Here is a 55665-nt window from a genome sequence, read left to right on the forward strand (position 1 = left end):
TGACACAGGGCTACTCATAGCTGGTCCGCCTCCAATTCCGCCTCTCCGCGATTCACAGTGGTGGTTGCGTGCAGCCCAATTCTCCCGTTGCGTGGTTTCTCGTGGCTGGCTTGCGTCACAGTCCCCTGAGGTGCGGTTGAGGAGGACTGAGGTTGACACAGGGCTACTCATAGCTGGTCCGCCTCCAATTCCGCCTCTCCGCGATTCACAGTGGTGGTTGCGTGCAGCCCGAATCTCCCGTTGCGTGGTTTCTTGTAGCTGGCTTGCGTCACAGTCCCCTGAGGTGCGGTTGAGCGGAGGACCGAGGTTGACACAGGGCTACTCATGCCTCCAGCTTGCCGCCTCGCAGCGATCAGCGAAATGGCATGATTGCCAACATTCGATAGAATCACGCCATGCATCGGGTGGTCGTACTGGCGCTGGACGGCGTGTACCCGTTCGAACTCGGCATTCCCAGGCGGGTTTTCGGCAGCGCCGGGGATCGCTACGAGGTGCTCACCTGCACTGTCGACGGGCGGTCGGTGCGCAGCGACGCCGACTTCGCGATCGTCGCCGAGCACGGCCCGGAAGTGTTGCGCACCGCCGACACCGTGGTGATCCCGCCGTACGACGTGAACCGGATCACCGCTGAGCTCCCGCAGCCGGTCGCCGATGCCCTGGCGCTGATCCGGCCTGGCACGCGCATCGTGTCGATCTGCACGGGTGCCTTCATCCTGGCGGCGACCGGACTGCTCGACGGCCGCCCGGCAACCACGCACTGGTGCCTGGTCGAACCGTTCCGGCAACTGTTCCCCGATGTGCGGTTGGATCCGGACGTCCTCTTCGTCGACGACGGTGACGTGCTCACTTCCGCTGGCGCGGCCTCGGGTGTCGACGTGTGCTTGCACATCGTGCGTACCGACCACGGCAGCGAGGTGGCCAACCAGGTGGCGCGCAGGTGCGTCGTGCCTCCGTGGCGGGACGGCGGTCAAGCGCAGTACATCGAGCAGCCGCTTCCGGAACCGTCGGAACTCGGCACCGCGCCGACCCGCGATTGGGCCACCGCGAACCTCCACCTGCCGCTGACGTTGACCGATCTCGCTGAGCACGCGCGGATGAGCGGCCGCACGTTCGCCCGCCGGTTCCGCGACGAGGTGGGCGTCAGCCCCGGCCGGTGGCTCATCCAGCGACGCGTCGCCAGGGCCCGCCACCTGCTCGAATCCACCGACCTGTCGATCGACCAGATCGCCACCCAGGTCGGCTTCGCCACCGCCGCGTCGCTGCGCCAACACCTGCACGCCGCCATCGGAGTCTCGCCGCTGGCCTACCGCCGCACCTTCCGAGCCGGAGTCTGAGCTTCTGGCTTCTCCCCGGCGTTCCGCTGTTGGTGTCCTCGCGGCGGCTCACCGAGATCGCGGTGAATCTCTCGGTGTGATCGGTGTCTCCACTGATTGGCCAGTCCTGCCGATGAGTTTGCCCGGCCCGCGCGGTCCAACCATCGTCAAGGCGGTCTTACCGTCATCAAGAGCGCAGGAGGAACCGCGTGGAACAGCTGCTGAGAGTCCAGAACTTCAACGTCTCGCGGGACGGATTCGGTGCCGGTGAAAACCAGAGCCTCGAAAGGCCGTTCGGCCACGCAGACCCTGGTGACATGTTCGCGTGGGCTGGCGCCACGGCGAGCTGGCCCATGCGCACCGACCCCGGCGGAAGCCGCGGCCTCGACGACTACCTGACGCGCGACTACGACCGCAACATCGGCGCCGAGATCATGGGCCGCAACAAGTTCGGCCCGCAACGCGGCCCCTGGCAGGACCACGACTGGCTCGGCTGGTGGGGCGACGAGCCACCGTTCCGCACGCCGGTATTCGTGCTGACCCACCACGAGCGTCCTTCGTTCACCCTCTCCGACACCACGTTCCACTTCGTCGACGGCGATCCGGCCACAGTCCTCGATCAGGCGCGGGACGCGGCGCAGGGCAAGGACGTCCGGCTCGGCGGCGGAGCTACCACCATCCGCCAGTTCCTCGACGCCGACCTCGTCGACACCATGCACGTGGCGGTCTCGCAGGTGGAGCTCGGATCCGGGTCGCGACTCTGGGAGTCACCCGATGAGCTGCTCGACCGGTTCCACCTCGACGTCGTGCCCAGCCCGAGCGGCGTGACCCACCACCTGTTCTGGCGAAAGTGACCGGCTCTGGGCCTGCAGGGCGGCGATCAGCAGAGGACCCGTGGACGCGCACGGGCTGGTAGGGCTGAACTCAGCCCTACCGATCTCCGGGAATTCCTCGTCGGTGAGCACCTGGACGGCCCCTGCACTTCCCGCCTGAGCCCCAAGATCCCCACGACAGCAGTCCACTCAGCCCATATGTGCTGCGGCGCCCCCGAGCAGCAACAGGTGCTGCAGCAAACCGCACGTTGCGCCTACGCCCTGAACGCGCCTACGTCGAAAATTCGACCGCGACGAAGTTTCCACCCCCGGACAGCAGTCGAACGAGTTCGACTGGGTGTGGGAGTCACTGGATCTCGAAATCCACTCCACATTGGATGAGATCGTCGCCGCACCGGCGCAGACCCTGCTGACTTCTCGCGGGATCGTGGCGCCTTGGCGTGGACGAAGTTCGCGTTCTCGCCGAAGGAGCGAAACCCCTCCCGATCGCAGGTCCAGCAACGAAGTCGGCCACTTCCAGAACGCCGTCGACCCGCCAGATCCCAAAGCCCCAGCCACCACGGCGCCCTTCCGGCGCTGGCCGCGCCGGGGATCAGCGGAGCTCGGTCAGGCGCTCGACGGCTTTGCGGGCCGTGGTCCGCAGGTCCTCCGGCTTCGCGTCGCCGAACATCATGCGGCGCAGCTGCGGCACCGCCAGCGGCCAGCTGATCATTCCGTTCGACAGCAGTGCGAGCATCCCCGGATCGATCTCGTCGGTGACCTTGCCGCTCTCCTGGGCACGGCGGATGTCGGCGGTCTCCTCCTGGTAGCGCGTGCTGCGGTCGGACTGGGGCACAACGCCGGAGTCGCCGCGTTCCAAGGACTCCCACAGCAACAGCCGCAACGCGTGCGGGTTCGCGACGTGGTACGCGGCGAGCCGGTCGACGTAACCCGGCAGGTCGTCGCCCTCGATCGGCACCTTGACGGCCAACTCGTCCATCGTTCGTTCCAGCACTGCCGAGAACAGCGCGTCCTTGCTGCCGAAGTAGGCGTAGATCAGCTGCTTGTTCGCCCGCGCCTGCTTGGCGATCCGGTCGACGCGCGCGCCAGCGATGCCGTGGGCGGCGAACTCGGCGACCGCAGCCTGGAAGATCCGGTCCTTGGTGGCTTCGGCATTGCTGGGCACAACCAAACTGTACGCCGCAACCAGCTAGGCCAGCCGGAATCCCGCGTTGTTGGTCAGTTTTCGCCGTCGCACCAACACCAATGCTCGCACTCACGAACTGGCGCGGGGTTTCGCGCGGACGTGCATGCGTTCACCCTGCGGTCCGAACAGGCTGAGGATCTCGACCGGCTCCTCGCCAGTGCTGCCGAACCAGTGCGGCAGCCGGGTGTCGAACTCGGCGGCCTCCCCCACCTTGAGCACGACGTCGTGCTCCGCGAGCACCAGCCGCAGCTTCCCGCTCAGCACGTACAGCCACTCGTAGCCCTCGTGCGTGCGTGGATCGGGTTTGCTGCGAGCGGTGCCCATGACCATCTTGAACGCCTGCAGTCCGCCGGGTTGCTGGGTCAGCGCCACCACCGTCATGTCCCGGTGCTTGACCGGCTTCAACCGCACCCGCGGATCGCCGACCGGCGGCGCGCCGACCAGTTCGTCCAAGGGCACCTGGTGGGCGTGCGCGATCGGCAGCAGCAGCTCCAGGCTCGGCCTCCGCAGGCCGGATTCCAGCCGGGACAACGTGCTGACCGAGATCCCGGTGGTCTCCGACAGCGCCGCGAGAGTGCATTTGCGCTGCTGGCGGATCCGCTTGAGCCGAGGTCCAACAGCGGCGAGGACGTCTTCCATTCCCCAATTGCAGAAACAGCAACAAGATTTGTCAACCCGACCGGCTCGAGCGCATGGTCGGTGCCAGGAGGTGTTCAACATGGAAGACGTACTCGTCATCGGGGGTGGCGCTGGCGGGCTGAGCGCCGCGCTCATCCTGTCCAGGGCTCGCCGCCGGGTGCTGGTGGTCGACTCGGGCGAACCCCGGAACGCGGTCGCGCAGCAGGTGCACGGGTTCATCTCGCGGGATGGCACGCCACCAGCGGAGCTGCTGGCTGCTGGCCGGGCGGAGGTCGAGCGCTACGGCGGGCGGGTTGCCGCGGGCGAAGTGCGCGCGGTTCGGCGCGACGGCAGCGGCTTCGAAGTCGAGCTGGCCGACCGCACGGTGCGGGCCCGTCGGGTGGTCGTGGCAACCGGCCTGCGCGACGAACTGCCCGATGTGCCTGGTCTGCGCGAACGCTGGGCGCGGGACGTGCTGCACTGCCCGTATTGCCACGGGTGGGAGATCCGGGACCAGCCGCTCGGCGTGCTCGGTTGGCAGCCCGGCGCAGTGCACCAGGCGTTGTTGGTCCGGCAGTGGTCGGACGACGTGGTGTTCTTCGCCGAGGCGCTCGACGAAACAGGTCGCGCCAAGCTGACCGCGCGCGGCGTGCGGATCGTGGACGGCGAGGTCAGCGGCCTGGTGGTCGAGGACGACGAATTGCGGGGCGTGCGGCTGGCCGACGGAACCGTCGTGGCGCGATCCGCGCTGTTCGTGCCCGCTCGGCCCGCAGCCAATGACGCGTTGCTCACTGGTTTGGGCTGCGAACGGGATGACGACGGCTGGGTTCGGGTGGATCCGAGCGGACGGACCAGCGTGCCGGGGTTGTGGGCGGTCGGCAACGTGGCGGATTTCGCGGCCCAGGTGGTGACCGCAGCCGCGGCCGGGGCGAAGGCGGCGGTCGCGGTGAACATGGATCTGATCGAGGAAGAGCTGCTGGAGCGGGTGGGATGAACGACTTCGACTGGGCCGCGATGGCCGACATGCTGGAGTTCGAGGGCGAAGCGCACAGCCCCTACGTGCGCCAGGCGTTGGAGGAACTGGACCACCTGCGCCCGCGCCGGGTTCTGGACATCGGCAGCGGTCCTGGGGTGGCGGCCTGCCGGTTGGCGGCGGTTTTCCCGCAGGCCGAGGTCACCGCGGTGGACGGCACACCGGAGCTGCTGGCCCGCGCCGAACAACGCGCCGAACGGCTCGGCGTCCGGTTGCGGACCCAGTTGGCCGAGTTCCCGGCGGGACTCGCCGACCTGGGGCCAGCGGATCTGGTGTGGTCCGGGCAGGCCGTGCACCACGTCGGCGACCAGCAGGGCGCGCTGGACCAGCTGGCCGAGTTGCTTGAGCCCGGCGGCGTGCTGGCCATCGTCGAGGGTGGTCTACCGACTCGCTGGCTGCCGGGTGATCTGGGCTTCGGACGTCCCGGACTGCAGGCCCGGCTGGATGCGGTGCTGGCGGACCGGTTCAACCAGATGCGCGCCGAGCTGCCTTGTTCGGTGTCGGTGGTCGAGGACTGGCCCGGCATGCTGCGCACTGCTGGACTCGCCGAGGCGCGCAGCAAGACCTTCCTCGTGGACCATCCCGCACCGCTGTCCGACGGGTTGCGGGAGTGGGTGCGGCAGACGTTGGCGCGGTACCGCGCGGGGCTCGGCGAGCACTTGGACGCGGGAGACGTGGCGACGCTGGACCGGTTGCTCGATCCGGCGGACCCGGCGAGTGTCGACCAACGCGCGGACTTGTTCGTGCTGACCGCGAAGACCGTGCACTTCGGCCGTCGCCCCGAACGCTGATCCGCTCTCGGTGCGGCGGGCCCGTTGGCGGTTTCGCGCGAAATCGCCAACGGCTCCGTACGGGAGGCGCCGGTTTCGCGCGAAACCGCCCATGCTCCGGCAGGAGCCGGGGCAGCTCAGGAATTCCGCTCCAGTCCGTCGAGCAGGTTCTCCACCACGTCCAAGAGCGCCTGCCGGTCGTCCTGGACCCGTGCCAGGACCCGCAGGCCGTAGTACGTGCTGAGCACTTGGCGGGCCAGCGTTTCCACGTCGCGCGTCGGATCGACCTCGCCGGAACGCTGCCCCTGCGCGAGGGTTTCGCGCAGTGCTTCCTCCACGGCGGCGAAGTTCCGGCGCACCTCCCGCTTGACGTCGGGATCTGACGTGGCGCGCTCGATGGCCGCGTTGATGGCGAAGCATCCCGGCCGTTGGGTGCCGGAGAGGTCGATGTCGATCGCAGTGGCCAGCAGTTGCCGCAATCGGTCCTTGACCGGCCCAGCACCGCGCAGGATCTCGATCTGTTCGACGGTGCCGGTCTCGTAGTACTGGCGCAGGGCTTTCAGGTACAGCTGCCGCTTGTCGCCGAACGCGTTGTAGAGGCTCGACGGCCCCAGTTCCGTGTGGACGCTGAGGTCTCGGGTGGAGGTTGCCTCGTAGCCGCGGCGCCAGAACACGTCCATCGCCGCGTCGATCACGCGGGCGTCGTCGAACTTCCTCGGCCTGGCCATGACCCCATTCTAGTCGTTTTGAAGCGATCGCATCGAAACCTGCGTCACATTTTGAATCGTTCGCTTCAAAACGCTGCTAGCGTCGGTTCGGTAGTGACCGCCAGCGACTGGAGGGCCGTCCATGCCCCTTGCCGTCTACGTCCTCGGCCTGGGCATCTTCACCCAGGGAACTTCGGAGTTCATGCTCTCGGGCCTGCTCCCCGGCATGGCTGCCGACCTGGGCGTGTCCATCCCCGACGCGGGCCTGCTGATCTCCGCGTTCGCCATCGGCATGGTGGTCGGCGCTCCGCTGCTGGCCATCGCGACCCTGAGCTGGCCGCGCCGGAGAGCGCTGGTCGCGTTGCAGGCGGTGTTCATCGGCGCGCACGTGGTGGGCGCGCTGACCCCCGGATACGGACTGCTTTTCGCGACCCGCATCGTGAGCGCCCTCGCGTATGCCGGTTTCTGGGGTGTCGCGGTCGCCGCCGCGGTGAGCCTCGCGCCAGCGGCGAGGACCCGGGCGGTCGCCATCGTCGCGAGCGGACTCACCCTCGCCACCATCGTGGGCGTACCAGCGGGCACCGTGCTCAGCCAGTTCTCCGGCTGGCGGGCGGTGTTCTGGTCCGTTGCCGCGCTGACCCTGGTGAGCTTGGTCTGTTCCCTGTTGGCCATCCGCGAGGATGCGGGAACGCGGGACGAGAAGACCACGGTCCGGGCCGAATTGCTCGCGATGGCCCGGCCGCAGCTGTGGCTCTCGTACGTGATCACGGCGTTCGCCTTCGGTGCCGTCATCGTCACCTTCAGCTACCTCGCCTCGGTGTTGACCGACGTGAGCGGATTGCCCGAGCAGTGGGTTCCCGCGGTGCTGGCGCTGTTCGGCGTCGGCGGGCTGACCGGTATGACGATCGGCGGACGCGCCGCGCAGTCGCACCCGATCCGCAGTCTCACCGTGGGGCTCGGCGTCCTAGCGCTCGCCTCCGCGGCACTCGCCGTGGCCGCTCACAGCGCGCTCGTCACGGTCGCGCTGGTTTTCTTCCTCGGCGTGGCCGGATACGTCACCAACCCCGCCCTGCAGTCTCGGGTGTTCGCGCTCGCGCCGGGGGCTCCAACTCTGGTCGGCGCAGCCAACACGGCGGCGTTCAACGTCGGCAACACGCTCGCGCCGATGCTGGGCGGCGTGGCGATCAGCGCCGGGTTCGGTTTCGCGTCGGTGGCCTGGGTCGGCGCCGCACTCGCCGCGGCAGGACTCGTCGCGGCGATGTGCGCGGGCTACCTCCAACACCGAACCCCAAGCAGCGCGGACACCCCGCTGGCCAGAACCAACGCCTGACCAACCCGCGCGCACTTGCCGGAGCAAGCTGCGGCTCCCTGCGCGCGGCCATCGGAGATAGCACGAGGACCCGAAACCGCTTGGCGACACCGCCCAGGCGGGTCCCGATCAACAGCCCCGCAAAGACTGCCGCAACGACACAACAGGACCCGAATAATCCACTATGGACATAAACACCCACAGTGGACGTCGACTCAGAGGGTGCGCGGATTGGGCGTGGCGTGGGCGGTCGTCAAACAAGCGGCGGCAGCCGCTTTCGGAGGTAGACCGCCGCCGCGACGCTCAACTGGCCCCGTGCCCGAGCCGTCGCAAGCGGCGAAGCCGCTTAGCCCACCTACGACACTTGCACCGCCGCGGGTTCACGGTGGCCCACCCCTCTCGGGTTCTCCCCGCGAGGACAGCCCCGACGTGGTGTATCGGCATACACGATGTCGGGGATCCCGGAGTCGAGAAAGCCTCTGAGGTTCCGCTACCCGCACCGCCACGCAAGACGAGCTGTGCGCTCTCTCAGGGATAGACCTGGACGCCGAGTGGAACGGAGCATTTCTAGCGCTCTGTCTCGGGGAGGACCGCTTTCAGCAGGCCCGGGAAGGCGGCGTCGAGTTCGTCTTCCCGGAGCACGTTGAGGGATTTGCCGCCTTCGCGGTGGGTGGTGATGATGCCCGCTTCGCGGAGGATCTTGAAGTGGTGACTGAGCGTGTTCTTGGCTACCGAGGTGTCGAACCGGCCGCATGCGATCGCCGTGTCCGACTGGCTGAGCTGACGGACGAGGTCCAGGCGCACAGGGTCCGCGAGTGCGCGCAGGACGCTGGTCACTTCGAGTCGAGCAGGGGTCTGCGGCGTGGACGACGTCATGATTACCTCCCAGCTCCGAGCCTAGCGCGTGTTCGACAATCATCGAAACCCTGCTTAGGGTTGTTCCATGGTTATCGAACACCGGCGGGCTGTCGTAGCGCTCGGGCTGATCGCGGCCTTCATGGTCTTCGTCGACGGCACGATCGTGAACCTCACGCTTGCGCAACTCACTTCGCACCTGCAGGCATCGCGGCCGGAACTGGAATGGGCCATCAACGCCTACACGCTCTCCTTCGCTGCTGTGATGCTGGGCGGCGGCGCGATCACGGACACCCTCGGAGCAAAGCGAGTCTTCGTCACCGGTCTGCTCGTGTTCACCGCATCCTCGGCGGTCTGTGCGATGGCTGGGTCGATGCTGGTCCTCAACCTCGCACGGCTGGTTCAAGGAGTTGGCTCGGCACTTCTGCTGCCCAGCGCGCTGGTTTTGGCGACGGCGACCGCTCGTGACGACCAGGCTCGGCATCGGCTGGTGGGTTGGTGGGCCGCGGCCGGGGGCGTGGGGATGGCTGCTGGGCCGCTGCTCGGCGGAGCGCTGGTCTCGCTCGCGGACTGGCGGGCTGTGTTCGCGGTCAACGTGGTGATCGGCATCCCGGCCATCGTCTGGAGTCTCCGCTCGATGCCGTCCGTGCCACGTCGGGATCGTCGCCTCGACATCACTGGCATGGGCACCGCGACCGTGTTGATCGGCGGCCTGGTGTTCGCGCTCATCGAAGCCCCGGCCCAGGGCTGGAACAGTCCCGCGGCCCTCACCGCAGTCGGACTGGCCATCGCAGGGGCCGTCGGCTTCGTGGTGGCGGAACGATCAGTGCAGGCACCGCTGCTCCCGGTGGGGATCTATTCGGACCGCAGGTTCGTGAGTACCGCTGCGCAAGGGGCGCTGTTCAACTTCGCGTTCTACGGGCTGCTGTTCGCGATGAGCCTGCTGCTCCAGCAAGGCCGCGGACTCAGCGCGTTGACCAGTGGGCTGTTATTCCTTCCCCTGACCGGACTCATCTCGGTCGGCAGCCTTTGCGCAGCACCGTTCGGGCAACGCGTCGGCCGTCGCGCAGTCCTCGGGATCGGTCAGACGGTCCTTGCCCTCACATTTCTCGCGGTGGCGTGGGCCAGCACCGCATCCGTGCTGTGGCCCCTGGTTGTCGCGCTGGTACCGGCCGGGCTCGCTTCGGGCATGCTGGTGTCGACGATGACCGCGCAGTCCATCGCCGCCGTCGAACCCGCGCTGCACGGTGCGGCGTCCGCCGTGTTCAACACCTCCCGCCAGGTCGGTGCTGCTATCGGCGTCGCCACCTTCGGCCCCCTCCTCGGGACAACACATGACCTCGGTAAGGGGTTCATCACCTGTCTGATCGTCGGCGCCGCCGCGACCGCGGTCGCGCTCGTGCTCACCGCGTTGGCGCGGCCAGCCACTGCCGTGAAAGCGCTGGCGCCTGAACGTCGAAGCGTCACACCGACCCCGACAGGCGGGACCCGCGACGACCGTGCACAAGAATGCCCCGCTGACGCCTGAAGGCAGGAAGCGGCTCGTGGAACGCTCCCGGACACGCCCAATTGGCCATGTGGCAGCCGAGATGGACATCTCCGGGCGGGTCTTGCATCGCTCAACCAGCCGTCGCCGACCGTCGATGCGCAACGGGGAGTTGGCTCCCGCACAGGACTGCGCGTGGCTTGGCGGTTTTCGGTCAGTCGGCGCGCTGTCGATCCGCACGTCGTTCGCGGCGGGTGCGTGCGAGGTGGTGGGCCGTGCGAAGCAGTTCGCGGATCGCTGGCTCTGTTCGCGTGCCCGGGTTGACGACGGCGAGCCAGCCCAGCTTGCCGTAGAGCGGGTGTGCGATCACGGTGTCGGTCACGCTCGGGTCGACGTCACGCGTTGGTTGGCGCGGCTCGTGGCCGGTCCAGCTGACGAAGGCTTCTTTCCCGGCGAAGAAGTTCAGGCGGAAGGTGTCCGGCCGGTTCAGCCTTGATCCCTCGTCGTCGGGATAGTCCTTCGTCACGATCGTCGCGAACGGTTGGGTCTTCGGAACGACACCGTCGGGCGCGTAGTAGAAGAACGCGTCGCCCCAACTGATCTCGGGCGAACCGTCGCCGGGTGCTGGCCTGAGGGTCAGGACCCCACCGAGGCCGTCGAGGAACTTGATGATCTCGCCAACGTCCATGTGTTCTAGTGTTTCATTGAAGTGCTTGTGGAGACTTTGGCAGGAAGAGTCGAGGTAGCGGGGTGAGAAGTCGCAAGTCGGCTGGAATGCGCGCCGTCGACATCGCACGGCGGGCCGGGTACTCCGTCCAGCAGGTGCGCAACCTCGAACGAGACGGCGTGCTGCCGCCAGCAGCGCGCACACCGGCGGGTTACCGGATCTTCGCCGAGCCGCACTTGCACGCCGCGCTGGCCTATCGAGCTCTCGCAGCTGGCACGGGTCCGGTCGAGGCCAAGCGGATCCTGCGCGCCGCGCACGGACACCCGACATCGGACGTCCTCGCCCTCTTGGACGCCGCACACGCCCGACTCGACGCAGAGCGTCGGGAGCTGAAACTGGCCAGGGAAGCCGCCGAGGCCATCGCCGCGGAGCCCATCGACGACGTACGCCCTTCGGACTCGATGAGCATCTCCGAGCTCGCCACCGCGCTCGACGTGCGCCCGTCGACCTTGCGGCACTGGGACGCGGAAGGGCTCGTCGTGCCCGGCCGGGACTCCGCACGAGGACCGCGACGGTACTCACCTGATCAGGTCCGAGACGCCCGCATCATCCACCAGCTGCGAATGGCTGGTTACCGCATCGCCCCGCTCAAAGCCTTGCTGCCGCAGCTGCGCGGCTCGCGATGGGAAGAGGTGATGACCGCATTGGCCGCCCGAGACGCGAGCATCGACGCCCGCTCCAGAGCTCTGCTCGACGGTGGCGCCGCGCTCACTGCGGTGATCGCAGGGAAAACCGCACCGGCACCACGGACTTGAGTCTTCCGCCCGACACTTCGCCGCGGCGCCGAAGCTCGCCGGTCAGCTCGCCAGGACGACTTTGCCCAGTTCGGCCGGGCCGGACAGCAGTGGGTGCCTCGGCAGGACTCGGACCGTGTAACCGGCCGGTCCGGCGTGCGGGAGGGTCACCTCTGCCTCGTAGCGGTCACCTTCCACCGGGTGCATGGATGCCGTGACGAAGTCGTGCAGCACATCGGAATCGTCTACGCGCCCCACCACTACCTCGACGTCCACATCGGACGGATCGAGCCCGGCCAGGTCGACCCGCGCCCGCACCGCGACCTGCCCGCCGAGCAGCGGAGTGCCGTCCGCGACGGACATCTCCGTGTCGCTGATCCGCACCCAGGTCCACGCTGCCTGCAGGCGGGCGCGGTAGTCGGCGATCTCCCGCGCACCGCGATAGCCGTCCGCGGCGACAGCCCGCACCGACCGCGCAGCCGGTGTGTAGTGGTTGTCGACGTATTCGCGCACCATCCGCGACGCCTGCACGCGCGGGCCCAGGGTGGCCAGAGTGTGCCGCACCATCGACATCCACTTGCCCGGCACCCCGTCGGTGTTGCGCTGGTAGAACATCGGGGCGACGTGCTCGGAGATCAGCTCGTACAGCGCCGCGGCTTCCAGGTCGTCGCGCCGGTTCGGGTCGCTGACCCCGTCCGCGTTGGGGATCGCCCAGCCGTTGTGGCCGTCGAACATCTCGTCCCACCAGCCGTCCCGCACCGACAGGTTCAGGCCGCCGTTGAGCGCCGCCTTCATCCCCGAGGTCCCGCACGCCTCCAACGGGCGCACCGGGTTGTTCAGCCACACGTCGCAACCGGACACCAGGTACCTGGCCAGCGACATGTCGTAGTCCGGTAGGAACGCGATGCGATGCCGCACATGGGCCTGGTCGGCGAACCGGACGATCTTCTGGATCATCGCCTTGCCGCCCTCGTCGGCCGGATGCGACTTCCCGGCGACCACGATCTGCACCGGACGATCGGCGTCGAGCAGCAGCTCCCGCAACCGGTCGGTATCGCGCAGCATCAGCGTCGCGCGCTTGTAGGTGGGGACCCGGCGGGCGAATCCGATGGTGAGCACGTCCGGGTCGAAGACCGAGTCGCACCAACCGAGTTCCAGATCAGACGCGCCGCGCTGCAACCACGCGGTCCGCAGCCTGCGGCGCACCTCCTCGACCAACCGCTGCCGCAGCGAACAGCGCAGCTCCCACAACAGCGAGTCGCTGACCGGTTCCATGCCGCGCAGTCCGGCTCCGCTGTCCATTTCGGACTCGCCGAGCAGTTTGCCGAGTTCCCGCGCCGACCAGGTGGGCCCGTGCACCCCGTTGGTGACCGAGCGGATCGGGATCTCCTCGGTGCCGAAACCCGGCCACAGGTTGCGGAACATCTTTCGGATGACGTTGCCGTGCAGCTCGGAAACACCGTTGGCGCGCTGCGCGAGCCGCAGTCCCATGTGCGCCATGTTGAACATCCCCGGGTTGTCCTCGGCCCCGAGCGCGAGCACCCGGTCCGTGGGAATCCCCGGCAGCAGGGCCTGTCCGGAACCGTCGCCGAAGTAGTGCCGCACCAGATCCACCGGGAAGCGGTCGATCCCGGCCGGGACCGGGGTGTGCGTGGTGAACACGGTCCCGGCCCGCACCGCGGCCACCGCCTGGTCGAACTGCAGTCCCGGATCGTCCTGCAGTTCTCGGGCCCGCTCCAGGCCAAGGAAACCGGCGTGGCCCTCGTTGGTGTGGAACACCTCGGGCTGCGGGTGGCCCGTCAGCTCGCAGTAGGCGCGAACCGCGCGCATGCCGCCGATCCCGGCCAGGATCTCCTGGCGGATCCGGTGCTCCCCGTCGCCGCCGTAGAGCCGGTCGGTGGTGCTGCGCAGGTCGTCGTCGTTCTCCGGCAGGTCGCTGTCCAGCAGCAGCAGCGGAACCCGGCCGACCTGCGCCTTCCAGATCCGGGCGTGCAGGGTGCGCCCGGCGGGCATCGCGACCCGCACCAGGATCGGCCGCCCGGACGGCCCGGTCAGCATCTCCAACGGCAGCCCACGCGGATCCAGCACCGGGTAGTGCTCGACCTGCCAGCCCTCGGTGGACAGCGCCTGCCGGAAGTACCCCGACCGGTACAGCAGCCCGACTCCGATCATCGGCAAGCCCAGGTCGGAGGCCGATTTCAAGTGATCCCCGGCCAGCACCCCGAGGCCGCCGGAGTAGTTCGGCAGGGCTTCGGTGAGCCCGAACTCCATCGAGAAGTAGGCGATCGACGTGGGCAACTCGGCGCCTTCGTCCTGCCGCTGCTGGTACCAGCGCGGCATGGTCAGATACCGGCGCAGGTCGTCGTCGACAGCCCTGGTCCGAGCCAGGAAGTCCGGATCGGCGGCGAGTTGCCGCAACCGTTGCGCGGGCACCTCGGCGAGCAGCCGCAGCGGATCCCCGCTCACCGTCGACCACACGCGCGGGTCGACCGCCGCGAACAGGTCCTGGGTCGGCGGGTGCCAGGTCCAGCGGAGGTTGGTCGCCAGCGTGCCGAGCGCGCTCAGCGGCTCGGGCAGATGGGCGCGCACGGTGAAACGGTGGACGGCTCTCACAGCAGCGGACCATATCTCGGACCGATCCGGCGTGTGCGGACGTGCCAGCGCCGCCGACCGGCCCACCGATGGGAAGCTGGGCGACGTGCGTGTGCTTGGACTGGTCGCGATGGTGGTCGTGCTGATCATCGGCGGGTGCGCCCCGGCACCGCCCGAACCGCCCCAGGTGGCTGAACACAGCGTCGACCCGTCGTTCGTGCATGGCACCGACCACGGCGACACCGACCGGCTCGCGGCTACGGTCGTCACCGACGTGCAGAAGTACTGGGCGGCGCAGTACCCGGCAGTGTTCGGTGCGCCTTGGCGGGATCTTGACGGCGGATTCTTCTCGGTCGACACCAACGGCAACGGGGCCCCGCCACCTTGTGCGGTCGATGTCAACGAAGTCGAAGGCAACGCGTACTACTGCGGAACTGTCGATGCCATCGCTTGGGATCGCGCAGCGCTGCTACCGGTATTGCGGGAGCACTACGGCGACGCATCGGTCGCTGTGGTGCTCGCGCACGAGTTCGGCCACGCGGTGCAACAGCGCGCTGGAATGGACGTCAGTGCGGAAGAACACTCGATCCGCCTGGAAGCGATGGCCGACTGCTACTCGGGGGCGTTCATCCGCTGGGTCGTCGACGGCCGTTCCGAACACCTGCGCATCAACGCCGAACAACTGGACAGCGCCATGCGGGCGATCACCGTCTTCCGCGACCCGGTCAGCACCACCAACACCGACGCGCACGGCACGGCCTTCGACCGCACCTCGGCTTTCCAGACCGGGTTTCTCGACGGCCCGCGACAGTGCGCGGACGTGACGGAAACCTCGCTGGCCGCGCCAACGCCCGACGACCCGAACATGCCGCTGGACGACGTCCTGCGTGCCGACGGTATGTCCGACTACTTCGAGGATTTCGTCACGCAGCGCGGCGGGCGGTGGACGGCTCCGGTGCGCCGCGATGCGGTCGGCTGTCCCGAACCGACCGGGCCAGTGGCGTTCTGCGCACCGCCCCCAACGGTTGCCGTCGACCGCGCAGCGCTCGCCGAACCGCACGGCAGCATCGGCGACCAAGCCGTCACCACCCTGCTCGCCTCGCGGTACGCGCTGGCCGCGCTCACCGAACTCGGCCGACCGGCCACCGGTGCGCAGATCACGTGTCTCACCGGTGCCTACACCGCCGCGCAACCCGCGCTGTCACCGGGCGATCTCGACGAGGCTGTCGAGATCGTGCTCGAATCCGACGGCATCTCCCGCAACGCGCACGGCAACAACTGGCTGACCGGTTTCGACCGGATCGCCGCCTTCCGAAACGGAGCTCTCGGCGGAACACCGGCCTGCGGCTGATCAGTTCGCCCGCGGCCCCGCCCCCGGAGCGGCGCCGTCGCGCACTGCTGGTCACGTCGGCGGTGTGCTCGGTGTGTGAACAGCACCACCGGACCGCGCTGGAGTCCCCGCATCCGCAACACCAGCCCCGCTCCAACTCCCAACCGCCAGAAGCAAGGGAACCTTCCTGTCACTCATCAGCCACCGGACTGGTGCAAGGGAACCTTCCTGTCACCGGCTACCCACCGGGCGCACCAGGCCGCAGGCCCAACGCTCGGTCGCCGTGGATGCGAGGAAGGGAACCTTCCTGTCACCACACCACCCCCGGTTCGAGCAAGGGAACCTTCCTGTCACCGGTGGTGCGGGCATCGGTCGAGATCGCCCGTGAGGCTGATCAGCGAACCGATAGGCTGTTTCGGGCATCGAGCGGCTCAAGCGCGTTCGGTGGCAGGAGGACTTCAGCACCTTCAGCAGGATGGGGCGCGTCAGTGGTACCGGTATCGACGAGAAACCGACGGCGGAAGCGGACCCTCGGCACCGCGGTCTCCGTGCTCGCGTGCGCCGCCCTGATCGGCGGATGTTCGCAGGCGGTCAGCGGCACCCCCACGACGATCGGCGGCTATTCGACCACCGATGTGGCGGGACTGCCCGCCACCAACGGTCCCAGCGGCCCGAAGGACGGCGCACCGGATTCGCCCCTGCCGGTGGAAGGCACGGACAACGGCGCGATGGACAAGCTCGCGCGCAACGCGGTCGCGGACGTCGAGGCGTACTGGACGGAGGCCTTCCCGAAGGCATTCCCCGGCAAGCAGTTCGATCCGGTCAAGCGCCTGGTCTCCTACGACTCGGCGGGCCCCGGCATCCAGTTGTGCGGCTCGAACACCGCAGGCGTGGTCAACGCCTTCTACTGCCCGCCGGAAGACTTCATCGCCTGGGATCGCGGCACGTTGCTTCCGCAGCTCAACAACAGTTTCGGGCCGATGGCCGTGGTGACGGTCCTCGCGCATGAGATGGGGCACGCCGTGCAGCACCGCGCTGGCACGGTGGGCGCGAACGACCAGGTGATCGTGCTGGAGCAGCAGGCCGACTGCTTCACCGGCGCGTATTTCCGGCACGTCGCCGAGGGTTCCTCCGAATACTTCCAGGTTTCCACCGGCCAGGGCCTGAACCAGGTCATGGGCGTGCTGAACTTCATCCGCGACTCTCCGGGAGCCTCCGACTACGGCGGCAACAACGCGCACGGCAGCGCGTTCGACCGGGTCACGGCGTTCCAGTACGGCTTCAGCGAGGGGCCGCAGCGGTGCGCCACGATGGACCTCAAGGACGTCGAGCAGCGCACCACGCTGTTCAAGTCCTGGAAGGCCCAGCAGGACACCGATCTGCCGATCGACAGGAAGAGTCTCGACGCGGTGGAGCAGAGCCTGCGCGCGGTCTTCCGCGACACCGGCGCCGAGCCGCCGAAGATCGTCACGGAGCCGAAGCCGTGCGGCCGCCAGCAGCCCACCTCACCGGCTTCCTACTGCGCGGACACCAACACCGTCTCGCTGAACCTCGCGGAGTTGCAGAAGATCGCCAACCCACCCAGCAAGGACGCCAGTTCCACCGGCTACGGCGATTTCGCCGCCTACGCCCAAGTCGCGTCCCGATACGCGCTGTCCGTGCAAAAGGCCGCTGGCCTGCCGCTGGACGACGAAGCCGCTGGCCTGCGCACCGCCTGCATGGTCGGTTCGTGGAGCGGACTGCTCGTCGAGGACCCGATCGGGCAGCGCAACCCGGTCGGCAATCTGCGCATCGTGCCGGAGGACATCGACGAGGGAGTGTCCGCGCTGCTCGGCGAGGACAGCCTGATCGCGGCGAACGTCAACGGCGACCAGGTACCCGTCGGGTTCGCCCGGGTGGAGGCCTTCCGGGTCGGCGTCCAGGAGGGATTCGCCCCGTGCACCAACAAGTACGGCGGGTGAGTTGACCGCGCTGCGGTGTCGTCTCACAACCAGGCGGCACCGCAGTTCTGCTTTACCCGCCTGAGCAAACCGAAGCGTCCCACGACCATGACAGTCGAACGCGTTCTTGCTTGGGACGGTTGTCTCAACACACGCGATCGCGGTGGTCTTCGACTCAGCGCAGACCGGAAAACCCGCTGGGGCGCGATGATCCGCTCCGATGACCCCGCAGCTCTCGCGGAAGCAGGCTGGTCGGCACTGCCGCGTGGTGGGCGTCAGCCTGGCGGACATCGCCGATGACCACGTGAGCCACCTTCGCCGCGCCGAACTGTGCGCCCGGCTGGATCTGGGCGACGACACCCCGGCCATCGACCGGCTCATCGCCGAGCACGGCACCACCGCACACCAAGTCATCCACGAAGTCGTGACATCGCGCGACATGGCGGCGTACCTGCGCTCCGGCGGCCTTTCCGAAGCGGACCTGACGGCCTTGCGCGAGCGGCTGCTCGACTAGCTCTGAGCTTTTCCGCGAAACGCCCGCACGCCATCCGACTGTGCGGGCGCGGTAAGGCGATTTCGCGCGGAATCGCCGCTTTCCGTGGGGAGCACATGCCGATTTCGCACGAAATCGGCAGTTCTGGCGCTCAGAACAGAGCGCTCGCCAGCGCCCTGCGGGCCGCGACGACCCGCTCGTCACCGTCGGGAAAGACCTCGAACATCTCGATCAAGTGCCGTCGAACTCGGTCCCGCTCGTCCCCCGAGGTGCGCTTGATCGCGCGAACCAGCCGGTCGAAACCCGCCTCGACGCGGCCGATGGCCACCTCGGCATCGGCGGCAGCGAGTTGCGCGTCGACGTCCTCCGGTGCCGCGTCGGCCCGTTCGATCGCGGCTGGGTCGGCCTGCTCGGCACGCGCGGTGAAGCGGACCTGCGCGAGCGCGGCCTTCGCCTGCTCGTTGTTCGGCTCGCTGTCGAGGATCTTCTGGTAGGCGGCCTCGGCAGCGGCGTAGTCGCCGCGCTCCAACGCCTCCTCGGCAGCAGTGAACCGCGGGTCCTCGGGCTCCTCGACCGGCTCGGTGCCCTGTTCGGCAGCCCGGATTCCGGGCAGCTGGTCACGCAGGGCATTGAGCAGCGAGTCGATCCACTGCCGGATCTGCGGTTCCGGTTGCGCGCCCGCGAAGGCGTCCACCGGCTGCCCGCCAGCGACCGCGATCACCGTGGGCACCGACTGCACCTGGAACAGCTGCGCGATCCGCGGGTTCGCGTCGACGTCGATCTTGGCCAACACCCAGGCGCCATTGGCCTCCCCGGCGAGGCGTTCGAGCACCGGCGAAAGCTGCTTGCACGGTCCGCACCAGGTCGCCCACAGGTCGATGACCACGGGCACCTGCATGGACTTCTCGACCACCTCGGCCTGGAAGGTGGCCTCGGTGACCTCCACGATCGGCGCGGTCGTGGACCCCGCACCGCCGTCGCCGTTGGCGGTTGCCTGGTTGGCTGCCCGAGCGGTGGCCTCGGCCCGACTCTTCAGGGCCGACAGGTCGACTGCGCCCGCCATCGCGGCGGACATCGCTGCTGCGTTCTGGCGTGGATCCGGCCTCGTCACACCTCCATCCTGACACGTCCCGGCAGCCGGGTGCGGGCAGGGCGTCGGATGTTTCGCGGCCATTGGCGCCGGACCGCCAAGAGCGACATGCCGAGGCGTCCCTAGATCAATTCGAAGCAATGAACCCATGCCACTCGAACAGGTGGCGTCGCGGGTCAACCTCTCATGTTCGGCGGCCTTGATCACCGAAGGAAGAACAGAGCCCGCGAGGGACGGTTGTTTTCTCACGGGTCTGCGGGGTCTCCAGTTGGAGGACCTTCAGCCAGTAGTTCGACGAGAGGTACAGAACAGTGCGTATTGCAACCCGTGTTGCCGGTGTCGCCGGTGCCGCCGCTCTCGGCGTTATGACCCTCGGCACCGCCGCATTCGCGGACAGCGCCGACAACGACGGCATCAACGCGCTCGACGACAACAACGTCAGCGCCGTTCCGGTCCAGCTGTGCGGCAACAACGTCGGCGCCTTGATCGGCATCGTCGTGCCGATCCTGTCGCCGCAGGCCAACGATTGCGTCAACGCGCCGATCGTGGACCACCCGAAGGCCGACAGCTGACGGCATACCGGTGGACAAGGGGTGGCTTCGATGTCGAAGCCACCCCTTTTGCCGCATTCGCGAGCCCGCAGCGCCGGTCACCCGTCAGGAGGTCTCCCGCAGGTGCTCCTCCACCCGGCTCACCTTCTCGTGCAGTTGGTCGGTGTGACCGGGTCGGATGTCGGCCTTGAGCACCAGGCTGGTGCGCGGGGCGTGCGCCGACACCGCCTCGGTGGCGCGTTTCACCACGTCCATCACCTCGTCCCAGTCGCCTTCGATGGTGGTGAACATCGAGGTCGTCTCGTGCGGCAGGCCGGACTCCCGGACCACCTTCACCGCGGCCGCCACCGCTTCGCTGACACTGTCGCTGATCCCGGCCCCGCTCGGGGCCACGCTGAACGCCACCAGCACGTCTGCTCCCTACCTTCCAGTCCGACTTCGTCCGCCGGACGATGCGATCATGCTCGGCACGGCACCACTGTCGCTGATTTCACCCGCCGCAGCACCACAGCCATCAACAGGCCGGGTAACCGCTGCTAGCGTCGAACACCATGAGCGCCCGTAGTCCACTGCCCTTCGATCCCATCGCTCGCGCGGCCGAGATCTGGGCCGACCGGGTAGGCCCGTCCACGACAATGGCCGCGGTGACGAGCGTGATGCGGGTCCAGCAGATCCTGCAGTCCGCGGTCGACAACGCGCTGCGACCCCACAACCTGACGTTCGCCCGGTACGAGGCGCTGGTGCTGCTGACCTTCTCGCGGCGCGGCAGCCTCCCGATGCGCGTCATGGGCGACCGGCTCCAGCTGCACCCGACCAGCGTCACCAACATCGTCGACCGACTGGAACAGGACGGCTTGGTGCGGCGGGTGCCGCACCCCACGGACCGCCGCACCACCCTGGTGGAGATCACCGACGACGGCCGCGACCTGATGAAGAAGGCGACCGAGTCGGTAACCGAGATCGATTTCGGGCTGCGCGGCATCACCGAGCGGCAGACCCAACAGCTGACCGAACTGCTGGGCAAGGTGCGGCACGCGGCTGGCGATTTCTGACCAAATGAACCGGTCAGTTCAACTCGCGCAGCACATATCGGACGCGCCCCCAGAACGTCGGCTCGTCCGAGTCGGATGCGACCAGCAGGCCGCGCCGGTTCGCCCAGCGCTCGAACCACACCGACGCCAACGGCGGGATCGACGCGACCAACGCCAGCACCAGCACCCGGAACCGCCAGCGCAGCGGGCTGAACACGACCAGGCTGGTCACCACGTAGGCGGTGAAGACCAGCCCGTGGATCCAGCCCATGATCGTCACGCCGAGCGGCTGCTGGAGGCCGTACTTGAACGCCATCGCCACCAGCAGACCGGCCCACGAGAACGCCTCGGCGATCGCCACCAACCGGAACCAACCGGCATACGTACGCGGCACGTCAAACCCACTTCCGTTGCAGCGGCACTCCTCTGCGAGTGTGCCGGGTGTCGCCGGTCACACCGATGTCGGTCGGCTACGGACGGGTCTGGTCGTCGACCCAGGACAGGTACGCGGGGTTACCGCCGACGATCGGGGTAGCGATGATCTCCGGTACGTCGTAGCCGTGGTTGGCCTTGAGGTGCTCGACCAGCGCAGCCAGCCGCGCCGCCGAGGTCTTGATCTGCAGCTGCCATTCGGCGTCGTCCTGCGCAGCGCCCTCCCACACGTAGAAGCTGCGGATCGGCACGACCTGCACGCACGCCCCCAACCGAGCCTCGACGACGCCGCGGGCCAACTCGGCGGCGGACTGCTCGGAGTCGGTGGTCGTCACAACCTGCACATGATCAGCCATGTACCCACCGTAACTACCCCGCCGCTGTGAGGGCCGAAGGTGACAGGAAGGTTCCCTTCCTCACACCCAAGCGCCGGATGACAGGAAGGTTCCCTTGCTGCGGCGCCACTGCTGTGGCAGTGACAGGAAGGTTCCCTTGCTCGCGTTGCCGGGGCGATTGGTGACAGGAAGGTTCCCCTTGCTCCGCATCCGCGGTGGGGGAAGTTGGTGGGTGCCAGGATGTGCGTGCTGGTGTCGAGGATCGCGAGGGACGGCATACTGCATCTGTTGTTGTTGCGGTACAAGGCCTCTGAGCAGGAGGCAGCGCCGTTCGTCGCGGCCCACGTCGAGTTTCTGGAGCAGCACCACGGCGACGGCACGTTCGTGCTCTCGGGGCAGACGATTCCTTCGGAGCTCGGAGGTGCGGTCCTGGCTCGGGGCGTTGACCGGGCGGGGATCGAGAAGATCGTTGCTCAGGACCCGTTCGTTGTGGGCGGTGTCGGGAAGTACCTGATCATGACGATCGATCCCGGCCGAGTACATCCGGCGCTGGCCGCGCTCCTCGGTGCCGACGCCTCGCGCGTGCGCGGCTGATCGAGCCTTTCCAGTGGCACCGTTCGGCTCGTAACATGGCGCGGTCAACTGTGACTTGGCTGAACGAACCTCGCGGCCCGGTAGGTAGCCCGGGCGGCCGGTGGTGGTGCTAGCCCATCTCGGCTCGTTGTCCCTGGACAGGCAGGGAAACCAGTGCAGCCAGGCTGATTCGTCATGCCTGGAGGTAGGTTTCCATGAGCGGGGTGTTCACCCTTTTCCACGACGGGCAGTTCTGGGTCGGGATCTACGAGATCCACGAGGACGGGCACGTCTGCGCGGCCAGACATGTCTTCGGTGCGGAGCCCACCAACGCCGAGCTGGCGGAGTTCGCTGCCGGGCCTGGTTTCGCGACCTTGGCTCAGCGGGCGCGAAACGCACCGGCTGTGCCCGCGAGTGACCGACCCGAGGCGAGCAATCGTCGCTTGGCGAAACGTGCCAGCAAGTTCCAGCAAGAAGCCGGGGTGGGCACGGCCGCCCAGCGGGCGCTGAAGGAATCGATGGTGGAACGTGCCGTCGAGAACAAGGCTGCCCGCAAACGCCGACTAGCCGAACAAGCCCAACGCCAACGCCGCATAGCTCGGGAGAAGGCCAAGGCAAAGCGCCGGGGCCGATGAGAGGAAGGGAACCTTGCTGCCACCTCGCTCGGCAAGAACCGGCGCGAAGCGCAAGGAAGGGAACCTTCCTGTCACCGCGCCGTCAGCGGCGGGCGCCGTGCAGCAGGTTCGCTTCGGTCGTGAGGTAGTTATTCTGGTAGTCGAATCGCGGGGTGTCGGAGAACAGCAGCCAGTAGTACTTCATCTGCTCCGACCACCAGTAGCCCGGACAGGTGTCCTCTTGCGACGGTGGGTTCGCCGTCACGTCGGCGAGGCTGGCGAACCCGTACGTCGTCTTGGACGTCCTCAGCATGTTCTCGAAGTGGCGGTTCGCGCGCTCGCGGAAGATCTCGTCGCCGGTGGCCAACCACAGCATGAGCGCGGAATCCGCGAACTCGGGTCGCAGCGCGTTGCTCGGGTCGGTGGCCGCCATCGTCGAATAGTCCACTGAGGTCGGAATGACGCCGAACTCGTCCTGGACGGTGTTGAACGCATCGTGGTAGGCACGGCCCTCGGCGACTCGACCGGACTCGCCGAGCAGCCCGGCGTAGAACGAGGCGAGCACGCTCTGCTCGCGGCTGAGGACTTCGCCGGTGAAAGCGTCAACTTGGGGGAACCACATCAGGTTCTGCTGGCGTTCGGTCTGGTGGGCCAGGATCGCTTCGGTCAGCGTGTCGTACCACTGCCGGAGTTCCTCGTCGCCGAACAGCACGTACCCGTCCCACAGGTACTCGTAGTAGGAGTCTCCCGGCGGACCGACGGTTGCCTGGCGGTTGCGCCATTCGCCGGTCTCCGCATGGATGTCGTGCGGCAACAGCCCGAGGTCGGTGCGCTTGTCGTAGGCGACTCGCATGGCCTGTTTGGCGAGGTCGAAGTAGCGGCGGTCGCCGGTCCACTCCGACAGCATCCCGAATTCGGCGACATAGGTGCCGATCTCGACGATGTTCGTCTCCGGGTTGCTGACCGCGCCGGTTGCCAGGTTCACGTAGCGATAGGGCAAGCCGGTCGGGGACTTGGTGAAGGCCGGAAGCAGTCGATCGGCAACATCGACGGCTAACTCCAGCAACCGTTGATCACCGGTGCAGTGGTATGCCGAGGCGAGCCCGCCGACCATGCGGATGTTGGTCTCGAACACCTGGAAGGGCGCGTCGACGTCGAAGCTCAGGTTGTCCTTGATCCACTGCACGGCCTGCTGGACTTCTGCGTCGGCTTCCATCAGCCACAGCGTGTCGACCGCTTCCACCAGGCTCAGCCCGACGGAGTGGCCTTCGACGAAGAAGTCCTCCCGACCCCCGGAGATCGGCTTGATGTGATCGGCGCCCAAAGCACGCTCGGCGTAGTGCTGCCATGCCCACAGGTACTCGCGCCGGACCGCGTCAGCGACCGGTTTCCAGTCCCGACGAGCCGACGCCACCGGCGACGACATCGCCAGGAGTCCGCCTGCGACTGTCGCACCACCCAGCAGACGCAGCGCGGTTCTTCTGGGCACGCCTCGGGGCATCGCCGCCTCCTCGGTTAGACAACCTTGTCAAGCCAGCTACCGTCGCCGCCCGGTGACATCCAGGTCAATGCGGATCGCAGTTCCTGTCCGATTTCGACATTGCGGCGGTGCCGTTCAGCCGTGCGGAATGCCGCCGTCCGAGGACTTGACCAACCGCCGTGATCGACAACGCCGTCACCAACAACCACCTCCGCTGAGAGCAAGGGAACCTTCCTGTCACTCATCAGCCACCGGACCGGTGCAAGGGAACCTTCCTGCCACAGCAACCCCGGCAAAACCCGCAGCAAGGGAACCTTCCTGTCACCGGCTACCCACCGAACGCACCAGACCGCAGGCCCAACGCTCCGTTGCCGTGGACGCGAGGAAGGGAACCTTCCTGTCACCGGCCGGGCGTGGTTTGGGGTGGGGTTCGGGTTCTTGGTCGGCTCGGGTGGTTGGGCCGACTCGAGGTTGTCCGGGGACCGGGTGCGCTCGTGGCTGGGTCGATGCCATTGACAAACCGCCCTGGCCTGCGATCCAATGCCGGTCGCCATGACAACGTTGTCTGAGTCAGGAAACGTTCGCCGCGCCACGATGAACGACGTGGCGCGGCTCGCGGGCGTGAGCATCAAGACCGTTTCGCGGGTCGTCAACGCCGAGAGCGGCGTTCATCCCGCGACGGCGGAGCGGGTGCTGGCCGCGATCGACCAGTTGGGGTTCCGCCGCAACCTCAGTGCCCGCAACCTCCGGCGGGGCACCGGGACCGGCACGCTGGGTCTGGTCCTGGAGGACTTGGCGAACCCGTTCTACTCGGTGTTGACCCGCGCGGTCGAGGAAGTCGCGCGGATCCAGGGCAAACAGGTGCTGACCGGTTCCTCCGACGAGGATCCGGCGCGGGAACGCGAGCTGGTCCTGGAGTTCTGCGCCCGCCGGGTTGACGGGTTGCTCGTCGTTCCCGCTGGTCACCAGCACGGTTACATCGCGCATGAGATCAACGCCGGGACACCCGTGGTGTTCGTGGACCGGCCGCCGGGCAACCTCGACGCGGACACCGTGTTGATCGACAACGCCGGTGGCACCGCGCTGGCCGCGCGGCACCTGGCCGAGTACGGGCACCGGGAGATCGCGTTCCTGGGTGACGCCCCGGAGATCCACACGGCCGCCGAGCGGCTGCGGGGCTTTCGAGAGGGTTGTGCGCAAGCCGACGTGCCCTTCGACCCCGGCCTCGTTCTGATGGGCCCGCACACCGACGAGTCGGTGGCGCACGCGCTGCGCACCTCGCTGCGACGCGCGACCGCACTGGTGACGGGCAACAACCGGATCACCATCCACGCCTTGCGCGCGCTGGCCGGTCAGCCGCGGCGCCCCGCGCTCGTCGGCTTCGACGACTTCGAACTCGCCGATCTCCTCGACCCGCCGATCAGCGTGGTCACCCACGACACGTGGGCGCTGGGACGATCGGCGGCCGAGTTGCTGTTCGCGCGGCTGGACGGCGACAAAACACCGCCACGCCGTTCGGTCGTGCCCACTCGGCTGTTGGCCCGAGGTTCCGGAGAGGTAACACGTTGAGTTCTGTCCACGATGAGCAATCCAGCGCGGTGTCCGCGATCGTCTTGCCCGCCAACCAGCCCCGCCAGTTCTACCGGGGTGGCGCGTCGATCGCCGCGCTGCGCGGGGCCGACGACGACCGGGAGTTCGGCCCGGAGGACTGGGTCGCGTCCACCACGACGCAGTTCGGTCGGGCCGAGTCGGGGCTGTCCCGCCTGCCGGACGGCCGTTGGCTGCGCGACGCGGTGGTGGCCGAGCCCGAACGGTGGCTGGGAGCCGAACACGTGGCCGCCTTCGGCGACAGCACTGCGTTGCTGGTCAAGCTGTTGGACGCCGGACAGCGGCTGCCGGTGCACTGCCACCCGTCGGACGGTTTCGCCCAGCAGCACCTGGGTTCCCGATTCGGCAAGACCGAAGCGTGGATCGTGGTCGGCACGACCGGCTCGAATCCGGTGGTGTACCTGGGTTTCCGCGACGATGTCGCACCGGAGACGGTTGCCGAGTGGGTGGCCACCCAGGATTCCTCGGCGATGCTCCGGTCGCTCAACGAGATTCCGGTGCGCCCCGGTGACACCGTGCACGTTCCGGCGGGCACGCCGCACGCGATCGGTGCGGGTGTGTTCATCGTCGAATTGCAGCAGCCGACGGACTTCTCGATCACGTTGGAGTGGCAGGGATTCCTCTCCGATGCGGAGAGCGCGTTCCTCGGCTTGGACCGGCAGACCGCGCTCGAAACCGTCAACCGCACCGGCTTCGACGACGCGGTGCTGACTTCGCTGGTCAAGCACACCGCAGACCGGACAGCCCCTCGTGTTCCGCTGCTCGCCGACGATGCAGCACCGTTCTTCCGCGCCGACCGCCTGCACGGGGCTGTCGAGCTCGAACCGTCCTTCGGGGTTCTCGTCGTGTTGGACGGGAACGGAAAACTGCGCTCCGACCACGGGGCCGATCTGCCGCTGCGGCGCGGCAGTACCGCTGTCGTCCCGCACTCCGCCGGGGCCGCGCAACTCGAAGGCGATCTCACCGTGGTGCACTGCCGCCCGCCGTCCGCTGGGAGCCGGAGATGACCGAACCATTGCTGGAAGCCCGTGACCTGGTGAAACGATACGGGAGCGTGGAGGCTCTGCGGGGCGCGTCGTTCACCGTCCAGGCAGGCGAGGTCGTCGCTCTCATCGGCGACAACGGTGCGGGCAAGTCAACGCTGGTCAAATGCCTTTCGGGAGTGGAACAGCCGGATTCGGGGCAGATCTTGGTTTCCGGCGAACCGGTGATGCTCGACTCACCAGCGGCGGCGCGCGCCCACGGCATCGAAACCGCATACCAGGACCTCGCCGTGGCGCCGGACCTCGATCCGGCCGCGAATCTGTTCCTTGGCCGGGAGATCCGACGTCCCGGCGTGCTCGGCCGACTCGGCATGCTGGACAAGGCGAAAATGCGCACCGAAGCTGCTGAGCAGTTCGCCAAGTTCGGGGTGTCGCTGCCGGACCTGTCGGTGCCGATCGGCTCGCTGTCCGGCGGGCAGCGGCAGAGCGTCGCGGTCGCGCGTTCGGTGGCATGGGCCAACAAGCTCGTGTTCATGGACGAACCCACCGCCGCATTGGGCGTCGTGCAGCGCGAACGCGTGCTGGAAGTGATCCGCCGAGTTCGCGACACCGGCATCGCGATAGTGCTGATCAGCCACAACATGCCGGAGGTGCTGTCGGTAGCCGACCGGGTCGAGGTGCTGCGCCTCGGCAGCCGGGTGGCGCGGTTCACCGCCGCCGAGGCGACCCTGGAAGACCTCGTCGGCGCCATGACTGGCGCACTGTCGCAGGAGGACGCGAGCTGATGTCCACCCAGCAGGAAACCCCGAAGTCCACTGTGGAGAAAAAGGGCGACGCGCCGAACAAGGGCCTCGGCGCGCGGCTGACCAGCTCCAACACGCTTTGGACGGGCCTGGTTCTCGTCGGCTTGTGCGTACTGTTCAGCGTGCTGCGCCCAGACGCGTTCCCCACCCTGTTCAACATCCAGAACCTGTTGGTGCAGGCGGCCCCGCTGCTGATGCTCGCGGTCGGCATGACCTTCGTGATCATCACCTCGGGAATCGACCTGTCGGTGGGCTCGGTCCTGGTGTTCGCCGGAGTCGTGTCCGCGATGACCATGGAATGGCTCAGCGGCGGTGACGCCACGAACGCCGGTTGGGGCGTGATCGCGATCGGCTTGGTGGTGGCGCTCATCGGCGGTGCCGTCTGGGGAGTGCTGAACGGATTGCTCGTGGCAGTCGCGCGAGTCCCCGCGCTGATCGTCACGCTCGGCTCGTTCGGGGCGGCACTCGGTGCCGCCCAGCTGCTCACCAATGGCGTTGACGTGCGCACAGTACCCAGCGCACTGCGGCAAACCCTGGGCACCGGAACATCGTTCGTAGTGGTGCCGAACCTGGTGATCCTCGCGGCGGTGGTCACGCTGTTGGCCATCTGGCTGCTGCACACCACCGCCTTCGGCCGCTACACCTACGCGATCGGTTCGAACGCGGAAGCCGCCCGCCGCAGCGGCATCAGGGTCACCCGCCACCTGGTTGCCGTCTACACCCTGACCGGTGTGCTGGCGGGGCTGGCCGGGTTCATGTCGCTGGCCTACTTCGGCACCACCACGATCAGCGGGCACAGCAACGACAACCTCAATGCCATCGCGGCCGTGGTGCTGGGCGGGACCAGCCTGTTCGGTGGCATCGGTTCGGTGCTCGGCAGCGTCATCGGCATTTTCATCCCGGCAGTGCTGGATGCCGGGTTCGTGATGGCCGGGGTGCGCCCCTTCTGGCAACCGATCGCGGTCGGCGCAGTCCTGGTCGCCGCGGTGTGGATGGACCAACGCCGACGGCGGGCACGCAACAACCGCTGATCGTCGGCTCAGGCACAACGGCGTGTGGAGGTAATTGATGAGAATGCACAAGACCGTGCTCGCCCTGGGCGCGGCGCTGCTGCTGGCGGGCTGCGGATCGGGGCAGATCGGTGACACCGGCGGCGGGCAGACCGACCCCAACAACAAGAACCTCGCCCTGATCACCGGGATGCGCGGCGAACCGTTCTACGTGTCGATGGAGTGCGCGGCACAGCAGGAAGCCGCCGCGCAGGGCTACCAACTCAACGCGCAGGCGCCGGAGAAGTTCGAGCAGGCCGAGCAGTCGCAGATCCTGGGCGGCATCGTCAGCACCAAACCGGGTGCGTTGATCATCGCCCCGACCGACGACAAGGCACTGGCCGCACCGTTGCAGCAGGCCAAGAACAACGGCATCAAGGTCGTCGAGGTCGACACCGCGCTGGAGGACCGCTCCATCGCGGTCACCTCGCTGTCCTCCGACAACTACGCGGGCGGCCAGCTCGCCGCGCAGACCCTGGTGCAACTGGTCGGTGGCCGGACGGGCTCGGTGCTGGCGCTGAACACCAAGGCGGGCACGTCGACCACCGACGAGCGGGCCAAGGGCTTCGAAGAGGAAATCGCCAAGCACCCGAACTTGAAGCTGCTGCCCACCCAGTACACCGAGAACGAACCGGCCACCGCAGCCCAGATCGTGTCGTCGACGCTGGCCGCGAACCCGGATCTGGTCGGCGTGTTCGGCACCAACCTCAACACCGGTGAGGGTGCCGCGACCGCGCTGTCCAACGCCGGTCGCTCCGGTCAGGTGCAACTGGTCGGCTTCGACGCCAGCCCCAAGCAGGTCGACGACCTGCGCAACGGTCGCGTTCAGGCGTTGATCGCGCAGAACCCCGGCAAGATCGGGCAGGAAGGCGTGAAGCGCGCTATCGCGTCGATCAAGGGCCAGCCGGTCGAGCGGGAGACCAAGACCGAAATGATCGCCATCACCCGCGACAACATGGACCAGCAGGCCCAGTACTTCTACAAGTCGCACTGCTGAGCCCTGACCCGCCACGGCGCCCTGCTGCGCCGTGGCGGGTTCGCGTCTTCGCCCGGTCCTTTCCGGATCCCGAGCCGCCCACCAGAGCATGGGAACCTTCCTGTCATTTCCCGGCCACGTCGCGCGAGCAAGGGAACCTTTCTGTCACCAGGACCGCTCCGAATGAGCCGGACTGCGGTTACCGTGGAGGTATGGCCAGCTATGGCGAACTCCTTCCCGGCCGGAAGCTCAAGCACGAGGGTGATCAGGGCGGCATCTCGCGTGAGCACGATCCGGGTGGGCCGCTGGACCTGGAGCGGGGTGTGGTGTTCCTCGCCCCACCCGAGCAGGCCGCGACCGACGAGCGCGACGACTCCGCTGGTCCGCCGCAGGATTGATCGTCGGCGTCGCCCAACAGATCGACGACAAGTCATCACAGGGTGATAGCGGATCTCCACAATCACCCACAGCGTCTACTTCGCTCCGTTAATGTGCCACGGGCAGATGAACACTGTCGCTGAACTCATGGACAAGTGATCACTGCGCGTGCTCATTCGGCATGCGCCATGCCCGCGCGCGTGAGTGGAGGAAGGGACGCCGTGCAGCCGGACAAGGTGTTTGGAAATCCTGGTCTCGACCAGGCCGAAGCCGTCGAGGATGGCACCGCGCTGATCGGAAACCTCACTCCCGCGGGATCCAACGGCGCCCTCACCCCCGAGCAGCGACAGGCCATCGCGCACAAGATCGGCCAGGACTGGAACCGGATCAGTTCCAGCATCGCCGAGCTGTTCGCGACCGGTGTCCCCGGCAACGACCCCCGAACCCAGCAGGTGATCCACGAGCACTTCCGCTGGATCTGCCACTTCTGGACCCCGGATCGAGCGTCCTACCTGCGGCTCGCCGAGATGTATGTGAACCAGCCGAAGTTCCGCAGGCGCATCGAACGCAAGAAGCCCAAGGGCATGGCCGCCTACCTGCGCGACGCGATGACCACCTACGCCTGGGCACGGCTGCGCTGACCCGCACCTTCCCTCCAGCGGCATGACAGGAAGGTTCCCTTCCTCCTACCTGGCCGCGTCAGTGGACTCGGCTGGTGCCATCCGGACGGTTCCCTTGCCGGGGTTTTGGTGACAGGAAGGTTCCCTTCCTCCCAGTCGGAGCGCACGAGTGACAGTAAGGTTCCCTTGCTCACGTCACGGCGCGCGGGCGTCTTCGGCTGGTGGGTGACAGGAAGGTTCCCTTGCTCTCATCAGCGCGTCGGGTGGCGGTTGGTGTCGGTGTCATCCCGTTGAATGGCAGGTATGCGGAGGTGGGTGCTGCACATGGACATGGATGCGTTCTTCGCATCCGTGGAGCAGCTGACCCGGCCCACCGTGCGGGGTCGACCGGTGCTCGTCGGCGGGCTCGGTCCGCGCGGCACCGTCGCAGGCGCCAGCTACGAAGCTCGGGAGTTCGGGGCGCGGTCGGCGATGCCGATGGCCGAGGCACGTCGACGCTGCCCGGTCGCGGTCGTGCTGCCGCCGCGGTTCCGCGTGTACCAGGTCGTGAGCAAGCGGGTGCTGGGCATCGTTCGGGAGGTTTCGGACGTCGTCGAACAGGTTTCGGTCGACGAGGCGTTCCTGGAACCGACCGAACTCGCCGATGCGACGACGGCCCAGGTGGAACACTTCGCCACCCAGCTGCGCGCCCGGGTGCTCCGCGAGGTCGGGGTGACCGCGTCGATCGGCGCGGGTTCGGGCAAGCAGCTGGCCAAGATCGCGTCCGACTTGGCCAAGCCGGACGGCATGCTCGTGGTGCCACCGGAAAGGCAGTTGGAACTGCTGTCCGGGCTACCGGTGCGCAAGATGTGGGGTGTGGGCCCGGTGACGGAGGCGAAGCTGCACCGCATCGGCGTCTACACGATCGGTGAGCTCGCCGCCTTGCACCTCAACGACGCGACGTCACTGCTGGGCCAGGCGCATGGAACGGAACTGCACCGCCTCGCGCACGGCATCGATGAGCATCCAGTGGCCGAGCGCGCCGAGGCGAAGCAGGTCAGTGCCGAGACGACGTTCGACGTTGACATCACCGACCACGTGCAGCTGTTGTCCGAGGTGGTCGGCATGGCGGAGTCGGCGCATCGTCGGCTCGTGTCGTCGGGTCGTGCTGCGCGGACCGTGACCGTCAAGGTCCGGGATTCCGACTTCACCACGATCAGCCGCGCGGAAACGTTCACCTCGGCGACCAGCGATCTGGGTTCGCTGTCCGCCGCAGCGCGGCGACTGCTGCCCATCGCGGTTCCACCCGGCACCCCGGTGCGGCTGGTCGGGGTTTCCTATTCCGGGCTGGCCACCTCCGAGCAAGAACCGCTGTTCGACAACCCAGTCGATCAGGACGAAGCCCCGACAGCTGCCGAACCGCGGCTCGACGAACCGAGCCCGATGCCGCCGGTCCGGAGCTGGCGCGCAGGCGACGACGTGCGGCATGCGGAGTTCGGTCATGGCTGGGTGCAGGGGGCCGGGCACGGTCGGGTCACCGTCCGGTTCGAAACTGCCACCACCGGGAGTGGCGTAGCGCGCACCTTCGCCATCGAGGACCCGCTGCTGACATCGGCGGATCCGACCGACAGCCTCGGCTGGTAGCGGGCGCGACGGTCCCACGGCGAACTCCTCTCGCCGCATGCGCACCGGCACACAGCGCGAGTTCGCGGACGGGCTCCGAGGTTCCGCCGACCGAACCGCGGAACAAGGTCAGGCTCATGCCTGCGGCGGCGGCGACTGGCGGCGGTACTGCCCGACCCACTTGTGCGGGGCGATCGTCTGCACCGCGCCTTCCAGCGTCTTCGGCAGTCGGCTGAACGGCGGCAAGTGGAAGCGGTACCGCTCCCCTGGCAGCCCTGGCATCGACGGTGGCTCGTCGATCAGCCAGCGGTCGAACTCGGGATGCCGCGCCGCGAACCCCGGATCCGCCGGGTAGACCTCCAGCGCCTGGCGTCGTTCCGGCGCGACCGGGCGCCGGTGCTGGATCCACGGCAGCGTGCCGACGCCGACCGCCGCGATCTCGTCCCAGGTGACCCCGAAGACCTCGCCGCGGGTGCGGACGTAGAAGCCGCTGCGGTCGAGCAGGAAACCCCGGCTGCTGAACAAGCCGCGGGAGGCCGAGATGAACCAGAGGAAGATCACGCCGAAGACGAGCTGCCAGATCCACATCCCGACCGTGCTGCCCTGGTTCACCAGCGTCGCTGCGATCAGCACGGTGATCAGCCCGCTCAGACCCCCACCGATGACCAGTGCTTTGAAACTGCTGGCGCTGACGTCGACGTCCTGCGCGTCAGCACCCAGCAGCGTGGGACGGTGCCCGCCGCCCGGCTGCACTCGCGTCCCCCGCTCCGGCGTCGTGCCGCGCCCTGCGGTGTAGCGGGCGGTGTCGCGTTGGTTCGCGCGCCGACCAGGCACGGTCGCCCATTCCCGTTCGACCCGGTCGGCTCGCTGCCATCCCCCTGGAAGCCACTTCATGTCGACCAGGGTAGTCAGGCACATCTAGTTGATCACCGTGATGGCTGGATCTCCGGGTCGATCTCAGGGCCCTCGGGGTCAGCCCTTGGGCACCCGCAAGATCAAGGCATCACCTTGGCCACCGCCGCCGCACAGGGCCGCCGCACCGACACCGCCGCCACGACGCCGCAACTCCAACACGAGGTGCAGCGCCAGCCGCGCACCGGACATGCCGATCGGGTGACCGAGCGCGATCGCGCCGCCGTTGACGTTGACCTTTTCCTCGTCGATGCCCAGCGCACGGGTGGACACGATGCCCACTGAGGCGAACGCCTCGTTGATCTCCACCAGGTCCAGCTCCGCGACGTCGATCTGCTCCTTGGCGCAGGCGGCCTTGATCGCGTTGGACGGTTGTTCGTGCAGGCTCGCGTCGGGTCCAGCGACGACGCCGTGCGAACCGATCTCGGCCAGCCAGGTCAGGCCCAGTTCCTCGGCCTTGGCCTTGCTCATCACCACGACAGCTGCGGCGCCGTCGGAAATCTGCGAGGACGAACCCGCGGTGATCGTGCCGTCCGCGGCGAAGGCCGGGCGCAGTTTGCCGAGCCCTTCGACCGTGGTGTCAGCGCGGATGCCTTCGTCGGTGTCCGCGATCAACGGGTCGCCCTTGCGCTGCGGCACCTCGACCGGGGTGATCTCCTCGGCGAAGATCCCCTTCGCCGAGGCAGCGGCGGCGCGCTGGTGCGAGCGCGCGGCGAAGGCGTCCTGCTCCTCGCGGGTCACGCCGTGCCGCGCGTTGTGCTTCTCGGTGGACACGCCCATCGCGACCTGGTCGAACGCGCAGAACAGGCCGTCGTGGGCCATGTGGTCGAGCATCTGCACGTCGCCGTACTTGAACCCTTCCCGCGACCCGGTGAGCAGGTGCGGGGCCTGGGTCATCGACTCCTGCCCACCGGCCACCACGATGTCGAACTCACCGGCACGGATGAGCTGGTCGGCCAAGGCCACCGCATCCAGCCCGGACAGGCACACCTTGTTGATGGTCAGCGCGGGCACGTCCATCGGGATGCCAGCGGCAACGGCTGCCTGCCTGGCCGGGATCTGACCGGCACCTGCGGTCAGCACCTGGCCCATGATCGTGTACTGGACCTGGTCCGGACGCACCCCGGCCCGCTGAAGTGCGGCCTTGATGGCGATTCCGCCGAGTTGGGCGCCGGAGAAGTCCTTGAGCGAGCCGAGCAGCCGCCCCATCGGAGTGCGCGCTCCCGCCACGATCACAGACCTAGCCACCACTACCTCCCGGTCCACGTTCGTCGACCTACCACGTCGTCCACGCGTCGCAGCACCATCATCACCCCGCGAACGCCACCGGACCATACCCGCGATGACACCCAGTGCCGCCTGTGACGCGCGCCATAACCCACGGCGCGAATGACAGGAAGGTTCCCTTCCACCGCTACCCAGGCCAAGCGGTGGGTTCCGTTCCGCGGTGAGGTGACAGGAAGGTTCCCTTCCTCGCAGACCTCCGCCCGCTTGCCCGGTGGGCTGCCGGTTGCTGTCGGGTCGGTCGGTGACAGGAAGGTTCCCTTGCTGCGGGTCAGCAGTTGCCGGTGCCGGTGGTGGTGTCGCAGAGGGTGGATTCCGCTGCCCAGAAGAGTTCGGTGCGGGCGTTGACGCCTAGTTCGCGGGACGCTGACACGTCGGTGTCCGCTCCGGAGTCGGCTTTCAGCCAGTAGCGGACCTCGTAGTCGGTGCCGCCTTCGGCGTAGGTGAACACGTAGAACGGGGCCGGGACCGGTGCGGGGCCGAAGTCGGGCGCGGTCCAGGCGTCCTCGCCTTGCGCGGCGCTCGGATCGACGTAGAGGCAGTCGTATTCGACGCTCTCGTAGGTGCAGGTGCGCGGCTCGGCACCGCCGTATCGGGTGACGGTGGCGTTCTCGGTGACGCCTTCGGATTCCAGTCGTTGGTAGATCGCTTCGCAGGCGCCCGCATCGCAGGCGTGCCAGTCGGACCACGCGGCGCCGCGCGCTTGCGCGACCGACGATCCGTCGTTGACCGCGTCGCAGTACTTGCCGACCATGTACGGCGCCATTTTCCGCGCAGCACCGACCGAGTCGATGGCGGTCGCGGCGGTCTCCTGGGCGCCGAGTCCGGCCGAGTCGAGTTGCCAGATGCCGACCCCGGGGTTGAAGAACAAGCCTTCGGCGCGTTGTTCCGGGTCTGCGAGCGAGGTTTGGTCGTCGTAGCGGGAGAGGGTCATCGGCGACGGCGCTTGCCCCGAACCGGCTACTTCGGGCCAGGTCGTGGCGAGGGTCAGGTGGGTGGCGTCGGTTGCGCTGATCGTGCAGTCGGCTTGACCGGCCGCATCGCTGGCCGCCGAGCGCACCGCGTCGAGCGGTTCGGCTCCGAACACCAGCGGTCCGGGCAGCACCCAGGCCCGATCTCGACGCATTTGGTCTGCACGCGGGTTTTCGCCGCTCCCGCCGCTGACCACACCGTCGCCGCCTGCGGCCAGCGCGTCGGGCATGCCGAGTCCGGCGGTGAATCCCAGCGAAGCGATCAAGGCTACGAAGTTGCGGACCGGTCCACGTTGCTTGCTGGCCATTCTTGCCCCTCCCACGTGAATCAGCCACATGCTGGTGGGTAGCAAGGTCACCTGACTCCGCCTGTTGGGGCAATTCGATCTTCGGAGATTTGCCGCTTTTACCAGCATTTTGCGAAGCCGTTCCGCGGGTTAGGCTGCGGCCATGCGAGCGGAACTGAACGGCCTGGTCACGGCCGTGGATCACGTGGGTATCGCGGTCGCCGATCTGGACGCGGCCATCGCTTTCCAGCGGGATGTCTTCGGTCTGGAAGTCACCCACTCCGAGGTCAACGAGGAGCAGGGCGTGCGCGAGGCGATGTTGCGTGCTCCCGGTGACGCCACGGGCGCGACGCAGCTCCAACTGCTCGCGCCGCTGCGCGACGATTCGGCCATCGCGAAGTTCCTGGACCGCAACGGTCCCGGTCTGCAGCAGCTCGCCTTCCGGGTCACCGACATCGAGGCAGCCATGGACGCCGTCCGGGCCAAGGGGCTGCGGCTGCTCTACGACGAACCGCGTCGCGGCACTGCGAACAGCCGCATCAACTTCGTGCACCCGAAGGACGCTGGCGGCGTGTTGGTCGAGCTGGTCGAGCCCGCCGACGTCCACTGAGGACAGCCTCAGTCGAGGGCGTCAGGTCCAGTCCGCGCAGGCGTTCGGGGTCGGCGAGGATGTTGATCGCGGCCACCTTGCCGCGCACGATCGTGAATGCCGCAAGCGAGACCGGCTGACCTGCCACGACCGCAAGCGCTCCCGCAGCTCCGTTGACGAGCACCGGCCGAGTGTCCGCTCCGACCCGTGCGAAGGTCGTCGCCCCGCCCGCCACCGCGTCCGCACCACGCAGCAACTGCCCCGGACGCAGCGCCCCGTTGTTGGCGCGCGCCACGACATCCGGGGCGAGGACGGCGACGAGCGCTTCCAGGTCGCCACCGGTATCCCCGCTGAGGTCGTCTTCGCCGGGCTGGAGCGGGGACGCATCCAGGCGGAATCCGAACACGACATCACGATCCGCTGGGTACCGGACTTTCCCGGCGACTTCGGCGTCGCCGCCGGAGAGGCCACGCTGGAGGCGGTGCTGGCATGCGGTCCGGCCAGCGTCGTGGGTTTCAGCGTCGGCGGCCTCGAAGTCGACCGGGAGCCCTTCAGCGGCATCGTCACCCGCGCCCGAGCCGAAGGACTGCGCAGCTTGCCGCACGCTGGTGAAACCGGCGGTCCCGACCGCGTGTGGTCGGCGATCCGCGCCCTCGGTGCGGACCGCATCGGCCACGGCGTCGGCAGCATGAGCGATCTCGCCCTGGTCGACTACCTGCGCGAGCACCAACTCCCGGTGGACGTCTCCCCGACCTCCAACCTGTGCACCCGCTCCGTGCCGGGCCTCGAAGAACACCCGCTGCCCCGGATGCTCGAACTGGGGCTGCTGGTCACCCTCAACTCCGACGACCCGCCGATGTTCGGCACCGACCTCACCGGCGAATACCGCACCGCCGGTCGGATGGGGGCTCGACCGAGCCGCCCTGGCGGCCCTGGCCCGCAACGGTGTGCACGCCAGCTTCCTGGAGCCGAAAGCGAAGGCCAGGTTGGTCGCCGACATCGACAACACCCTGGCACAGCACGATCCGACTTCGGAGCACGAAGGCAGGCCGTGACCGTGCAACTGCTGTGCCCTCCACAGTGGACATCCGCGCGTCCCCCAGCTACACGGCGCTGACCAACGTCGGTGCGCGCAAGTCGGTGTTGTCGATCACGAGGTCAGCTCGCCGCCACGGCGCGCATGCGGCGAAGTAGCGGCGTTGGCCCTGGACATAGCGGGCAACAGCGGGGTGCTCCGGATCGGACACGCCGCCGTCTCGGGCTGCCATCCGCGCAACGGAAACGCGGAACGGCACCTGCAAGAAGATCGACATGTCCCACACATCGGCCAGCTCATCGCGGTGCAAGAAAAGCCCGTCCAGGAGCAGAACCGCGCCAGGCGGGGCATGCCGATGCGGTGGGGACACCCGCAGGTCGGTGGCGAGGTCATGGGCTGCGGGCTGGTAGCGGCGTGAGCCGCCAGGGCCCAGCGGGTCCAGCACCCTGCGGCGCAAACTGGCGTAGTCGTAGCTGTCCAGCCAGAAGCCCTCCGGCGAGTCGCGCCCGCGGCGATGCCGAATCGCGCGGACGTGGTGGAAGTCGTCGGCTGAGACGCGGACGACATCCCGATTGGCGCGGCGAAGTCGTTCGGCCAGTTCGTCAGCGAACATGCTCTTGCCCGACCCATCGACGCCGTCGACCGCCACGCGGACACAATCCACGCCAACGGAGCGGGGAACCCGGAATGCCACTTCGTCGAGCAACTGGCGACGACGAGCGCTCATGGTCATTGGAGTCACCCCCGCGCCGAGTCGTGAGTGGTAATGGTCGCAATAGCGGCCATTACCACTCACGACGGGTTTTGGTTACGCGGGCAGCAGGAGCATTCGGCGTTCGGCGATGCGCTCGACCGCGGCTCGGGTGTAGGCGAGCGGGAAGTACTCGCCGGTGCGCCACGATTCGGCCAGGTCTCGGTAGTGCGGGTCGTCCGGGTTGCCGGTTTGGCCGGGCGTGTTGACCGCGACCGAGGAGTCCCAGTCGCCCACGTCTAGGACCATCCGGAACGACGGGCCGTTGGTCTGCCGGAAGTCGCTGGTCCGGTAGGACGACTGGTTCACGGTGTCCGGGGAGCCGCCGCGCGGCAGCGGTCCCACGTCGAACCGGGCCCGGTCGACCTCGTTGAACGCCCCCGAAGCCGGGTGTTGGAAGAAGCTGTGGTGCAACTGGCCCCACTTCCAGTTCTGCTCGCCACGTCCCAACAACTCCTGCACCTCGGCGTAAGCCGAGCGCAGCGTGTCGAGCAGCAACTGGTCGCGGGCAGCCGCGTCCGGCAGCCACCTGCCCGGCTTCTCCAACTCGCCGAGCAGCACCAATGTGTCGGCGTCCTCGATGATTTCCGCAGCCTTCGGGACGGCGGCGCGCACGAAGCCCGGCCCGAGGTGCTTGGACAGCCACACCTCGAACAACACCGCGGCGTTCGAGTCGGCCGACTCGACGGCATCCCACTCCCGTAACAGCCGCAGCGCGCGGTGCAGGTCGGACTCGCCGCTGTCCAGGTTGGACAGCAGGGCGATCAACCTTCGGGCCGGGATGGACAGCTGGTCGTTCTGCAACGCCGCCGAGTCGGCCACGGTGTGCTTGCGCTGCTGCGACAGGACTTCGACGGCCCGCTGGTGCCGGAACGGGTTGGTCCACTCGAAGCCGAGGCCCATGTCCTGATATTCCGGCGGCAGGTTGAACTGATTCGCGGTGGCGATGAAACCTTCCTCCGGGTTGAACTGGCGGGGCAGGTCGTCACCGGAGTAGAAGCCGTCCCACTCGTAGCGGCCGTCGCCGGGCACCGGCAGCAGACCGTCGTAGCCGAGCCGCTTGGGTGCCAGGCCGCCGGGCACCCAGCCGATGTTGCCCGCCACGTCGGCGTAGACCTGGTTCTCGGTCGGCGCGCCCCAGTTGCGCATGGATTCGGTGAACTCGCCGAAGTTGCGGGCCCGCATGTAGGCGACGCTGCCGAAGTACGGCGACATGCCCGGTTCCAGCCATCCCGTCCGCACCGCGTACGCCAGGTTCCGCTGCTCGTCGACGCGGATGACCGGCCCGTGCCTGGTGAAAGCCAGCTCGACGGTGCGGTCGGCCTCCCCCAGCACGTGGACCTGCTCGCGCAGGATCGCCATCGACTCCCACCCGTCCTGGTAGCGGTAGCGGGTGCGGTCGGCCGGGTCCAGCTGGTAGACGTACAGGTCTTCCTGGTCCAGCGGGAAGATCGTGAGCCCGAAGGCGATGGTTCCGTTGTGCCCGATGGAGATGCCCGGCAGAGCTGGCTCACCGGCGCCGATGACGTCCAGGCCCGGCGTCGACAGGTGCGCGATGTAGCGCAGCGACGGCGCGGAGTAGGCGCGGTGCGGGTCGTTGGCCAGCACGGGCCGCCCGGTGGCGGTCCGCTGCCCGCTGATCACCCAGTTGTTGCTGCCCTCGGTGGCCGGGTCGCGGACCGCCTTGGTGCGGATCTTGTCGTCGGCGAACTCGACTTCCTGGGTGGCCAGGTCGAAAACGGCGAGCACGTCATCCGGCATCGCGCACGGGTCGAATCCCTCCGGCACGGTCGTCCGCCGATCTGGCTGCAGGCCCTGCCGGACGAGGTCGGCGTCCACCCCTGCCGCGCACGCGACCTTGGCGCGACTGACCTCGCTGGTCAGATTGCGGGTCAGGCCGTGGCTGCGGATGCGCACCACGTCCGCGGGTTCCCAGCGGGCCGGTGCGTAGCCGAGGATGCCGAACTCCGCGGGCAGCTGTTCAGGGTGTTCGTCGAGCCAGTCCAGATAGGCGTTGATCCCGGCGGTGAACTGCGTCGCGATCCGCTGCGAGTCCTCGGAGTAGCGCGCCCACTCGACGTCCATGTCGCCCCGGTAGAGGAACAACCGGGTGGCTCGGTCCTGCTCGACGTAGTCGGGGCCGAGCACCTCGGCGAGCTGCCCGAGGCCGCGGCGGCGCCACAGGTCGATCTGGAACAGCCGCTCCCGCGCGGCGTTGAAGCCCTGCGCGAGGAAGACGTCGTCCTCGTTGCGCGCGTAGAGGTGCGGGACGCCGTAGCGGTCCTCGATCAACTCCACGGGGGCCCGCAGGCCCCGCACCCGGTAGTTCACGTCGCCGGTGGCCTCGGCATCAGGCGTCGCGGACGCCATCACGCCCGCTCCGGCGATACCTGCCGCTGTTGCGACCAATCCTTGCCGTCTGGAAAACCGCACCCGCCCAATGCCCACCACGACCTCCCGCATCGACCGACTGCAGGAGTTTTTAGCGCGCGCAACGATCTTTCACAAGACTGAAGCAGCTTCGAAACCGCGGCCGGACCGTCAGGCTGGCTTGACCTTTCGCGGTTTGCCGACGCCGAGTTCCAGCGCACGGGCGATGAAGCTGATCTCGCGGTCGAGTTCGTCGTCGTGCGCGCCGTGCCGGGCCACCGAGTGCCGGTGGTTGACCACCCGGGCCAGCAGCAGGGCCGCGGTGTCGATGTCGCTGCTGACCGGCCCCGGCGGCAGCGCCAGTTCGATCACCAGGCGAATCTGCTCCGCCACCGCGCGGAACCTCCGTTGCAGCGCCTCCCGCACCGCGACGTGCGTGTCGGCCTCCCGCCACAGCAGGTGGCTGAGCAGCAACGACGACTCCAACCGCGCGTCGAGTTCACCGACCAGCCGACGCAGGCTGCCCGCGACGTCGCCGCGCACGGCGATCCGATCGGACGCCACGCGTTCGTCCGGCAGCCCGTCGACCAGCGCGGTCAGCAGGTCCTGCTTGCGCCGGAAGTAGTAGTGGATGAGCCCTTTGGGGACCTCGGCCCGCTCGGCGATCCGGGAGGTGGGTGTGGCGTTGAAGCCGTGCTCGGCGAAAAGCTCACCGGCCGCGGCCAGGATGCGCTCCCGCGCGGAAGCGCCCGGATCGCCCGGCTCCGCCTCAACGACCAGTTCCGAAGTGGACAGCCGCTTGCGGGCGCCGCGCTTCCCCGGTGCCTGCGCCATTGAACCGACCTCCCACGTCCGGCCGGTGTGCTCCACCGGGCGAGTTGACCAAAAGCGCGCGGCCCGGACGTTACCGCCGGACCGCGCTCATGTCGCATTCGTGAGTGGTTTTGGTCGTGTCACCGCTCATGACCGCGGGTGCTCAGACGTCGTCTGGCGCGGACTGCCCGCCGCCGAGGCGGCGTCTGAGGTTCCGCTGGGCGATCTCACCTGCGCGAACCGACCCGCACACCCGTCAGTGCTGGCCAGCCACCCCCCGATGGGCGGCGTTGGCCTCGGGCAACGCGGCGGCACCGGCGACCACGGCCAGCACGCCCACGACCCACGAGGTCCACGAGGCGCCCATGAGCTCGGTGTAGCCGAGGACCCACGGCGAGATGAACAGCAGCACACCGAGCAGCATGTGGCTGTATTCGCTGGTCATCGAACCCGGCATGGCCAGCGACCACACGCTCGCGATCACCAGCAGCGCACCCAGCACGATCATCGCCGACATCGCCGCACCATTCGTCGACGTCCACAACGTCGCGAGGATCAGGTACGCGCCCAGCACCACAGCAACCCAGTCCTGCCAGCGGATCCACGGTTTCGCAGTCGTACCGCTCGACCTCTCGGCCACGTCGATCACCTCCACTGAACCCGACTTGAACACTTACATGTTCACTCTTGGTTGGCCAGCCGGTCAAGTTTTGGCGCCGAGAACTTCTGTCCGGTCCGTCACTCTCCTCGTCCAGCTCGTCGCAGCCGCCGACACGCCGGGCGCGGGCGTCCGGCCGCTGTCGATCGGCGACGTTGCCGCAGGTGCGGAAAATCCGGCGGATACGCGCCACACCTCCCACAACAACGTCGTCTTCCAGGTAGCTTGGTGGTCATGGGCCTTGCCGACGACCGCGACTTGCTGCCATTGGGATCGGGATTCGACCTCGCTCGCAAGAACGGCTACGACCGCGCCCAGGTCGATGAACACCTAGAGCGGCTCGACGCAGACATCCGCATCCTCACCGCGGATCGCGATGCCGCGGTCTCCCAGGCAGGCGACCTGTCCAAGCAACTGGAGGCGGCCCGCTCCGAGATCGAGAACCTGCGCGGCCAGGTCGACCGGCTGGCCAAGCCGCCGACCACATTGGAAGGACTCAGCGAACGCCTGCAGCGGATGCTCCGTCTGGCCCAGGACGAAGCCAACGACATCCGGGCTCGCGCCGAGAACGACGCGGCCCAGATCCGCAGGCGCTCCGAAGTCGAGGCCACCAACCTGCGCACCCGCTACGAGCGGCTGATCTCCGAAGTCGACACCCGGCGCAGCGAGATGGAAACCGAACACCGCTCGCTGATGGACAAGGCCAAGGCCGAAGCCGAGCGGATCACCCGCGAAGCGGAGGAGAACCGCAAACGCGCCGACCAGGAATCCGAGGCTCGCCGGGCCCAAGTCGAAGAGGACTTCGAGATCGCCATGGCCGCGCGCCGCAGCGAAGCCATGCGCACCCTCGCCGAGCAGGAGGCCACCAGCAAGTCCGACGCCGAGCGCCGCGTCCGCGAGGCCACCGAGGAAGCCAACCGCCGCCTGCGGGAAGGCACCAACGAAGCGCACCGCCGGGTCCGCGAAGCCACCGAACAAACGAACCGGCTGGTCAACGAGGCCACCACGAAAGCCGAGCAGCTCACCCGCGAATCCACCGAAGCCGCCCAGCAGCGCGAACGGGAGAGCACCGAGGCCGCGGAACTGCGGGTGCGGGAGAGCAAGCAGGAAGCCGACCGGCTGGTCCGGGAAGCGACCGAGAAGACGGACCGGATGATCCGCGAGTGCACCGAGGAGGCCACCCGCCTCATCGACGACGCGACCCGCGAGAGCAAGCGCCTGCTCGCGGCAGCCCGCGAGGACTCCCGACGCCGCCTCGATTCGACCACCGAAGAAGTCCAGCGGCGTCTGAGCAAGGCGGATGAGCACGTCCACTCGCTGACCGAACTGCGCGATGCGGTGGCCAAGAAACTCCGCGACGCCGCCGAAATGCTCGGCCAGACCACTCCGCTGCTGGAACGCCTCGACCAGGAAGACGCCGAAGAGGAAAAACTTCGCGAAGCGGCGGTGGAAGCCCGCGAACAAGCCCGCAAGGACGCCGAAGCGGCCCTAGCCCGCGACGGTCGCGACACCGAAGACGAGCCGTCGGCCGAGGAGACGAAGTCGCCGCAGGCCGCGAAGCCCGAAGCGGCGGCGGCGAAGCCCGCCGCGAAGCAGGCGAAGCCGAACGGCGGACAGCCCGCGAAGCAGGCGAAGGGGCCGGGCGGAGACGGCGGGGCCGTCGACGACGGTCCGACGGAGCAGATCCACCGCGACGCGGCCCGCGGACACAGCTCGCTCGACGAGCCGACCCGCCGCATCCAGCTGCCGGTACCCGACGACAAGGGCAGCAACAAGGGCCAGCAGCGCTCGCACAGCGCAACCCGCGTCGACATCGCCAAGCAGCAGCAACGCCGCTGACCGCCGACCGGCCAGGTGACGGTCGCGCGAGTTCCGCTGGCATCGGACTTGTTTCGGGCGCACGTGCACAACGGGCCGAGCGGCGTGCCGAAAGTGCGCGATGCGTGAAAACGACTGGTGGATGGGCGCTGGATCCGCTGGGGTCACGGTGTCGGGGCGTCGACGGCACTGTCGTTGCTGGCGGTGGCGGGTCGTGGGGTTACCTCGGGGCGCCAGGTATACGCGCCGAGCGCGGTCAGCATTGCGATCAGCAGTGCCCAGCCGCTGAACGCGAGCACACCGAGTACCGCCGAGCAGGCCACCGCCGCCGCGATGCGCGCCGGTCCACTTAGGACGCGCACGCCCGCCGCGGTGCAACCGAGGTACACGGTCAGGAACAACGTGGTGGGGATCGCTACCAATTGCGCGGTGTTCACGACACCCGCCGCCGCACCACCGAGCAGCAGCACTCCCGCACCGATGATGGCCAGCTGCAACCACCACGCCGGGCCCGGATCGGCGGCTCGTCGGGACATCCGCAGCTCAGCGGCCAGCGCCGCCGCGCCGGACAGGTACGCGTTGGTGGCGGCGAGGGTCAGTGCCACCGCAGCGATCGTGGCGGCGACTGGTCCAGCCGCGCCGACGGCCACCCGCAGCAAGTCGGCGAGCGGAACACTGCTGGCTGCCCGCGCACCAAGGGCCGAGATCGTAGCGGTCGACAACGCGAGGTAGATGACCGCTGTCACCGCGAACGCCACACCGATGACGCGCGGCAGTTGGGTGCGCGGGTTGCGCAGCCGACCGACCAGCGGCGCGATCGCTTCCCAACCGACGAACGACAGCATCAGCACCGAACCCGCCAAACCGATCGACGCCCAACCGTGCGGCGCGAACGGCGTCCAGTTCGCGGCCCGAGCCGCCGGTGCCGAGCCGATCACAGCAACCGCGACCAGCACGACGAGGATCGCGACCAGTCCCAGCTGCACAGCGGTGGTGCTCCGAGCACCGCCCAAGGTGAGTGCGATGACCAGGGCCAACAGCACTGCGGCGGCTACCAGGCTCATGGTTGGGCCGCCGCCGAGCAGCGCCGCGACATAGGTGCCGCCGATCAAGCACACGACCGGGGCGCCCAAGATCACTCCGGCGAGGAAGCACCAACCGACCGCGCGCCCGGCGCGAGCGCCGAGTCCGGCAGCGGCGTAACCAGCTACTCCGGCTCCGCCGCCGAGGCGCGTGCCGAAAGCGGTGAACACCCAGGCCAGCAGTCCGGAGAGGGCCAGCAGCCCGACCCAGGCGAGGATCGACGCTGGTCCAGCGATTTCGGCGGCCAACCCTGGAAGCAGCAACAGGCTGGGGCCGAGGAGCGCTCCGATGTACATCGCCGCACCGCGAGTGCTCGACAGTGCTTGCGGGGATGCGTTCGACATGCCGCAAGAGTGCGCGAATCGGACCGGCACGCGATGGCAAATGTGGCCGCTGTGGTCCAGCATCGCGCAATATAATTCTCCCAAATCCCCGCTAAGGTGTTGAGAATGCCGGAACACAATTGGGACAGGACAGATCGAGCCATCCTGCGGAAGCTGCAGGACAACGGGCGGATCCCCAACGTCGACCTCGCCGAGGCCGTCTCGCTCTCCCCCTCCTCCTGCCTGCGGCGCACCAAGACGTTGGAAGCCGACGGCATCATCGCCGGGTACCGGGCCGAGCTCGACCGGGAGCGCATCGGGCTGGGGCTGACCGTCTTCATCTCACTCAAGGTCGTCCAGCACTCCAGGGAGACTTCGCGCCTGATCGAGTCGGCGCTGACCGCGATCCCGGCCGTCGTCGCCTGCTACGTCGTCTCCGGCGAGGCCGATTTCCTGGTCGAAGCCGTGGTGCCCAGCCTCGCCGCCTACGAGCAACTGCTGCTCGACCAGATCCTCGCCATCGAACCGGTCACCGACGCCCGCAGCACCTTCGCCATCCGCACCGTGCTCAACCGCGGCCCCATGCCGCTCGACCACTGGGCCTGAACACCTCGGTTGCACCTGACACGGTGTGAGGTCGTACAGCTGGAGGAGTCATGTTCAGCATCGGAGACTTCGCCAGGCACGGTCGGGTGTCGGTTCGAATGTTGCGCCACTACGACGCCATCGGACTGCTGCGGCCAGCCCACGTCAACCAGTCGACCGGGCACCGCGCCTACACCGCGGCCCAGTTCGCCCGGCTCAACCGGATCGTCGCGGTGAAAGAGCTGGGTTTCACCCTGTACCAGGTGCAGCGGATCCTCGACGAGGACGTCACCGCCGAGCAGCTGCGCGGCATGCTCAAACTGCGGCAGGCGGAGCTGGAAACCCAGATCGCGGCCGACACGGCTCGGTTGGCGCAGGTCCAGGCGCGGCTCCGGATGATCGAAACCGAGGGAACCATGCCCAGCGAAGACGTCACGATCAAGTCGATCCCGGCGTTGCGGGTCGCCGAGCTCACCGGTACGGCCAAGATCATGGATCCGCAGTCGATCGGCCCGGTGGTCCGCGGCTGCTACGCAGATCTCTGCGCGGCGTTGGACCGCGCCGGGGTGATGCCGGTCGGCCCGGCGACCGCGTACTACGAGGACAGCGGTGACGGTGAGAGCGTGATCGTGCACGCCGGGTTGCCGGTCAACGTCGAGCCGAACGCCGCGTTCGACTTCGCAGTGGTGGATCTGCCCGCCGTCGAGAAGGCAGCGACGATCGTGCATCGGGGTTCGATGGACGACTGCTTGCCCACGTACCAGGCGCTGGCGCGGTGGATCGAGGACAACGGGTACCGCACGCTCGGGGCCAACCGCGAGGTGACCCTGGCCTGTCCGGAAGACCCGGCCGGGATGGTGACCGAGATCCAGGAGTACATCGCGACCGCTTGACGTTCCGCCTGGCCAGTGCACGTCGTCGTCATCGCCGTGGGCTTTCCGTGTCCCTACGGGCAGGGTCACCGCGGGCATTTCGCGCCCGCACCTACGGAAAGGACCGGGTCAATGGCGGATCCAACCGGCGATGACGACAGGTCGCGGACCAACCGGAAGACCGGGCGGTACTTCGTGTTACCCAGCGAGCTGGCCGAGGAGCTCAGAAGAACCGAAGCAGACCTGGAGAAGTCCCCGGAGCGGGCCATCGAGGAGAAGGACGACGAGTAGTCCCGGAGGTGGCGCCGGGAGGCGTCCAAACAGGACGGAAGTTGGCCCCGTGCCGCATGCGTAGACTGCGCGGTTGTCCAGGTCATTGGTGGTCAACCGCAGGACTTCGCATTCCGTAGCGCTCGTTGCGAAAGTCTCGTTCTAGTGCAGTTCTGAACGTGTCACCGGCGATACCGGCGTCCTCGCGCGCACCTCTGCGGCCTCCGCTGCTGGCACTCGGCCAAGTCGGTCAGCCGATGCGGGAAAGCCAGGAGCTGGTGGCGTCGGCGAAAGCAGCTGGCGACTCCATCGACGCAAGGTGACCGGTGTCGGGCAGTGTCACGAGTTCGGCCTCCGGCAGGGCAGTCGCGAGATCGCGCGCGTTCTCCGGCGGAGTCAGGGTGTCCTCCGCACCAACGACGACCAGCGCTGGGCCGGGGAAGGAACGCAGTGTGCCGGTGCTGTCGGGGCGTCCCGCCATCGCCCGTTGCGCCCATGCGACACCATCCGGCGGCTGCGCGTCGATCAACTCCCGTACCGCGGCGACGACCGCTGGGCGCCGTTCGTGCGTTGTGCGGCCGAGCAGATTGGGCAGCATGGTCTCGGCGAGCCAACCGCTCGTGCCATCGCGTTCAGCTCGATCCGCGACTTTGAAGCGGTTGGCACGCTGCTCGTCGTTGTCCGCGACGGCCTTCGTGTCCACGAGCAGCAGGCCCGCGACCCGCTCGGGCGCCGCCCGCAACACCGCCATCGCGACGTACCCGCCCATCGAGCACCCGCCCAGGACGACCTGCGGCAGTTCCAGCCGATCCAGCAGGGCGATGATGTCGGCGGCGGCGACATCGATGCTCGGGCGCTCGGTCGCCGGGCGGCTGTCAACCGGCTCCGCCAGGCCGCGAGCCGACGAGCCGTCCAATGCGCTCTCGCCGAGCCCGCGCTGGTCCGGGGTGATCACCCGCACTTGTTCGTCCAACCTGGCCCGCACCGGGTTCCACATCCGCGCGTCCACCGGGAACGCGTGCAGCAGCACCAGCGGTGTTCCGACTCCCGATTCGATGTAGTGCACGGCCCCATCCTGCCGGAACCCCCCACCAACTGCGCCCCAACAGGCCGGGCGGCGCGAGCAAGGGAACCTTCCTGTCACCGCACCACGCCCAGGTGTTCCCGAACCGCGAGGAAGGGAACCTTCCTGTCACCACCCGGCCGAAGGCACTGCGCCTGCCGCGAGGAAGGGAACCTTCCTGTCACTCCGGCGCCGTTGGAAGTGTGGAGGGGAACCTTCCTGTCAACTGCTGGCGGAGCCCAGGGACCAGGATTGGGTCAGGTGCCAGGCGGCGCAGATGTTGACGTCCAGCAGGTATGCGCCTGCCCGGCCGCACTGGCCGTCGGCGGTGCCCGGGTCGATCGGTTGACCGTGCCCCATTCCGGTGATCGAGAACGTTTCGACCAGGGTTCGTCCGGTGCCGTCGCGGTAGACCGCGTGCGGGTAGCCAGCGACGGTGTCAGTCGCCGACGGGGTGTCCGGGATGCCGTGCACGTTGGTCCACTGCTCGACCAGTTCGCGCTGGTTCGCGTACGCCACCGTGTAGTCCGCAGTGCCGTGCCAGATGCTCAACGTCGGCCAGGGCCCCTGGTGCGAACCGGCGGCACGCACCTTGTCGCCCCATTGCGCCGGTGTCAGGTTCTTGCCGGGATTCATGCACGTGAACGCCTCCAGCATGCTCGCCGCGCAGCCGAACGGCACGCCGGCCACGACGCCCCCGCCTGCGAACATCTCCGGGTAGGCACCGAGCAGCACCGAGGTCATCGCGCCGCCCGCCGACAGGCCGGTGACGTAAACCCTGGACGGGTCCGCCCCGGTGTCGGTGATCGCGCGTTGGACCATTTGCGCGATCGACGCGGCTTCACCTTGGCCGCGCGTGGTGTCGCCGGGTTGGAACCAGTTGAAGCACCGGCTGGCGTTGTTCACCGATTCCTGTTGTGGCAGCACGAGCGTGAACGCCGCGCGCTCGGCCAACTCCACCCACCCCGCGCCGGTTCCGTAGCCAGCTGCGTCCTGGGTGCAGCCGTGCATGGCGACGACAACGGGTCGTCCTTGTGGCAGACCGTCCGGTACGTACTCGAACATCCGCAGCGCGCCCGGATTCGTGCCGAACCCGGTCACTTCGCGGATTTCGGCCGCCGACGCCGCCGGGGCGACGGCTAACATGGCCAGCAGCACGGCCGCGACCAGCGAGAAGATTCGCACTCAGACCACCTCCTTGTGGCTTGTGCCACACAAGGTAGGGACATGGTGCAACCACTTCCACAGTGGACAGCAATACACCTCGGACCCATTTTGTGTGTCGGATCCACATATTCGATCGACCTGACATGTCCTACCGTCACGGCGAGCACAAGGAGGTGCCCCGTGCCCAGCCGAATCGCCGCGCTGTCCGCTGCGCTGCTCACCAGCGCGTTGCTCGTTCCGGCCGAATCCACCGCGCAACCGGCCGATTGCCGCCCCGCAGTGCGAGTTCCCGGTGCCGCGCATCAGGAATCGGCCTGCCTCGATGACCTGACCACGACCGGCACGCTCAACTCCAGGCACACGGTGCAGGCCGATTGGGCGGGCCTGACCGCCGAGGACCTGCCCGCGCCCGGCGAGGTGCCGGGCATCCAGATCGACGGGTACTTCTCGGACACCTCCACGACCAACACCCATCACGGCTGGAACCACGATGCCCAGTTCGTGTTGCGTCTGCCGCGGCAGTGGAACGGTGGCTTGGTCGTCACCGGAACTCCCGGCAACCGCAGGCAGTACGCCAACGATCGCGCGATCGCCGACCAGGTCTTGGCGGCCGGTTATGCCTTCGCCGCGACCGACAAGGGCAACACCGGTGCGGAGTTCTTCACCGACGGCGACCGACCTGGGGATGCGCTCGTCGAGTGGAACCAGCGAGTCACCCAACTGACCATCGCCGCCAAGCTCACCGCCGCGCGGTACTACGGTCGACCCCCGTCCCGGACGCTCGCCGCGGGGCTTTCCAACGGCGGCTACCTGGTGCGCTGGCAACTGGAGAACCGGCCTTGGCTCTACGACGGCGGAGTCGACTGGGAAGGAACGTTGTGGACCCAGCAGGACAACCTGCTGACCTTCCTGCCACCCGCACTGCGCGCCTTCCCCGCCGGGGACGAGTCAGCGATCTCGGCAGCTGGGTTCGCGCCGGACTCGCAGTTCCTGTGGGACTACCACTACCGCGTCTACTGGGATCTGACTCAGCGGATCTACCGCGAAGAGCTCGATCCCGGATACGACGGCGACCGGCTGGCCGGAATCCCGTTCTGCGCCAGCGGAACCGAGGGCTGCGACGCTGATTACGAATACGCTGAACGCCCTGCCGAAGTGCACCGCGCGGTCGAGCGGATCGCGCTCACCGGCCGGATCGGCAAGCCGCTGATCACGCTGCACGGCACCCTCGACACGCTGCTGCCGATCAGCCGGGATTCCGACGTCTACGCGCGGATGGTCGCCGAGTCGGGTAGGACCGACCTGCACCGCTACCACCGGATCGAGAACGGCAACCACACCGACGGCTTGGTCGACGAATTCCCGGACCGGCTGCGCCCGCTGGCCCCGTGCTTCCGCACAGCGATCAGCGAGCTCGAAGACTGGCTAGACGGCAGCCCATCGGCGGACGCGACCGGCAATACGTGCTCATGAGTGAAATCCCGGTTCTTGGCGAATCGGTTTGCGCAGCAGTGCGGGTGGCGGAAGCGGCTCACGCCGCTTGCCCTGACGACCATCCGCCGTAATGGAAAGACCGGCGGCATCGTTGTCCTCCAGCACCCACAATCGCGCCCAGTCATAGTCGAAGTTTCGAATCTGCTCGCAGGCCGCGCCAACAGGCGTCGACCGATACGAGCGCAGTGCTCAGGCCGGATCTCGCAAGGTGTGCAGGCGCAGTGCGAGTTGGATCTCCAGGGCTCGGTCCGGGGTCTGCCAGGCGGCACCGAGCAGCGATCCGATCCGGTCGAGCCGCTGCACGACCGTGTTGACGTGCACGTGCAGCGCGTCTTTGGCGCGGGTGAGGTTTCCACCAGCGGCGAAGTAGGCGTGCAACGTGCGGACCAGTTCGGTCCCGCGCCGGGCGTCGTAGTCGAGCACCGGACCGATCGTTCGGCGCACGAAACCGCTCAGGTCGGACTGCTCACCCAGCAGTACGCCGAGAAAACCGAGTTCGGCCATCGAAGCGCCTTCCCCGATCCGACCAAGCGCGAGAAGGGCCCGCAGGCAACGGGCGGCTTCGGCGTGCGCTTCGGCGATCTGCTGCGGACCGCGTGCGGGACCAGCCGCACCAACGGTGACCGGACCGTCCACAGCGGACCGCAGCGCTTCGGCGATCCGGGACGCCAGTGGTCCCGGCTCGCCCGCCGGAACCAGGAGGACGACCTCCTCGGCGTGTATTCCAGCAAGTGCCGCGCATCGCCCCGCCGCCAGCGCCAGCCTGGTGCGAGGCACCTCGGCGGCGTGCGCGATGAGCACCGCGTGCGGTTCGACGAGGTCCAGTCCGAGTCGTTCGGCGCGGGCGAGCAGCGCACCGGGATTGCGGTCCGGTGCGGTCAGCAGGTCGGTGAGCAGTTCGCCGCGCACCTCGTCCTCCGCCTTGGCCACGGATCGGCGCAGCATCAGCAGCAGCGCGGTGACCACCGCCGCCCGCTCGAACAGCCGCCGGTCGGCGTCGACCAGGTCCGCCCGACCGGCCAGCACGATGCTGCCCAGCAGTTCCGGCCCGGCCTGCACCGCGCACACCCAACCATCCGATGTGGACACTGCGCGACCTGCGGCACGCGAGGTGGCGACGGCCTCCGCTGGGGGCGCGAGCGGCGCGGCATTGGTCAGCGCGGTGCCGTCCGCGTCGAACATCCCGATCGCACCGTGCAGCACATCAGCCACTGCCGCGGCCACCTCGGGCACATCGCCGCCGCGCAGCACCAGGTCCATCAACCGGTCGTGGGCTTCCTCCGCGCGGTGCAGCGCGGCGCTGTGCGCGCTGATCTCTTCCAGCAGAGCGGCGTTGTCCAGCGCGATCGCGGCGTGGTCGGCCAGCGAGGACAGCAACGCGATCTCGTCCGGGGTGAACTCCCGACGCGTGCGGTCCGAGGCGTAAAGCACGCCGATGACCTTGTCGCCGAGCGCCAGCGGCACGCCCAGGATGGCGGTCAGCCCTTCATCGCGGACCGCCGAGTCGATCGGACGGGTGTGCTGGAACCGCTCGTCACCGAAGTAGTCGCGGGTCGCATACGGCTGAGCGGTTTGCGCGACCAACCCGCCCAGTCCTTCGCCCATCCCGAGCGTCACCTTCTGGAACAGCGCCGAGAACGATCCGTCGGTGACCCGCATGTAGGTGCGCCCGGCGGCCTCGTCGTTGAGGCTGAGGTAGGAAACGTCCACGCCCAGCAACATGCGGGCCCGCCGCACGATCGACCGCAGCACCGCGTCGGTGTCGCGCAGCCGGGCCAGGTCGCTGGCGGTGTCGAACAGCGCGCTCAGCTCGGCCTCGCGGCGGCGGTGCGCGCTGAGCGTGGCTTGGATGCGCAACGCCAGCGCGGTGGCTTTGGCCAGCCTCGGGTTCTCGACCGCGACGTGCGCCAACTGCTCGCTGCTCGCGCCGCTGGCGAGCAGATCGAGCAGCCGGACCACGTCGTCGTTCACCCGCTCATCTTGTCACCGCCAGGTGGCCTTCCGGCGCGTCGTCGTGCAGTGAACTGCCCGCTGTCTCGCGCGCCAGCACGACCGCGACAAAGGTCAACGCGCACATCGCGAGGATGTAGATCGAAACCGGGACGGTGTTGCCGAAGTTCTGCAGCAGTGCCACGGCGATGATCGGTGCGAGCGCGCCAGCCGCGATCGAGGACAGCTGTCCGCCCACCGAAAGACCGGTGTAGCGCACCTTGGTCGCGAACTGCTCGGCGAAGAACGCCGCCTGCGGCCCGTACATCGCGCCGTGCAGCAGCAATCCCACCGTCGTCGCCGCCGTGATCACCACGGCCGACCTGCTGTCCAGCAGGGCGAAGAACGCGAAACCCCAGGCTGCCATCGCGACCGTGCCGAACAGGTAGACCGGCTTGCGCCCGACGCGATCGGACAGCGCACCCCACAGCGGGATCGTCGCGAAATGCACCGCCGAGCCGATCAACACCGCGTTCAACCCGACGGACTTCGGCAGTTCCAGCGGTCCGGTGACGTAGACCAGGATGAACGCGGTGATCACGTAGTACGACACGTTGTCGGCCATCCGCGCGCCGATGGTGACCAGCACCTCGCGCCAGTGCGACCGGAACACCGCCACCGCCGGGACGTTCTTCGTCTCCTCGCGCTGCTCGGCCTTCGCCTGCGCGGCCAGGAAAACCGGCGACTCGCTGACCGCGAGCCTGATCCACAGACCGATCACCACGAGCACACCGGAGAGCAGGAACGGAATCCGCCAGCCCCACGCCAGGAACGCCTCCTCGGACTGCGTGGCGGCGAGCACCGCCAGCACGGCGGTGGCCAGCAGGTTGCCGCCGGGTGCCCCGCACTGCGGCCAGGACGCCCAAAGCCCGCGACGGCGGTCGTCGCCGTGCTCGGACACGATCAGCACCGCGCCGCCCCACTCGCCGCCCAGCGCGAAGCCCTGCACCAACCGCAACAACGTGAGCAGGATCGGCGCGAGCACCCCCACAGCGGCGTAGCTGGGCAGCACGCCCATCGCGCAGGTGGATCCACCCATCAACAGCAGGCTCAGTACGAGCAGTTTCTTGCGCCCCACCCGGTCACCGAAGTGGCCGAACACCAACCCGCCCAACGGCCGGGCCAGGAACCCGATGGCGTAGGTGGTGAAGGCGAGCAGGGTGCCGGTCAGCGGATCGGCGTCCGGGAAGAACAGCTGGTTGAACACCAGCGCGGCGGCCGAGCCGTAGAGGAAGAAGTCGTACCACTCGATGGTCGTGCCGATCAGGCTGGCACCGACGACTCGCGCGATCGAGCCGGTTCTGTTGCTGGCCAAGGCGAACACTCCTTCGTGTCGGGCCGGATCAGGCTGCGGTCCAGCCGCCGTCCATGGGTACGGATGCGCCGGTGACATGCGCCGCGTGATCCCCGCACAGCCAGCGCACGAGTGCGGCGACCCGGCGTGGGTCGATGAGCCGCTTGAGCGCGGCGCGTTGCAGCAGGACGCGTTCGACCACTTCGGACTCGTCGATCCCGTTGGCCGCGGCTTGTCCGGCGATCTGGTCGCGGACCAGCGGTGTGTCGACGTATCCGGGATTCACGCAGTTGCTCGTCACGCCGTGTTCGGCGGCTTCGAGAGCGACCACTTTGGACAGTCCTTCGAGCCCGTGCTTGGCGGCCACGTAACCTGCTTTGAACGGGCTGGCGCGCAGGCCGTGCACGCTGGATATGTGCACGATTCGTCCCCAACGCCGGGCGCACATGTGCGGCAGCACCTTGCGGGTCAACAGGAACGGGGCGGTCACCATCACCTGTTGCATCCGGCTGAAGGTTTCCGGTGGGAAGTCCGCCAGCGCGGCGACGTGCTGGAACCCCGCGTTGTTGACCAAGACGTCGACCACGCCGGGCAGTGCGTCGACGGCCGCCGGATCAGCCAGGTCGACGACGTGCGCCCAGCCACCGACTTCTGCAGCGGTCTGCTCAGCGGCCGCGCGATCCACGTCGACGACGTGCACCTTCGCTCCGGACTCGGCGAGCGTCCGCGCACACGCCCGGCCGATCCCGCTGCCCGCGCCGGTCACCAGGGCCACCCGCCCGTCCAACGCGACGGCGTGCCGGTTGTCACTCATGCACCGGGACGTTAAAGCGCGATCCCCACGGCGCCTATGTGTTCGACCAGCACAGTGTTCTCGGTTTCCATAGCTCCACCCCACACTCCGGGGATGTGCAGCATGGGAACCTTCCTGTCATCCGGAGCCGCTGTGCCGCGCGGAATTCGGCTGCTCGGCGACAACGGGGCAGGTAGCGTGCGGGGCGTGGTCGAGCCCGAAGAGGTCCGCACTCGTCGGCTGGTGCTGCGTCGCATCCAGCCCGCCGACACGGATGTTTTCGTCGCGGTGCACACCGCTGCGGAAACCCACCCGTTCGACGCCCATGTCCGAGGAACCCGGGAACAGATCCTCGAACTGCTCGACAAATTCCAGCGGAGCTGGATTTCGGATGGCATCGGGTACTGGGCGATCCGGCTCGCGGGATCCGAAGACGTGATCGGCTTCGGCGGTGTGCGGCACTGGGTGGAAGAGGACGAGCCCGTGCTGAACCTCGCCTACCGGTTCTGGCCCAGCGCCTGGGGCAACGGTTACGCGACGGAAATGGCCGAGGCCGCATTGCAGTGGGCGCGGCGAAACCGCCCGCATCACCCTGTCATGATCGTGACCGATGCGGACAACGCGCCTTCAGCGCGGGTCGCCGAGAAGCTCGGATTCGTGCTGCACACGCAGCGCCATCGGGATGGCCTGCCCGAGCTGGTATTCCGGCTACCCGCCCCGCAGCCGTACCCGAGCTGACGTGAGCATGGGAACCTTCCTGTCACTCACCGCGCCTGGCGGCGGAAGGTTCGGCGGTAGGACGCCGGGGTCGTGGCGAGTTCGCGCTGGAAGTACTGACGCAGGCCGCTCGCCGTGCCCAGTCCGCTGCGTTCGGCGACGACGTCGATGGTCAGGTCCGTGGTTTCCAGGAGTTCGCGCGCCCGCGCGAGGCGCTGCCGGTTGACCCACTTGAGCGGAGTCGTGCCGACCTGTTCGGCGAACCGCCGCCCGAAGGTCCGGTTGCTCATCCCGGCGCGCTCCGCGAGTTGAGCGATCGTCAACGGCCGGTGCAGCCGCTGGCGCGCCCAGTCCAGCACCGGTGCGAGCCCGTCTTCCCTCACCGGGCCCGACCCCGGCGGGATGTACTGCGCCTGGCCACCCTCCCGGTGCGGGGCGATGACCATCCGGCGGCTGACGTCGGCCGCCGCGGCAG

The 55665-nt window shown here is 68.2% G+C and carries 56 protein-coding genes (1 of these 56 only partly in view); 31 read left to right on the plus strand and 25 right to left on the minus strand.

The window, feature by feature from the left end:
* Positions 1 to 395 precede the first annotated feature (395 nt).
* Together MOQ72_RS31850 and MOQ72_RS31855 are read left to right on the plus strand one after the other, a co-directional pair.
* Positions 396 to 1334 carry a GlxA family transcriptional regulator gene (locus MOQ72_RS31850; RefSeq protein ID WP_242189458.1) on the plus strand — a complete coding sequence of 313 codons (939 nt, stop codon included), beginning with the start codon at positions 396 to 398 and terminating at the stop codon, positions 1332 to 1334.
* A 188-nt stretch (positions 1335 to 1522) separates the two neighbouring features.
* Positions 1523 to 2167 (plus strand): dihydrofolate reductase family protein, encoded by a 645-nt coding sequence (locus tag MOQ72_RS31855; protein ID WP_242189459.1) that lies wholly within the window; start codon positions 1523 to 1525, stop codon positions 2165 to 2167.
* Between the two features lie 571 nt (positions 2168 to 2738).
* Here the strand turns inward: MOQ72_RS31855 and MOQ72_RS31860 are convergent.
* Together MOQ72_RS31860 and MOQ72_RS31865 are read right to left on the minus strand one after the other, a co-directional pair.
* Entirely contained in the window at positions 2739 to 3311 is a 573-nt protein-coding gene (locus MOQ72_RS31860; protein WP_242189460.1) for a TetR/AcrR family transcriptional regulator, read from the minus strand.
* Positions 3312 to 3401: 90 nt separating this feature from the next.
* Entirely contained in the window at positions 3402 to 3971 is a 570-nt protein-coding gene (locus tag MOQ72_RS31865) for a helix-turn-helix domain-containing protein (RefSeq protein WP_242189461.1), read from the minus strand.
* 79 nt (positions 3972 to 4050) lie between these two features.
* On the opposite strand from MOQ72_RS31865, the gene MOQ72_RS31870 reads away from it, so the two are divergent.
* Both MOQ72_RS31870 and MOQ72_RS31875 read left to right on the plus strand, forming a co-directional pair.
* On the plus strand, positions 4051 to 4944 hold the full coding sequence (locus MOQ72_RS31870) for an NAD(P)/FAD-dependent oxidoreductase (protein WP_242189462.1): 894 nt from the start codon (positions 4051 to 4053) through the stop codon (positions 4942 to 4944).
* Positions 4941 to 5774, plus strand: a complete 834-nt coding sequence (locus tag MOQ72_RS31875) for a class I SAM-dependent methyltransferase (RefSeq protein ID WP_242189463.1) — start codon at positions 4941 to 4943, stop codon at positions 5772 to 5774. Before MOQ72_RS31870 ends, MOQ72_RS31875 begins: the two co-directional genes overlap by 4 nt.
* Before the next feature lie 116 nt (positions 5775 to 5890).
* On the opposite strand, the gene MOQ72_RS31880 is transcribed toward MOQ72_RS31875, so the two are convergent.
* Positions 5891 to 6481, minus strand: a complete 591-nt coding sequence (locus MOQ72_RS31880; RefSeq protein WP_242189464.1) for a TetR/AcrR family transcriptional regulator — start codon at positions 6479 to 6481, stop codon at positions 5891 to 5893.
* Positions 6482 to 6602: 121 nt separating this feature from the next.
* On the opposite strand from MOQ72_RS31880, the gene MOQ72_RS31885 reads away from it, so the two are divergent.
* Positions 6603 to 7790: a Cmx/CmrA family chloramphenicol efflux MFS transporter gene (locus MOQ72_RS31885; protein ID WP_242189465.1), complete on the plus strand. Its 1188-nt coding sequence runs from the start codon at positions 6603 to 6605 to the stop codon at positions 7788 to 7790.
* Positions 7791 to 8336: 546 nt separating this feature from the next.
* Here the strand turns inward: MOQ72_RS31885 and MOQ72_RS31890 are convergent.
* On the minus strand, positions 8337 to 8645 hold the full coding sequence (locus MOQ72_RS31890) for an ArsR/SmtB family transcription factor (RefSeq protein WP_242189466.1): 309 nt from the start codon (positions 8643 to 8645) through the stop codon (positions 8337 to 8339).
* A gap of 67 nt (positions 8646 to 8712) precedes the next feature.
* Between MOQ72_RS31890 and MOQ72_RS31895 the strand changes: the two genes are divergently transcribed.
* Positions 8713 to 10152, plus strand: coding sequence for an MFS transporter (locus MOQ72_RS31895; protein ID WP_242189467.1), 1440 nt, complete (start codon positions 8713 to 8715; stop codon positions 10150 to 10152).
* A 172-nt stretch (positions 10153 to 10324) separates the two neighbouring features.
* On the opposite strand, the gene MOQ72_RS31900 is transcribed toward MOQ72_RS31895, so the two are convergent.
* Complete coding sequence (locus tag MOQ72_RS31900) at positions 10325 to 10798, minus strand: DUF6194 family protein (protein ID WP_242189468.1); 474 nt, start codon at positions 10796 to 10798, stop codon at positions 10325 to 10327.
* Positions 10799 to 10860: 62 nt separating this feature from the next.
* On the opposite strand from MOQ72_RS31900, the gene MOQ72_RS31905 reads away from it, so the two are divergent.
* The gene (locus tag MOQ72_RS31905; RefSeq protein WP_242189469.1) at positions 10861 to 11592 is read left to right on the plus strand and encodes a MerR family transcriptional regulator; all 732 of its coding nucleotides are present in this window, start codon (positions 10861 to 10863) and stop codon (positions 11590 to 11592) included.
* A gap of 42 nt (positions 11593 to 11634) precedes the next feature.
* Here MOQ72_RS31905 and glgP read toward each other — a convergent pair whose 3' ends face one another.
* The gene (gene glgP / locus MOQ72_RS31910; protein ID WP_242189470.1) at positions 11635 to 14184 is read right to left on the minus strand and encodes an alpha-glucan family phosphorylase; all 2550 of its coding nucleotides are present in this window, start codon (positions 14182 to 14184) and stop codon (positions 11635 to 11637) included.
* A gap of 31 nt (positions 14185 to 14215) precedes the next feature.
* Between glgP and MOQ72_RS31915 the strand changes: the two genes are divergently transcribed.
* The 4 genes from MOQ72_RS31915 (at position 14216) to MOQ72_RS31930 (ending at position 17947) form a co-directional block, all read left to right on the plus strand.
* Positions 14216 to 15514 carry a neutral zinc metallopeptidase gene (locus tag MOQ72_RS31915; protein ID WP_242189471.1) on the plus strand — a complete coding sequence of 433 codons (1299 nt, stop codon included), beginning with the start codon at positions 14216 to 14218 and terminating at the stop codon, positions 15512 to 15514.
* A 467-nt stretch (positions 15515 to 15981) separates the two neighbouring features.
* Positions 15982 to 17454 carry a neutral zinc metallopeptidase gene (locus MOQ72_RS31920; protein ID WP_242189472.1) on the plus strand — a complete coding sequence of 491 codons (1473 nt, stop codon included), beginning with the start codon at positions 15982 to 15984 and terminating at the stop codon, positions 17452 to 17454.
* An 87-nt stretch (positions 17455 to 17541) separates the two neighbouring features.
* Positions 17542 to 17733 carry a tyrosine-protein phosphatase gene (locus tag MOQ72_RS31925; protein WP_242189473.1) on the plus strand — a complete coding sequence of 64 codons (192 nt, stop codon included), beginning with the start codon at positions 17542 to 17544 and terminating at the stop codon, positions 17731 to 17733.
* A complete protein-coding gene (locus tag MOQ72_RS31930; RefSeq protein WP_242189523.1) occupies positions 17654 to 17947 on the plus strand; it encodes a protein-tyrosine phosphatase family protein in 294 nt (97 codons plus the stop codon). The genes MOQ72_RS31925 and MOQ72_RS31930 overlap by 80 nt, the downstream gene beginning before the upstream one ends.
* A gap of 130 nt (positions 17948 to 18077) precedes the next feature.
* Here MOQ72_RS31930 and MOQ72_RS31935 read toward each other — a convergent pair whose 3' ends face one another.
* Positions 18078 to 18989, minus strand: coding sequence for a tetratricopeptide repeat protein (locus tag MOQ72_RS31935; protein ID WP_372495597.1), 912 nt, complete (start codon positions 18987 to 18989; stop codon positions 18078 to 18080).
* A 338-nt stretch (positions 18990 to 19327) separates the two neighbouring features.
* On the opposite strand from MOQ72_RS31935, the gene MOQ72_RS31940 reads away from it, so the two are divergent.
* Positions 19328 to 19588, plus strand: a complete 261-nt coding sequence (locus MOQ72_RS31940; protein WP_242189474.1) for a hypothetical protein — start codon at positions 19328 to 19330, stop codon at positions 19586 to 19588.
* Between the two features lie 84 nt (positions 19589 to 19672).
* On the opposite strand, the gene MOQ72_RS31945 is transcribed toward MOQ72_RS31940, so the two are convergent.
* Positions 19673 to 19978 carry an MTH1187 family thiamine-binding protein gene (locus tag MOQ72_RS31945; RefSeq protein WP_242189475.1) on the minus strand — a complete coding sequence of 102 codons (306 nt, stop codon included), beginning with the start codon at positions 19976 to 19978 and terminating at the stop codon, positions 19673 to 19675.
* A gap of 140 nt (positions 19979 to 20118) precedes the next feature.
* Here MOQ72_RS31945 and MOQ72_RS31950 point away from each other — a divergent pair, with 140 nt between their 5' ends.
* Positions 20119 to 20619 (plus strand): MarR family winged helix-turn-helix transcriptional regulator, encoded by a 501-nt coding sequence (locus tag MOQ72_RS31950; RefSeq protein WP_242189476.1) that lies wholly within the window; start codon positions 20119 to 20121, stop codon positions 20617 to 20619.
* Between the two features lie 13 nt (positions 20620 to 20632).
* Here MOQ72_RS31950 and MOQ72_RS31955 read toward each other — a convergent pair whose 3' ends face one another.
* Both MOQ72_RS31955 and cutA read right to left on the minus strand, forming a co-directional pair.
* Positions 20633 to 20992 carry a DUF3817 domain-containing protein gene (locus tag MOQ72_RS31955; RefSeq protein ID WP_242189477.1) on the minus strand — a complete coding sequence of 120 codons (360 nt, stop codon included), beginning with the start codon at positions 20990 to 20992 and terminating at the stop codon, positions 20633 to 20635.
* A gap of 76 nt (positions 20993 to 21068) precedes the next feature.
* A complete protein-coding gene (gene cutA / locus MOQ72_RS31960) occupies positions 21069 to 21386 on the minus strand; it encodes a divalent-cation tolerance protein CutA (protein WP_242189478.1) in 318 nt (105 codons plus the stop codon).
* Positions 21387 to 21605: 219 nt separating this feature from the next.
* Between cutA and MOQ72_RS31965 the strand changes: the two genes are divergently transcribed.
* Positions 21606 to 21959, plus strand: coding sequence for a YciI family protein (locus MOQ72_RS31965; RefSeq protein ID WP_242189479.1), 354 nt, complete (start codon positions 21606 to 21608; stop codon positions 21957 to 21959).
* A 194-nt stretch (positions 21960 to 22153) separates the two neighbouring features.
* Positions 22154 to 22573 (plus strand): YjdF family protein, encoded by a 420-nt coding sequence (locus tag MOQ72_RS31970; protein WP_242189480.1) that lies wholly within the window; start codon positions 22154 to 22156, stop codon positions 22571 to 22573.
* A gap of 82 nt (positions 22574 to 22655) precedes the next feature.
* On the opposite strand, the gene MOQ72_RS31975 is transcribed toward MOQ72_RS31970, so the two are convergent.
* Entirely contained in the window at positions 22656 to 24053 is a 1398-nt protein-coding gene (locus MOQ72_RS31975) for a glycoside hydrolase family 47 protein (RefSeq protein ID WP_242189481.1), read from the minus strand.
* Positions 24054 to 24626: 573 nt separating this feature from the next.
* Here MOQ72_RS31975 and MOQ72_RS31980 point away from each other — a divergent pair.
* The 8 genes from MOQ72_RS31980 to MOQ72_RS32015 all read left to right on the plus strand — a co-directional run bounded on the left by MOQ72_RS31980 (position 24627) and on the right by MOQ72_RS32015 (position 32072).
* Positions 24627 to 25601 carry a LacI family DNA-binding transcriptional regulator gene (locus MOQ72_RS31980; RefSeq protein ID WP_242189516.1) on the plus strand — a complete coding sequence of 325 codons (975 nt, stop codon included), beginning with the start codon at positions 24627 to 24629 and terminating at the stop codon, positions 25599 to 25601.
* The gene (locus MOQ72_RS31985; protein WP_242189482.1) at positions 25598 to 26647 is read left to right on the plus strand and encodes a class I mannose-6-phosphate isomerase; all 1050 of its coding nucleotides are present in this window, start codon (positions 25598 to 25600) and stop codon (positions 26645 to 26647) included. Before MOQ72_RS31980 ends, MOQ72_RS31985 begins: the two co-directional genes overlap by 4 nt.
* Positions 26644 to 27408 (plus strand): ATP-binding cassette domain-containing protein, encoded by a 765-nt coding sequence (locus tag MOQ72_RS31990; protein ID WP_242189483.1) that lies wholly within the window; start codon positions 26644 to 26646, stop codon positions 27406 to 27408. The genes MOQ72_RS31985 and MOQ72_RS31990 overlap by 4 nt, the downstream gene beginning before the upstream one ends.
* Positions 27408 to 28457 (plus strand): ABC transporter permease, encoded by a 1050-nt coding sequence (locus MOQ72_RS31995; RefSeq protein WP_242189484.1) that lies wholly within the window; start codon positions 27408 to 27410, stop codon positions 28455 to 28457. The genes MOQ72_RS31990 and MOQ72_RS31995 overlap by 1 nt, the downstream gene beginning before the upstream one ends.
* Before the next feature lie 37 nt (positions 28458 to 28494).
* A complete protein-coding gene (locus MOQ72_RS32000; RefSeq protein WP_372495594.1) occupies positions 28495 to 29472 on the plus strand; it encodes an ABC transporter substrate-binding protein in 978 nt (325 codons plus the stop codon).
* A 191-nt stretch (positions 29473 to 29663) separates the two neighbouring features.
* Positions 29664 to 29849: a hypothetical protein gene (locus tag MOQ72_RS32005; protein ID WP_242189485.1), complete on the plus strand. Its 186-nt coding sequence runs from the start codon at positions 29664 to 29666 to the stop codon at positions 29847 to 29849.
* Between the two features lie 180 nt (positions 29850 to 30029).
* Positions 30030 to 30470: a TipAS antibiotic-recognition domain-containing protein gene (locus MOQ72_RS32010; protein ID WP_242189486.1), complete on the plus strand. Its 441-nt coding sequence runs from the start codon at positions 30030 to 30032 to the stop codon at positions 30468 to 30470.
* 282 nt (positions 30471 to 30752) lie between these two features.
* Positions 30753 to 32072, plus strand: coding sequence for a DNA polymerase IV (locus tag MOQ72_RS32015; RefSeq protein WP_242189487.1), 1320 nt, complete (start codon positions 30753 to 30755; stop codon positions 32070 to 32072).
* Positions 32073 to 32186: 114 nt separating this feature from the next.
* On the opposite strand, the gene MOQ72_RS32020 is transcribed toward MOQ72_RS32015, so the two are convergent.
* The 3 genes from MOQ72_RS32020 to MOQ72_RS32030 all read right to left on the minus strand — a co-directional run bounded on the left by MOQ72_RS32020 (position 32187) and on the right by MOQ72_RS32030 (position 35526).
* Positions 32187 to 32945 (minus strand): hypothetical protein, encoded by a 759-nt coding sequence (locus MOQ72_RS32020; protein WP_242189488.1) that lies wholly within the window; start codon positions 32943 to 32945, stop codon positions 32187 to 32189.
* A gap of 78 nt (positions 32946 to 33023) precedes the next feature.
* Positions 33024 to 34211, minus strand: coding sequence for an acetyl-CoA C-acetyltransferase (locus MOQ72_RS32025; RefSeq protein ID WP_242189489.1), 1188 nt, complete (start codon positions 34209 to 34211; stop codon positions 33024 to 33026).
* 307 nt (positions 34212 to 34518) lie between these two features.
* On the minus strand, positions 34519 to 35526 hold the full coding sequence (locus MOQ72_RS32030) for a hypothetical protein (RefSeq protein WP_242189490.1): 1008 nt from the start codon (positions 35524 to 35526) through the stop codon (positions 34519 to 34521).
* A 142-nt stretch (positions 35527 to 35668) separates the two neighbouring features.
* Between MOQ72_RS32030 and mce the strand changes: the two genes are divergently transcribed.
* Positions 35669 to 36115, plus strand: coding sequence for a methylmalonyl-CoA epimerase (mce, locus tag MOQ72_RS32035; RefSeq protein WP_242189491.1), 447 nt, complete (start codon positions 35669 to 35671; stop codon positions 36113 to 36115).
* A gap of 364 nt (positions 36116 to 36479) precedes the next feature.
* Complete coding sequence (locus MOQ72_RS32040) at positions 36480 to 37211, plus strand: adenosine deaminase family protein (protein WP_242189518.1); 732 nt, start codon at positions 36480 to 36482, stop codon at positions 37209 to 37211.
* Here the strand turns inward: MOQ72_RS32040 and MOQ72_RS32045 are convergent.
* From MOQ72_RS32045 to MOQ72_RS32060, 4 genes are all read right to left on the minus strand, one after another.
* Positions 37198 to 37863 carry a nucleoside/nucleotide kinase family protein gene (locus MOQ72_RS32045; RefSeq protein ID WP_242189492.1) on the minus strand — a complete coding sequence of 222 codons (666 nt, stop codon included), beginning with the start codon at positions 37861 to 37863 and terminating at the stop codon, positions 37198 to 37200. The genes MOQ72_RS32040 and MOQ72_RS32045 overlap by 14 nt on opposite strands.
* A gap of 75 nt (positions 37864 to 37938) precedes the next feature.
* Positions 37939 to 40344 (minus strand): penicillin acylase family protein, encoded by a 2406-nt coding sequence (locus tag MOQ72_RS32050; protein WP_242189493.1) that lies wholly within the window; start codon positions 40342 to 40344, stop codon positions 37939 to 37941.
* Positions 40345 to 40422: 78 nt separating this feature from the next.
* On the minus strand, positions 40423 to 41085 hold the full coding sequence (locus MOQ72_RS32055) for a TetR/AcrR family transcriptional regulator (RefSeq protein ID WP_242189494.1): 663 nt from the start codon (positions 41083 to 41085) through the stop codon (positions 40423 to 40425).
* Between the two features lie 235 nt (positions 41086 to 41320).
* Entirely contained in the window at positions 41321 to 41719 is a 399-nt protein-coding gene (locus MOQ72_RS32060) for an SPW repeat domain-containing protein (RefSeq protein ID WP_242189519.1), read from the minus strand.
* Positions 41720 to 41956: 237 nt separating this feature from the next.
* Here MOQ72_RS32060 and MOQ72_RS32065 point away from each other — a divergent pair, with 237 nt between their 5' ends.
* On the plus strand, positions 41957 to 43561 hold the full coding sequence (locus MOQ72_RS32065; protein WP_242189495.1) for a coiled-coil domain-containing protein: 1605 nt from the start codon (positions 41957 to 41959) through the stop codon (positions 43559 to 43561).
* 143 nt (positions 43562 to 43704) lie between these two features.
* On the opposite strand, the gene MOQ72_RS32070 is transcribed toward MOQ72_RS32065, so the two are convergent.
* Positions 43705 to 44967: an amino acid permease gene (locus MOQ72_RS32070; RefSeq protein WP_242189496.1), complete on the minus strand. Its 1263-nt coding sequence runs from the start codon at positions 44965 to 44967 to the stop codon at positions 43705 to 43707.
* Positions 44968 to 45072: 105 nt separating this feature from the next.
* Here MOQ72_RS32070 and MOQ72_RS32075 point away from each other — a divergent pair, with 105 nt between their 5' ends.
* From MOQ72_RS32075 to MOQ72_RS32085, 3 genes are all read left to right on the plus strand, one after another.
* On the plus strand, positions 45073 to 45552 hold the full coding sequence (locus MOQ72_RS32075; RefSeq protein ID WP_242189497.1) for an Lrp/AsnC family transcriptional regulator: 480 nt from the start codon (positions 45073 to 45075) through the stop codon (positions 45550 to 45552).
* Between the two features lie 50 nt (positions 45553 to 45602).
* The gene (locus tag MOQ72_RS32080) at positions 45603 to 46424 is read left to right on the plus strand and encodes a MerR family transcriptional regulator (RefSeq protein ID WP_242189498.1); all 822 of its coding nucleotides are present in this window, start codon (positions 45603 to 45605) and stop codon (positions 46422 to 46424) included.
* Between the two features lie 111 nt (positions 46425 to 46535).
* Complete coding sequence (locus MOQ72_RS32085) at positions 46536 to 46694, plus strand: hypothetical protein (RefSeq protein ID WP_242189499.1); 159 nt, start codon at positions 46536 to 46538, stop codon at positions 46692 to 46694.
* A 229-nt stretch (positions 46695 to 46923) separates the two neighbouring features.
* Here MOQ72_RS32085 and MOQ72_RS32090 read toward each other — a convergent pair whose 3' ends face one another.
* Both MOQ72_RS32090 and MOQ72_RS32095 read right to left on the minus strand, forming a co-directional pair.
* The gene (locus MOQ72_RS32090) at positions 46924 to 47739 is read right to left on the minus strand and encodes an alpha/beta fold hydrolase (protein WP_242189500.1); all 816 of its coding nucleotides are present in this window, start codon (positions 47737 to 47739) and stop codon (positions 46924 to 46926) included.
* 219 nt (positions 47740 to 47958) lie between these two features.
* The gene (locus MOQ72_RS32095; protein WP_242189520.1) at positions 47959 to 48882 is read right to left on the minus strand and encodes an extracellular catalytic domain type 1 short-chain-length polyhydroxyalkanoate depolymerase; all 924 of its coding nucleotides are present in this window, start codon (positions 48880 to 48882) and stop codon (positions 47959 to 47961) included.
* Between the two features lie 201 nt (positions 48883 to 49083).
* On the opposite strand from MOQ72_RS32095, the gene MOQ72_RS32100 reads away from it, so the two are divergent.
* Positions 49084 to 50376 (plus strand): 3-hydroxybutyrate oligomer hydrolase family protein, encoded by a 1293-nt coding sequence (locus MOQ72_RS32100; RefSeq protein ID WP_372495595.1) that lies wholly within the window; start codon positions 49084 to 49086, stop codon positions 50374 to 50376.
* Between the two features lie 210 nt (positions 50377 to 50586).
* Here MOQ72_RS32100 and MOQ72_RS32105 read toward each other — a convergent pair whose 3' ends face one another.
* The 3 genes from MOQ72_RS32105 to MOQ72_RS32115 are packed head-to-tail and all read right to left on the minus strand — an operon-like array spanning position 50587 to position 54494.
* The gene (locus MOQ72_RS32105) at positions 50587 to 52368 is read right to left on the minus strand and encodes a helix-turn-helix domain-containing protein (protein WP_242189501.1); all 1782 of its coding nucleotides are present in this window, start codon (positions 52366 to 52368) and stop codon (positions 50587 to 50589) included.
* A 4-nt stretch (positions 52369 to 52372) separates the two neighbouring features.
* Positions 52373 to 53701 carry an MFS transporter gene (locus MOQ72_RS32110; RefSeq protein WP_242189502.1) on the minus strand — a complete coding sequence of 443 codons (1329 nt, stop codon included), beginning with the start codon at positions 53699 to 53701 and terminating at the stop codon, positions 52373 to 52375.
* A gap of 28 nt (positions 53702 to 53729) precedes the next feature.
* Positions 53730 to 54494, minus strand: coding sequence for a 3-hydroxybutyrate dehydrogenase (locus MOQ72_RS32115; protein ID WP_242189503.1), 765 nt, complete (start codon positions 54492 to 54494; stop codon positions 53730 to 53732).
* A gap of 102 nt (positions 54495 to 54596) precedes the next feature.
* On the opposite strand from MOQ72_RS32115, the gene MOQ72_RS32120 reads away from it, so the two are divergent.
* Positions 54597 to 55211, plus strand: coding sequence for a GNAT family N-acetyltransferase (locus MOQ72_RS32120; RefSeq protein WP_242189504.1), 615 nt, complete (start codon positions 54597 to 54599; stop codon positions 55209 to 55211).
* Positions 55212 to 55237: 26 nt separating this feature from the next.
* Here MOQ72_RS32120 and MOQ72_RS32125 read toward each other — a convergent pair whose 3' ends face one another.
* On the minus strand, positions 55238 to 55665 hold the 3' end of the coding sequence (locus MOQ72_RS32125; protein ID WP_242189505.1) for a GlxA family transcriptional regulator. The gene runs 550 nt beyond the window's last position; the window shows 428 of its 978 coding nt (coding positions 551-978); its start codon lies beyond the right edge, outside the window; its stop codon occupies positions 55238 to 55240.

Source organism: Saccharopolyspora soli (assembly GCF_022678645.1).
Taxonomy (GTDB): Bacteria; Actinomycetota; Actinomycetes; order Mycobacteriales; family Pseudonocardiaceae; genus Saccharopolyspora; species Saccharopolyspora soli.

Excerpts from the sequence above, each read along its gene's own strand:
- MOQ72_RS31850 (WP_242189458.1), top strand. The coding sequence starts at position 396 with ATGCATCGGGTGGTCGTACTGGCGCTGGACGGCGTGTACCCGTTCGAA.
- MOQ72_RS31865 (WP_242189461.1), bottom strand. The coding sequence starts at position 3,971 with ATGGAAGACGTCCTCGCCGCTGTTGGACCTCGGCTCAAGCGGATCCGC.
- MOQ72_RS31870 (WP_242189462.1), top strand. The coding sequence starts at position 4,051 with ATGGAAGACGTACTCGTCATCGGGGGTGGCGCTGGCGGGCTGAGCGCC.
- MOQ72_RS31875 (WP_242189463.1), top strand. The coding sequence starts at position 4,941 with ATGAACGACTTCGACTGGGCCGCGATGGCCGACATGCTGGAGTTCGAG.
- MOQ72_RS31880 (WP_242189464.1), bottom strand. The coding sequence starts at position 6,481 with ATGGCCAGGCCGAGGAAGTTCGACGACGCCCGCGTGATCGACGCGGCG.
- MOQ72_RS31885 (WP_242189465.1), top strand. The coding sequence starts at position 6,603 with ATGCCCCTTGCCGTCTACGTCCTCGGCCTGGGCATCTTCACCCAGGGA.
- MOQ72_RS31890 (WP_242189466.1), bottom strand. The coding sequence starts at position 8,645 with ATGACGTCGTCCACGCCGCAGACCCCTGCTCGACTCGAAGTGACCAGC.
- MOQ72_RS31895 (WP_242189467.1), top strand. The coding sequence starts at position 8,713 with ATGGTTATCGAACACCGGCGGGCTGTCGTAGCGCTCGGGCTGATCGCG.
- MOQ72_RS31900 (WP_242189468.1), bottom strand. The coding sequence starts at position 10,798 with ATGGACGTTGGCGAGATCATCAAGTTCCTCGACGGCCTCGGTGGGGTC.
- MOQ72_RS31925 (WP_242189473.1), top strand. The coding sequence starts at position 17,542 with ATGACAGTCGAACGCGTTCTTGCTTGGGACGGTTGTCTCAACACACGC.
- MOQ72_RS31930 (WP_242189523.1), top strand. The coding sequence starts at position 17,654 with ATGACCCCGCAGCTCTCGCGGAAGCAGGCTGGTCGGCACTGCCGCGTG.
- MOQ72_RS31935 (WP_372495597.1), bottom strand. The coding sequence starts at position 18,989 with ATGGCGGGCGCAGTCGACCTGTCGGCCCTGAAGAGTCGGGCCGAGGCC.
- MOQ72_RS31950 (WP_242189476.1), top strand. The coding sequence starts at position 20,119 with ATGAGCGCCCGTAGTCCACTGCCCTTCGATCCCATCGCTCGCGCGGCC.
- cutA (WP_242189478.1), bottom strand. The coding sequence starts at position 21,386 with ATGGCTGATCATGTGCAGGTTGTGACGACCACCGACTCCGAGCAGTCC.
- MOQ72_RS31965 (WP_242189479.1), top strand. The coding sequence starts at position 21,606 with ATGTGCGTGCTGGTGTCGAGGATCGCGAGGGACGGCATACTGCATCTG.
- MOQ72_RS31970 (WP_242189480.1), top strand. The coding sequence starts at position 22,154 with ATGAGCGGGGTGTTCACCCTTTTCCACGACGGGCAGTTCTGGGTCGGG.
- MOQ72_RS31975 (WP_242189481.1), bottom strand. The coding sequence starts at position 24,053 with ATGCCCCGAGGCGTGCCCAGAAGAACCGCGCTGCGTCTGCTGGGTGGT.
- MOQ72_RS31980 (WP_242189516.1), top strand. The coding sequence starts at position 24,627 with ATGAACGACGTGGCGCGGCTCGCGGGCGTGAGCATCAAGACCGTTTCG.
- MOQ72_RS31990 (WP_242189483.1), top strand. The coding sequence starts at position 26,644 with ATGACCGAACCATTGCTGGAAGCCCGTGACCTGGTGAAACGATACGGG.
- MOQ72_RS31995 (WP_242189484.1), top strand. The coding sequence starts at position 27,408 with ATGTCCACCCAGCAGGAAACCCCGAAGTCCACTGTGGAGAAAAAGGGC.
- MOQ72_RS32000 (WP_372495594.1), top strand. The coding sequence starts at position 28,495 with ATGAGAATGCACAAGACCGTGCTCGCCCTGGGCGCGGCGCTGCTGCTG.
- MOQ72_RS32005 (WP_242189485.1), top strand. The coding sequence starts at position 29,664 with ATGGCCAGCTATGGCGAACTCCTTCCCGGCCGGAAGCTCAAGCACGAG.
- MOQ72_RS32015 (WP_242189487.1), top strand. The coding sequence starts at position 30,753 with ATGCGGAGGTGGGTGCTGCACATGGACATGGATGCGTTCTTCGCATCC.
- MOQ72_RS32020 (WP_242189488.1), bottom strand. The coding sequence starts at position 32,945 with ATGAAGTGGCTTCCAGGGGGATGGCAGCGAGCCGACCGGGTCGAACGG.
- MOQ72_RS32030 (WP_242189490.1), bottom strand. The coding sequence starts at position 35,526 with ATGGCCAGCAAGCAACGTGGACCGGTCCGCAACTTCGTAGCCTTGATC.
- mce (WP_242189491.1), top strand. The coding sequence starts at position 35,669 with ATGCGAGCGGAACTGAACGGCCTGGTCACGGCCGTGGATCACGTGGGT.
- MOQ72_RS32045 (WP_242189492.1), bottom strand. The coding sequence starts at position 37,863 with ATGACCATGAGCGCTCGTCGTCGCCAGTTGCTCGACGAAGTGGCATTC.
- MOQ72_RS32050 (WP_242189493.1), bottom strand. The coding sequence starts at position 40,344 with ATGCGGGAGGTCGTGGTGGGCATTGGGCGGGTGCGGTTTTCCAGACGG.
- MOQ72_RS32055 (WP_242189494.1), bottom strand. The coding sequence starts at position 41,085 with ATGGCGCAGGCACCGGGGAAGCGCGGCGCCCGCAAGCGGCTGTCCACT.
- MOQ72_RS32065 (WP_242189495.1), top strand. The coding sequence starts at position 41,957 with ATGGGCCTTGCCGACGACCGCGACTTGCTGCCATTGGGATCGGGATTC.
- MOQ72_RS32070 (WP_242189496.1), bottom strand. The coding sequence starts at position 44,967 with ATGTCGAACGCATCCCCGCAAGCACTGTCGAGCACTCGCGGTGCGGCG.
- MOQ72_RS32075 (WP_242189497.1), top strand. The coding sequence starts at position 45,073 with ATGCCGGAACACAATTGGGACAGGACAGATCGAGCCATCCTGCGGAAG.
- MOQ72_RS32080 (WP_242189498.1), top strand. The coding sequence starts at position 45,603 with ATGTTCAGCATCGGAGACTTCGCCAGGCACGGTCGGGTGTCGGTTCGA.
- MOQ72_RS32085 (WP_242189499.1), top strand. The coding sequence starts at position 46,536 with ATGGCGGATCCAACCGGCGATGACGACAGGTCGCGGACCAACCGGAAG.
- MOQ72_RS32095 (WP_242189520.1), bottom strand. The coding sequence starts at position 48,882 with ATGTTAGCCGTCGCCCCGGCGGCGTCGGCGGCCGAAATCCGCGAAGTG.
- MOQ72_RS32115 (WP_242189503.1), bottom strand. The coding sequence starts at position 54,494 with ATGAGTGACAACCGGCACGCCGTCGCGTTGGACGGGCGGGTGGCCCTG.
- MOQ72_RS32120 (WP_242189504.1), top strand. The coding sequence starts at position 54,597 with ATGGGAACCTTCCTGTCATCCGGAGCCGCTGTGCCGCGCGGAATTCGG.